The sequence below is a fragment of the Nocardioides sp. genome (genome assembly GCF_035503875.1).
Taxonomy (GTDB): domain Bacteria; phylum Actinomycetota; class Actinomycetes; order Propionibacteriales; family Nocardioidaceae; genus Nocardioides.
The window spans coordinates 1-53308 of sequence record NZ_DATJTA010000053.1 but is presented as its reverse complement, the minus strand read 5'-3'; the positions used below and the strand labels follow the sequence as shown (position 1 = coordinate 53308).

Below are 53308 nucleotides of genomic sequence, written 5' to 3'. Positions count from 1 at the left end.
ACTTCTTCTTCGACGCGCCCTTGGCGATCTTGATCGCGGCCAGCGGGGCGTAGAGCTCGTCCTTGTCGAACGTCTCGGCCGCTGCGCGGTAGGTCTTGCTGCGCTGCATGAGGCTTTCTCTTCTCTCTCGAAGGATGTGGTGAGCGGGCCAGCGCGGCCCTGCCACGGTGCTGCTGGAGCTTCTTACGGGGTCTCGACGCCCATCGAGCGCGCGGTGCCCTCGACGATCTTCATGGCCGCGTCGATGTCGTTGGCGTTGAGGTCGGGCAGCTTGGTCTGCGCGATCTCGCGGATCTGGTCCTTGGTCAGCTTGCCGACCTTCTCCTTGTGCGGGACGCCCGAGCCCTTCTGGAGGCCGGCGGCCTTCTTGATCAGCTCGGCGGCCGGCGGGGTCTTCGTGATGAAGGTGAAGGACCGGTCCTCGTAGATGGTGATCTCGACCGGGATCACGTTGCCGCGCATGGACTCGGTCTGCGCGTTGTAGGCCTTGCAGAAGTCCATGATGTTGACGCCGTGCGGACCGAGGGCGGTACCGACCGGCGGGGCCGGGGTCGCGGCACCGGCCTGCAGCTGCACCTTGACCAGTGCGGCGATCTTCTTCTTGGGAGGCATGTTGCTTCTCTTTCTGTTCCGTGGTCATGACGAGGTCGTCGTACGACGGCCTCTGCCACCTGCTTGTTGCTGAGCAACCGATCTATTGTGCGGCTCGAGTCGTCTGCTGGCGAATCGGGCTGATGTGCTCGCGAGAGCCGAATCAGGGTTTCGAGACGTGTCGCGCAGTCCCTCACTCCGTTCGGGTCTGCGCCGACACCCTCAACCTCCTCGGCTGTCCCGTCCCTCGCAGGCTCGGGACGGGGCCTCGGACCTCAGACTCGCTGAATCTGGCTGAAGCTGAGTTCGACGGGGGTCTCGCGACCGAAGATCTCGACGAGGGCCTTGACCCGCTGCGACTCGGCGTTGATCTCGGTGATCGTCGCGTGCAGCGTGGCGAACGGGCCGTCGACGACCATGACCGAGTCGGAGACGTCGAAGTCGGCGACCTCGACGGGGCGCTTGGCGGTGGTGCCGGCGGGGGCCGGGGTGCCGGCGGCGGACGCCGCGGCGGCGGCCTCGGCCTCGGCCTGCGCGACCACGGCGGGGGCGAGCATGCTCTCGACCTCGCTCATGCTCAGCGGCACCGGCTGGTGGCTGTGGCCGACGAAGCCGGTGACCGACGGCGTGTGTCGCACGGCCGACCAGGACTCGTCGGTGAGGTCCATGCGGACCAGGACGTAGCCGGGGAGGACGGTGCGCTTGACCATCTTGCGCTGACCGTTCTTGATCTCCGCGACCTCCTCGGTGGGGACCACGATCTCGTGGATGTAGTCCTCCATGTTGAGGGAGATGATGCGGTTCTCCAGGTTCGACTTCACCCGGTTCTCCATGCCGGAGTAGGTGTGCACGACGAACCAGTCGCCCGGCTTGGCCCACAGCTCGCGGCGGAAGGCCTCGAGCGGGTCCTCGTCGGCGGCGGCGTCGTCGGCATCCTCGGGCGCCTCGTCACCCTCGGCCTCGCTGAGGTCGTGGCTGGTCACGCCGTCGGCGTCGGTGTCGTCGAGGCCCATGTCCTCGTCGGTGTCCTCGTCGGTGACCTCGGCGTCGAGACGCGGGTCCTCCTCGATCTCCGGACCGTCGTTCGGCTCGCCGTACTGGTCCTCGAGGCTGGCCTCAGGCTCGGTCTCGGCGGTCGCGTCGACCTCGAACGGATCCTGCTGCTCCGACACGTGCTGCTCCATCACTTCGCTGTGCTCGTCTGTCCCGGCTGGTCGCCGGGACCGGTGGACCGAAGGCTCGCGGTCAGCCCGCGAGCGACCCGGTCACGTCTGGTCGGGCCCCGTGAAGATCGCGAACACGAGCTTGCCGAAGGCCAGGTCGAGGGCGGAGACCAGGGCGATCATCACGAGCACGAACACCATGACCACGAAGAAGTACGTGACCAGCTGCTCCTGGGTCGGGTAGACGACCTTGCGCAGCTCGGCGACGACCTGGCGGTAGAACGTGGGGAGGCTCGTACGCTTGTCGGCCTTGCCGTCGCGCGGCCCGCGCATCGCCTTGCTGTCCGACACGACGCCAACCTCTCCTCGTTCGTTCGTCTGGTCAGGTGACCAGTGTCCTGCAGGGCACGAGGGACTTGAACCCCCAACCTTCGGTTTTGGAGACCGATGCTCTGCCAGTTGAGCTAGTGCCCTCCGTCGGAATCCGGGCACGCCGAAGCATGCGGGGAATCCAGCAGAGTGGATCCTACGGGTACGACCTCGACGCCGTCCAAATGGATCACCGATCCACCGTGTCGACCGCCACGTCGCCCAGCGGGAATCGGGTCGTTCCGGCCGTCGTTGACGCCCGTGTCCGCGCGGCGTACCGGCCTCGTGGATCCAAACAATTTTTTGTCTATCGACATTGAGTATTACCGTCGGCCCGGGAGCCACCGCCCCCGCCCGAGAGATCCCGTGAGACCCGGCCACCAGCCGGAACGGAGAGGAACCCATGTCCGACCAGCTCGTCGATGCCCCCCAGTCCCGCACCGGCCTGTACGCCGTCGTCGCGGTCGTCGTACTCGCCGTGATCGCCGCCGGGGCGTTCTTCGTCCTGCGCGACGGCGACGAGGACACGATCAAGATCGGCGTCGTCGGCGCCAGCGACCCGTACTGGGAGACCTACCGCGAGGCCGCCGCGGACGAGGGCATCGACGTCGAGATCATCGACTTCGCCGACTACGCGCAGCCCAACCCGGCGCTCACCGAGGGCGACCTCGACCTCAACCAGTTCCAGCACATGGTCTACCTGGCCGGCTACAACGTGGACTCGGGCGAGGACCTGGTCCCGGTCGGCTCGACGGCGATCTACCCGCTCGGCCTGTACTCGACGAAGCACGACTCGGTCGAGGACATCCCGGCCGGCTCGACGGTCGCCGTGCCCGACGACGAGAGCAACCTGGCGCGCGCCCTGCTCATCCTGCAGTCGGCCGGCCTGATCGAGCTCGCGGACGGCGGCTCGATCTACTCGACCCTCGACGACGTCGACGAGTCGGCCTCCCGGGTGCAGGTCACCGCACTGAAGGCCGACCTGACGCCCACCTCGCTGCCCGACGTCGCAGCCGCGGTCATCAACAACGACTTCGTCGAGGACGCCGGCCTGTCGTTCGCGGACGCGATCGCCCAGGACGACCCCGAGGACCCCAACGCGCTGCCGTACGTCAACATCTTCGCCGCCCGCGCCGAGGACAAGGACGACGAGACCCTGCAGAAGCTCGTCGAGATCTTCCAGGACACCCAGGCCGTGCAGGACGGCGTCCAGGAGGTCTCCGGCGACACCGCCGAGCTGGTGAAGATCCCGGTCGCGGACCTGGAGACGTCGCTGGCCGACGTCGAGGAGGACACCCGCGCCCAGCGGTGACCTGCGACTCCCCCACCCACCACGCCCCCGGAGGACCCGCAGCATGGCCCTGCTCGAGATCCGAGACGTCCGCAAGGAGTTCCCCGCCCGCTCCCGCGGCGGCAGCCCGACCGTCGCCGTCGACGGCGTCGACCTCGACGTCGAGGCGGGCGAGATCTTCGGCATCGTCGGCTACTCCGGCGCCGGGAAGTCGACGCTGATCCGCCTGGTCAACGCCCTCGAGCCCGCCACCTCCGGCTCCATCAAGGTGGCGGGCACCGAGATCGTCGGGCTCGGCGAGCGGCAGCTGCAGGAGGTACGCCGGGGCATCGGGATGGTCTTCCAGCAGTTCAACCTGATGAACTCCCGGACCGTCTACGGCAACCTCGCGTTCCCGCTGCAGGTGGCGGGCGTGCCGAAGTCCGAGCACCGGGCGCGGATCTCGGAGCTGCTGCACTTCGTCGGCCTGGCCGACAAGGCGCTGGCCTACCCCGACCAGCTCTCCGGGGGCCAGAAGCAGCGGGTCGGCATCGCCCGCGCCCTGGCCACCTCGCCCAGCCTGCTGCTCGCCGACGAGGCGACCAGCGCCCTGGACCCGGAGACCACCCAGGAGGTGCTGGCCCTGCTGAAGCAGGTCAACACCGAGCTCGGCATCACCATCGTCCTGATCACCCACGAGATGGAGGTCATCAAGACGATCGCCGACCGGGTGGCGGTGATGGAGCAGGGCCGGGTGATCGAGCAGGGGCCGGTCTTCGACCTGTTCTCCCGTCCGCAGCACCCCGCGACCCGGCGGTTCGTCTCGACCCTGATCGACGACGAGCCGTCGGCACGCGCCCTGGAGGTGCTGCAGGAGCGGCACGACGGGCGCTTCGTCACCCTCGCCTTCCGCGACCCGGCGGTGCGCCAGTCCCAGGTCTTCGCCGAGCTGATCGCGCGCGAGGTGGCCTTCGAGCTCGTCTACGGCGGCATCGAGGACATCCAGGGCCAGACGTTCGGCAACCTGACGCTCTCGCTCACCGGCGACCCGGCGCAGATCGAGGCCGCCCTCGCCGCCGTACGCGAGCGGGTCGACGTGCGGGAGGTGGCGTGATGTACGCCGGCATCCTGGGCGACACGCGGCTCCCCGAGCTCACCGACCTGCTGTGGGAGGAGACGTTCGCGACCCTCTACATCGTCGGGCTGACCCTGCTGATCGGCGGACTGTTCGGCCTGGTGCTGGGCCTGGCGCTCTCGACGACCCGGCGCGGCGGGCTGCTCGCCAACCGGCCGGTCTTCGTGGTGCTCAACGTCGGGGTGAACTTCTTCCGGCCGATCCCGTTCGTGATCTTCATCGGCGCCGTCCAGCCCTTCTCCCGGGCGGTCGTCGGCACCGGCATCGGCGAGAAGGCGATCATCTTCGCGATGACCCTGGCGGCGACCTTCGGCATCAGCCGGATCGTCGAGCAGAACCTCGTCGGCGTCGACCCGGGCGTGATCGAGGCGGCCCGCTCGATGGGTGCGGGACGGCTGCGCATCGTGCTGACCGTGCTGATCCCCGAGGCGCTGGGGCCGCTGATCCTGGGCTACACGTTCGTCCTGGTGGCGATCATCGACATGTCCGCGATCGCGGGCGCGATCGGGGCCGGCGGGCTCGGTGCGTTCGCCCTGCAGTACGGCTGGCGCCAGTTCGACACGGTCGTCACCTGGACCACCGTCCTGATCATCGTCGCGCTCGTCCAGATCGCGCAGTTCGGCGGCAACAGCCTGGCGCGGAAGGTCATGCGGAGATAGATCCAGCGGCCTCTACGATGGCCCCATGACCTCTCCCGGAAGCCCTCGTGACCGTCGCGTCTCCCAGCGGATCGGCGCCATCGCCGAGTCCGCGACGCTGAAGGTGGATGCGAAGGCGAAGGCGCTGAAGGCCGAGGGCCGTCCGGTGGTCGGCTTCGGCGCCGGCGAGCCCGACTTCCCGACGCCGGGCTACATCGTCGACGCGGCCGTCGAGGCCAGCCGCGACCCGAAGAACCACCGCTACACCCCGGCCGGCGGCCTGCCCGAGCTGAAGAAGGCGATCGTCGAGAAGACCGCCCGCGACAGCGGCCTGGTCGTCGAGCCGGCCCAGGTGCTGGTGACCAACGGCGGCAAGCAGGCCATCTACGAGGCCTTCGCCGCGATGCTCGACCCGGGCGACGAGGTGATCGTGCCCGCGCCGTACTGGACCACCTACCCGGAGTCGATCCAGCTCGCCGGCGGCGTGGCCGTCGAGGTGCTCGCCGACGAGACCCAGGACTACAAGGTCACCGTCGAGCAGCTCGAGGCGGCCCGCACCGAGAAGACCAAGGTGCTGCTGTTCGTCTCGCCGTCGAACCCCACCGGCGCCGTCTACACCGCCGACGAGATCCGGGCCATCGGCGCCTGGGTCGAGGAGCACCAGCTGTGGGTGCTCACCGACGAGATCTACGAGCACCTCGTCTACGACGACCTGGCCGAGGGCGGCACGGGTTCCCTGCCGGTGCTGTGCCCCGAGCTCGCCGACCACTGCGTCGTGGTGAACGGCGTCGCGAAGACCTACGCGATGACCGGCTGGCGCGTCGGCTGGGTGATCGGCCCGAAGGACATCATCAAGGCCGCCACCAACCTGCAGTCGCACGCGACCTCCAACGTCGCCAACGTCTCCCAGCGCGCCGCCATCGCCGCGCTGGAGGGCGACCTGTCGGCCGTCGACGAGATGAAGGCCGCCTTCGACCGGCGCCGCCGCACCATCGTGACGATGCTCAACGAGATCGACGGCGTCCTCTGCCCGACTCCAGGTGGTGCCTTCTACGCCTACCCGTCGGTGAAGGGCCTGCTCGGCAAGGAGTACGGCGGCCGCACGATCAGCACCTCCGCCGAGCTCGCCGAGTACATCCTCGACGAGGCCGAGGTCGCCGTCGTGCCGGGTGAGGCGTTCGGCTCGCCGGGCTACCTGCGACTCTCGTACGCGCTCGGGGACGACGACCTGGTCGAGGGGATCACCCGCCTGCAGAAGCTCTTCGCTTGAGAGATCTGCTCGCGCTGCCGAAGGCGCATCTGCACCTGCACTTCACCGGGTCGATGCGCCACGAGACCCTGCTCGAGCTCGCCGAGCGCGACGGGATCTCGCTGCCGGACCAGCTCGTCTCGGAGTGGCCGCCGCGGCTGTCGGCGGCCGACGAGAAGGGCTGGTTCCGGTTCCAGCGCCTCTACGACGTCGCGCGCTCGGTGCTGCGCACGGAGGGCGACGTACGCCGGCTCGTGCGGGAGGCGGCCGAGGACGACGTCCGCGACGGCGGCCGCTGGCTGGAGATCCAGGTCGACCCGAGCGGGTACGGCGCCCGCTTCGGCGGGATCACCGCCTTCACCGACCTGGTCCTCGACGCCGTCCGGGAGGCCTCGCAGGCCACCGGACTCGGCATGGCGGTCGTGATCGCCGCCAACCGCACCCGGCACCCGCTCGACGCCCGGACGCTGGCCCGGCTGGCCGCCCAGTACGCCGGCCGCGGGGTGGTCGGCTTCGGGCTCTCCAACGACGAGCGGCGCGGCAGCACGGTCGACTTCGCGGGCGCCTTCTCGATCGCCGAGCGGGCCGGTCTCGCGCTGGTCCCGCACGGCGGGGAGCTGCGCGGGCCGGAGCACATCGGCACCTGCCTGGACGCGCTGCACGCCGACCGGCTCGGGCACGGGGTCCGCTCCGCCGAGGACCCGGCGCTGCTGGACCGGATCGTCGCCGCGGGCGTCGTGCTCGAGGTCTGCCCGGTCTCCAACGTCGCGCTCGGCGTCTACTCCGACCTGACCTCGGTCCCGCTGCCGACGCTGCTGGCCGCCGGCGCGACGGTCGCCCTCGGCGCCGACGACCCGCTCCTGTTCGGCTCTCGGCTCGCGGGCCAGTACGCCACGATGCGCGCCGCCCACGACCTCTCCGACGCCACACTCGCCGAGCTGGCCCGCATGTCGGTGCGCGCCTCCCGTGCCCCCGAGGACGTCCGCACCGGCGTGCTGCGGGAGATCGACGCGTGGATGGCCGCCGACGCGGACCCGGTGGCGCCATGACCGGCCGTCCCGACGAGCCCGAGCAGCAGGGCTGGCCGCAGTACCAGCCGCAGCAGCCGTACCAGCCCGAGGCACCCTGGCAGCAGCCGTCGTCCCCACCCGTGCCCCCACCCGGCTACGGCTACGGCTACCCGCGCGAGACGCACGGCGGCGCGACCACCTCGATGGTGCTCGGCATCATCGCCCTGGCCTGCCTGCCGCTCGCGTTCATGTGCTGCGGCATCACGCTGCCCGGGATGCTCACCGCCCCGTTCGCCTGGGTGATCGGCGCGCGGGCCAAGCGCGAGATCGACGCCCAGCCGGGGCGCTACACCAACCGCGGCTCCGCGGAGGCGGGCGTCGTCATGGGCATCATCGGCACGGTCCTGGGCGTGCTGGCTCTCGCCGCGGTCGTGCTGTTCTTCGGCCTGCTGGCCTACTCGGTGCCCGACCCGGGCCTCGGCACGAACGTCTGAGAGTCCCCGTGCGGATCGCGTAACACGGAATTAATTCCGATTGGTAGTAATCGGAAACTCGGCATTTCTAGCGTCCTCCGGCAACAGGGAGCACAGCGCGGTGCTCCGGCGGTCGTCGTCCCGAGAGGTCCCACCCGTGTTCACATTTCGCACTCGCCTGAGCGCGAGTACCGCCGCGGCGCTGGCCGCGACCCTGATCCTGAGCAGCTGCGGCAGCAAGTCCGAGGACGGCGCCGGGGCCACCTCCGCCGCCGACAGCTGTGTCGACACCTCGGGCGACACCATCAAGCTGGGCTTCCTGAACTCGACGTCGGGGGCCATGGCCATCAGCGAGCAGACCGTGCGCGACTCCCTGCTCCTCGCCGCCGAGGAGATCAACGCCGCCGGCGGGATCCTGGGCAAGCAGATCGAGCCGGTCGAGGAGGACGGCGCGAGCGACCCGGCCGTCTTCGCCGAGAAGATCGAGAAGCTGCTCACCAGCGACTGCGTCGCCGCGGTCTTCGGAGGCTGGACCTCCGCGTCGCGCAAGGCGATGCTGCCGGTGGTCGAGGGTGCGAACGGCCTGCTCTTCTACCCGGTCCAGTACGAGGGGCTGGAGGCGTCGGAGAACATCTACTACACCGGCGCGACGACCAACCAGCAGATCATCCCGGCGATGGACTTCCTGGCCAGCAAGGACGTCAAGACGCTCTTCCTCGCCGGATCCGACTACGTCTTCCCGCGGACGGCCAACAAGATCATCAAGCAGTACGCCGCGGAGCTCGGCATCGAGATCGTCGGCGAGGAGTACGTCCCGCTCGACAGCGACGACTGGTCGACCCAGGTCGCGAAGATCGTCAAGGCCAAGCCGGACTTCGTCTTCAACACGATCAACGGCTCGTCCAACGTCGGCTTCATCAAGGCCTACTACGAGCAGGGCCTCGGCCCGGACACCTCCCCGATCATCTCGGTGTCCATCGCCGAGGAGGAGGCGCCCGCGATGGGCAAGGACGTCACCGGGCAGTTCGCCGCCTGGAACTACTTCCAGTCCGTCGAGTCCCCCGCCAACGCCGCCTTCATCGAGGCGTTCCAGGCGGAGTTCGGCGCCGACCGGCCCACCTCCGACCCCATGGAGGCCGCCTACACCTCGCTCTACCTCTACAAGAACATCGTCGAGAAGGCCGAGTCCTTCGCCGTCGACGACGTGAACGCCGCCTCCGACGGGGTCAGCTTCGACGCCCCCGAGGGCACCGTCACGATCGACGGCGACAACCACCACATCGCCAAGACCGGCCTGATCGGGCAGATCAACGCCGACAACCAGTTCGACGTGGTCTGGAGCTCCGAGACCCCGATCGAGCCCGACCCCTTCCTCGAGGGCTACGACTGGTGGGACCCCAACGGGGAGTGACCCCCGACCCGGCGGCGGTCGCACGAGCGGCCGCCGCCGGCCTGGTCCGCACCACTCCTCGGACGCGTAGCTCCGTCGCGTCCGCCCGATCCGGAAGGGACACCCATGGAGTCCTTCACCACGCCGCTGCTCACCGGCACCTCGACGGCGGCCATCCTGCTCCTCGCCGCGCTCGGTCTGGCCCTCACCTTCGGTCAGATGGGCGTCATCAACATGGCGCACGGCGAGTTCCTCATGGCCGGCGCGTACACGACGTACCTCACCCAGCAGGTCGTCACCAGCGCCGACCTCTCGCTGCTCGTCGCGATCCCGGTCGCGTTCCTCGTGACGGGGCTCCTCGGTCTCGCGCTCGAGGCGGGGATCATCCGCTGGATGTACGCCCGGCCGCTCGACACCCTGCTGGTCACCGTCGGGGTCTCGATGATCCTCCAGCAGCTCGCCAAGGACCTCTTCGGCGCGCAGGGCGACCCGGTCCACGAGCCGGGCTGGCTCGACGGCAGCGTCGCGATCGCCGGCTACAACTGGCCCTACACCCGCATCTTCACGATCGTGCTCGCCGCGGCCGCCCTCGCCGGGTTGAGCGCGCTGCTGCGCTACAGCCGCTTCGGCCGCCAGATCCGTGCCACGGTGCAGAACCGGGACCTCGCCGAGACCATGGGTGTCTCGACCCGACGGGTCGACCGGATCACCTTCTTCGTCGGCTCCGGCCTGGCGGGCATCGGCGGCGTCGCGCTCAGCCTCGCCTCCGGCACGAACCCCACGCTCGGCACGAGCTACATCATCCCGGCGTTCCTGGTGGTCGTCGCGGGCGGCCTGGGCCAGCTCAAGGGCACGGTGATCGCGGCCTGGCTGGTCGGCGTCTCGACCGCGTTCCTCACCGACCGCTTCAGCGGCAGTACGGCACAGGTGGTCACCTTCGCCCTCGTCGTCATCTTCCTGCAGGTCCGTCCGCAGGGCCTGTTCACCGTGCGCACCCGGGGCCTGGCATGAGGGCCCGGATCGATCTGCGCACCTGGGGCGGCCTGCTGGGCATCGTCGCGCTGGCCCTCGCGCTCCTCCTGGTCGCACCGGCCGTCCTCAGCGACTTCCGGCTCGGCAACCTCGCGAAGTACTGCTGCTGGGCGATCGCGGCCGTCGGCATCGGCCTGGCCTGGGGCCGCGGCGGCATGCTCGTCATGGGCCAGGGCGTCTTCTTCGGCATCGGCGGCTACGCGATGGCGATGCACCTGAAGCTCGAGGCGGCGGGACCGGGCGGCGTCCCGGACTTCATGGTCCTGTACGGCGACGGCACCATGCCCGGCTGGTGGGAGCCGTTCCGCAGCGGCGCGTTCACGCTCGTCGCCATCGTGGTGCTCCCGGCGATCGTGTCCGGGATCCTCGGCTACGCCATCTTCAAGCGCCGCGTCCGCGGTGCCTACTTCGCGATCCTCACCCAGGCGATGGCCGTCGCCTTCGCGACCCTGCTGGTCGCGACCATCACGCAGACCGGCGGCTTCAACGGCCTCAACAGCTTCTCGACGTTCTTCGGCTACAACCTCTACGACCCGGTGAACAAGCGGATGCTCTACTTCATCGTCGTCGGTCTGCTGGTCGGCTGCCTCCTCGTGGTGTGGCAGCTCAACCGCAGCCGGTTCGGCGAGCTGCTCGTCGCCACCCGCGACGCCGAGGAGCGGGTCCGCTTCCTCGGCTACGACCCGGCGAACATCAAGCTCACGGCGTTCGTGATCGCCGCCGTGATGGCGAGCCTCGGCGGCGCGATGTTCGCGCCGATCGCCGGGATCATCTCGCCGTCCGACGTCAACGCGACCGCCTCGATCCTGCTGATCGCGGGGGTCGCCCTCGGCGGCCGGGCGTCGCTGCTCGGACCGGCGCTCGGCGCGCTGGTCGTCGGCTACGGCCAGTCCGCGCTGTCCGAGTCGTTCCCGAACCAGTGGACCTACTTCCAGGGGGCGCTCTTCATCGTGGTGATCCTGCTGATCCCCGCCGGACTCGCGTCGCTCGGGCCGAAGCTCTGGTCCGCCGTACGGCGTCCCACCGCGGCCCGCGCGCCGATGACGGCCGAGGCGGAGCCCGCATGAGCGCCCGGGGCATGGACTACCTGGAGGTCCAGGGACTGAGCGTCGACTTCGACGGCTTCAAGGCGATCGACGGCGTCGACCTCACGCTGCTGCAGGGCGAGCTGCACTTCCTGATCGGCCCGAACGGGGCCGGCAAGACCACCCTGGTCGACGCCCTGACCGGCCTCGTCAAGGGCACCGGGCTGGCCCGCTACGGCAACCAGGACCTGTTCGCGCTCAAGGCGCACCAGATCGTCCGTGCCGGCATCGGCCGGACCTTCCAGACCGCGACCGTCTTCGACGAGCTGAGCGTGCTGCAGAACCTCGACATCGCGGGCGGGCTGCACCGGCGCACCTGGCGGCTCGGGCTGCCACGCCGCGGCGTACCGGCCGAGGTGGAGACCGTGCTGGAGACGATCGGCCTCAGCGCGCTGCGCGACCGTCCGGCGGGCATCCTCGCCCACGGACAGAAGCAGTGGCTGGAGATCGGCATGCTCCTGGTCCAGGACGCGAAGGTGATGCTCCTCGACGAGCCGGTCGCGGGCATGAGCGCCGAGGAGCGCGACGAGACCGGCGAGCTGCTCCAGCGCATCGGCCGCGAGCGGACCATCGTCGTCATCGAGCACGACATGGAGTTCGTGCGCAGCTTCGCCGACAAGGTGACCGTCATGCACGCCGGCAAGGTGCTGACCGCCGGCACGGTCGCGGAGATCCAGGCCGACGAGCGGGTCCAGGAGGTCTACCTGGGCCGCACCGCCGACGCCGTCAACGCGGACCCCGCGGCGGTCGCCGCCGAGGCCGTAGGAGAGGAGGGCTGATGCTCGAGCTCACCGGAGTGAGCGTGGGCTACGGCCGGACCGCCGTCGTCCACGACGTCGACCTGGTCGTCCCGGCCGGCGGCGCCGCCGCGGTCATGGGCCACAACGGGGCCGGCAAGACCACCCTGCTGCGGGCGGCGGTCGGCCTGCTCCCCGTCGCGGGCGGGACGATCCGCCTCGACGGCGAGGACGTCACGCGGATGCGTCCGCACCAGCGGGTACGGCGGGGCCTGGGCTACGTCCCCCAGGGACAGCTGTCCTTCCCCCAGCTCACCACGCTGGAGAACCTCCAGCTCGTCGCCGACGGGCGCGCGCACGGGGCGCGCCTCGTCGACGAGGTGCTGGACACCTTCCCGGCGCTGGCGGGGCTGCTGACGCGGAAGGCCGGGCTGCTGTCCGGCGGGCAGCGCCAGCAGCTCGCCATCGCCCGCACCCTCCTCACCCAGCCGCGGATGCTGATCCTCGACGAGCCGACCGAGGGCATCCAGCCCAACGTGGTCGCGGAGATCGAGCGCGTGATCGCCGCGCTGACCGAGCGCGGCGACCTGTCGGTGCTGCTCGTCGAGCAGCACGTCGGCTTCGCGCTGCGGGTCACCGACCACTACTACGTGCTGGAGTCCGGACGGGTCACCTCCCGGGGCCGGGGCGGCGCGGACGCCGTGGACGCCGTCCGCGCGGCGATGGCCGTCTGAGGGGCCGGGAGATGCACCTGACCCCGAGCGACACCGAGAAGCTGCTGCTGGCCGTGGCCGGCATGGTCGCCCGCGACCGGCTGGCACGCGGCGTACGCCTGAACTACCCGGAGACGGTCGCCCTGCTCAGCACCTGGGTGATCGAGCGGGCACGCGACGGCGTCCCGGTCGCCGAGCTGATGACCACCGGCCGGGAGGTGCTCTCCCGCGACCAGGTCATGCCCGACGTCACCGAGATGCTCACCGACGTGCAGGTCGAGGCGACCTTCCCCGACGGCCGCAAGCTCGTGACCCTCCACCACCCGATCGCCTGAGCGCACGAAGGACTCCACGATGAGCAGCCAGAGCACCGGCCCCGGAGCGATCCGCGTCGCCCCCGGCACCGTCGAGATCAACGCCGACCGCGGCCCGGACGAGCGCCGGACCGTCGTCGTCGTCAACACCGGCGACCGCCCCGTCCAGGTCGGCTCGCACTTCCACCTCGCCGACGTCAACGACGCCCTGTCCTTCGACCGGGCGCTCGCGACCGGCTTCCGGCTCGACATCGCGTCGGGCACCTCGCGTCGCTTCGAGCCCGGTGCGTCGCTCGAGGTCGAGATCGTCGCCCTGCGCGGGCGACGGCTGGTGCCGGGGATCCGGGTCGAGGGCGAGGGCGCGACCCGTGGCTGAGCTCACCCGCGCGGCGTACGCCGCCCTCTACGGACCGACGGTCGGCGACCAGGTGCGGCTCGGCGACACCGATCTGTGGATCGAGGTCGAGCAGGACCTCACCTTCGGCGGCGAGGAGGCGGTCTTCGGTGGCGGGAAGTCCATCCGCGAGTCGATGGCCCAGGGCACCGCGACCCGGGCCGACGGCGCGCTCGACACGGTCGTCACCAACGTCGTCGTCCTGGACCACGGAGGCATCGTCCGCGCCGACGTCGGCATCCGCGACGGCCGGATCGTCGCGCTCGGACGCGCCGGCAACCCCGACGTCGCCGACGGCGTGCATCCGCAGTTGGAGATCGGCCCCTCGACCGACGTGATCTCGGGCGAGGGCCGGATCCTCACCGCCGGCGCCATCGACCTCCACGTCCACCTGATCTCGCGTTCGCAGATCCTCGAGGCGCTGGCGACCGGTACCACCACGGTCGGCGGCGGCGGCACGGGGCCGTCGGAGGGGTCGAAGGCGACGACCGTGACCCCCGGCGCGTGGCACCTGCGCACGGTGCACCGCGCCCTCGACTCGCTGCCGGTCAACCTGCTGCTCTTCGGCAAGGGCAACACGGTGAGCGCCGCGGGCCTCGCCGAGCAGGCCCTCGGCGGCGCGGCGGCGTACAAGGTGCACGAGGACTGGGGCGCCACACCGGCGGCGATCGACGCGGCACTGCGGGCGGCCGACGAGCACGGTCTCCAGGTGGCGCTGCACTCGGACAGCCTCAACGAGGCGGGCTACCTGGAGTCGACGGTGCGGGCGATCGGCGGCCGGTCGATCCACGCCTTCCACACCGAGGGCGCCGGCGGCGGCCACGCGCCGGACATCCTGGAGGTGGCGTCGCTGCCGCACGTCATCCCCGGGTCGACGAACCCGACGCTCCCGCACACCGTCAACACCGTGGCCGAGCACCTGGACATGCTGATGGTCTGCCACCACCTCAACCCCCAGGTGCCCGAGGACCTCGCCTTCGCCGAGTCGCGGATCCGGGCCACCACGATCGCCGCCGAGGACGTCCTGCACGACCTGGGCGCGCTCTCGATCACCTCCTCCGACGCGCAGGCGATGGGCCGGATCGGCGAGGTCGTCTGCCGCACCTGGCAGGTCGCCCACGTGACGAAGCACCGCCTCGGCGACGCGCACCTGCCGAGCGGCCCGGCCGACAACGCCCGCGCCCGCCGGTACGTCGCGAAGTACACGATCAACCCCGCGATCGCCCACGGGATCGACCACGAGGTCGGCTCGGTCGAGCCGGGCAAGCTGGCCGACCTCGTGCTGTGGGACCCGCGCTTCTTCGGGATCCGGCCCCAGGCGGTCATCAAGGGCGGCGTCCTCGTCTGGGGCGCGCTCGGCGACCCGAACGCCTCGATCCCGACCCCCCAGCCCGTGCTGATGCGGCCCACCCTCGTCGATCCGGCCGACGGCAGCGGCGCCGACCACGCGGTCACGTTCGTCGCCCCGTCCGCGCTCGACGCCGGGCTCGCCGGCGAGCTCGGTCTCCGGCGCCGGCTCCTGCCCGTCACCCCCACCCGGGACGTCGGCAAGGCCGACATGGTCCACAACAGCGCGCTGCCCGAGATCGAGGTCGACCCCGAGACGTTCGCGATCGCCATCGACGGCGAGACGGTCCGACCGTCCCCGGCCGTCGAGCTGCCGCTGGCCCAGCTCTACTCGCTGTTCTGAGCAGCATGACCCCCTCCCCCGAGCTGATGATGATGCTGATGGCCGACGCGCGGCTGCCGGTGGCCGGGCACACCCAGAGCGGCTCGCTCGAGCCGGCCGTGCGGGCCGGCCTCACCGCCGCCCACGTGCCGGTGTACGTGCGGACCCGGCTGCGGACGGTGACCCGGGTCGAGGCGGGGACGGCCGTGGTCGCGCGGCACCGCCTGCTGGCGGACCTGCCGCTGGAGCCGCTCGAGACGGCGTGGGAGGCCCGCACCCCCAGCGCCGCCATGCGGGCCACGTCGCGCGCCCAGGCCCAGGCCCTGCTGCGGCTCGTCGTACGCCTGTGGCCCGAGCACCCCGCCGTCGCGGCGGTCCGCACGCTGCCCGCCGTCTCCAGGCCGGTGGCCCTCGGTGCGATGGCGGTCGCCGCCGGGCTCGACGCGGCGTCCCTGGCCCGCGTGATCGGGTACGACGACGCGCAGACCGTCGCGTCCGCGGCGCTGAAGCTGCTGCCCCTGGACCCGGCGACCGCGACCGGCTGGGTGCACGCCGCCCTCGGCGACATCGACCGGCTGGCCGACGACGTCGCCACCCTCACCTGTCCGACGGCCGTGCCGGCCGCCGCGATGCCCCAAGTCGAGGCGTGGGCCGAGGCCCACGCCGTCTCGAGCAGGAGGTTGTTCAGTGCCTGATCCGTCCCGTCCCGTCCCGGACCGCGCGCTCCGCCTGGGCATCTGCGGCCCCGTCGGCACCGGCAAGAGCTCACTGATCGCCCTGCTGTGCCGCGAGCTCGCGGGTGAGCTCCGGCTCGGGGTCGTCACCAACGACATCTACACCGACGAGGACGCCCGCTTCCTGCGCTCCGCCGGCGTCCTCGACCCCGAGCGGATCCGGGCCGTCGAGACCGGCGCCTGCCCGCACACCGCGATCCGCGACGACATCACCGCCAACCTGATGGCCGTCGAGGAGCTCGAGGCGGACTTCGCGCCCCTGGACCTGGTGCTGCTCGAGTCCGGCGGCGACAACCTGACCGCGACGTTCTCGCCGGCCCTCGTCGACGTCCAGGTCTTCGTGCTGGACATCGCCGGCGGCGGCGACGTCGCCCGCAAGGGCGGCCCGGGCATCGAGCGGGCCGACCTCCTGGTCGTCAACAAGACCGACCTGGCGCCGTACGTCGGCGTCGACCGCGACCGGATGGTCTCCGACGCCCGGGCGGCTCGCGACGACCGCCCCGTGGTCGCCCTCTCGCGCAGCGACCCCGCCTCGGTCGCCGAGCTCACCGCGTGGGTGCGCGACCAGCTCGCCCGGCACCGCAGCGGCGCGCTCGTCCCCGTCGACCCCGGCCCGATGGCGCCCCATTGGCACGCCGACTCCGCCGACCACGACCATGACCACGTCCACGCCTGAGCCGGACCTGCGGTCCGAGACCGTCAGCCGTACCCGGATCACCGTCGACCGCTCGGACACCGGACGGGTGCGCGTGGGACTGACCGCGGCCACCAGCCAGGACCGGCCGCTGCTCCGGCCGGTCCTCGTGTCCGCGGACGCCGGGACCGCGCGCGTGGCCCTGGTGGCCGAGGGCGCGCTGCTCCTCGCCGGCGACGCACTGTCGGTCGAGGTCAGGGTCGGCCCCGGCGCCGGACTGGAGCTGCTCGAGCCGGCCGGCACGGTCGCGTACGACATGCGTGGGGACAGCGCCACCTGGGACGTCGACCTCCGTCTCGACCCCGGTGCGCGGCTGCTCTGGCACGGCGAGCCGTTCGTCGCGGCGGCCGGCTCCGACGTACGCCGGCGCACGCGCATCCGGATGGGCGAGGGCTCCCGGCTCGCGATGCGCGAACAGCTCGTCCTGGGCAGGTACGGCGAGTGGCCCGGCCGGGTGCGCCACCGCCTGGAGGCGACGGCCGACGACGACACCCCGCTGCTCGTCGAGGAGATCGACCTCGCGCCCGAGACCACGGGCATGCTGCTCGGCGGCCACCGCGTCCTGGCCACCGTCCTCACCCTGGGCGCCGACCCGGACGAGCCGCCCGCCCCGGAGCGCCTGGGCCTGGCATGCGGAGGGACCCTGGTCCGCTCGCTCGCGGGCGAGGCGCACCATGCCGTGCTGGGGGCTGCCTGGGCGCGGGCGAGCGCCGCCGTCGGTGGCTGAGCGCTCAGGTGGTGCGGGCGATCTGCTCCTGCACCACGAACTCCAGGCCATCGGCGGCGGCGAGGTAGACGTCCTGGTTGACCAGGTTGCCGTCGAGGCGCAGGAGCCCGCGCGGGCTGTCGTAGAAGTGCCCGGGCGCCATCGCCCGGACCGCGGTGACGTCGATGCTCCCGCAGGCCTGGCCCATCCGCGCGAGGAACCTGATCGCCTCGTAGCACGACTCGCCGACCGCGTTCAGCGCCGGCGCCCACGGCCCGAAGCGCTGCTGGTAGGCGGTGCCGAGCTCGGCGCTCTCGACCGTCCCGAGGCCGTCGAAGTACGCCGCCGCGGCGTACAGGCCGTCGTGCGCACCGGCTCCGCCGCCCAGCAGGGTGTTCTCCTCGACGGCCGGACTGAGCCGGTGGATGGTCCCGCTGAGCCCGAGGCGCGCGAACTGCCGGTTGAAGTGCACGGCGTCCTGGCCCATCAGCAGCATGATCACGCCGTCGACCCGCAGGGGGTCGAGCTCGTCGAGGACCCCGCGGAAGTTGGTGGTGCCGAGGGGCACGTAGCTCTCGCTGACGATCGTCGAGGGGGTCCCGCGCAGCGCCGCCCGGGCGGTCGCCGCGGTCACGCGCGGGAAGACGTAGTCGTTGCCGACCACGGCCCAGCGGCCCACGCCGAGCTGCTCGCGCATCCAGTGCGCGGCCGGCAGCAGCTGGTTGACGGGGCGCTCGCCCAGCATGAAGACGCCCGGGGTGTCGTCGCGGCCCTCGTGCATCGCGGCGTACGCGTAGACCACCCGGCCGCCGATCCGGCGGGTCACGGCCACCCGCACGGCGGAGATGTGCCACCCGGCGACGGCCTCGACGCGGCCGGAGTCGACCAGGTCCCCGACCTCGTCGGCGACGACCTCGGGATCGCGCCCGGCGTCGACGACCACCAGCTCGACCGCCCTCCCGGCGATGCCGTCGGCCCGGTTCAGCTCCTCGACGGCGAGCTGCCCACACGCCAGGCAGGACGGCCCGTAGATGCCCGTGGGTCCCTGGAGCGGCACCACGAAGGCGACCCGCAGCACCTCACGGTCGGCGACCTGCGGCACGGCACCCACACGCACGGGGCCTCCCGGTGACGGCGGACTCGGGGTCTCTCGACGGACCCGATCGAGCGGCGGTGGTCGACCGGACGTGGGCCTACACTAGGGGCGCACGCCGTCGGCGTGCTCCGGATCGCCCGGATGAGGCGAACTCCACTCTCCACGGAGGCGGCATGAGCGAGGGGCCCGGACCGCTGCTCGCGGTCGAGCCCACCGTGGCGGCCCCGTCCGATCTCGACGGCCTCGCGCTGCTGGTCGCGCGGGTCGAGCACGCGCTCCGGAGCCGGCTGACCCCGGCCCTCCTCGCGGAGGGGCTCACCGTCGAGCACTGGCGCATCATGTCGGTCCTCGTCGAGCGTCCCGGACTGCCGATGTCCGCCCTCGCGGAGGCCGCGGTGCTGCCGAGCGCCAGCCTGACCCGGCACGTCGACCGGCTGGTCGAGCGGTCTCTCGTCGTACGCCGCATCGACCCGCAGGACAAGCGTCGCGCCGTCACCGCACTCTCGCCGATGGGCCGCGATCTCGCGCTGCGGCTGCGCTCCTTCGAGCGCGAGGTCGAGGAGGAGCTCGCCGCGGGTCTCGGCTCCGAGCGGTACGCCGCCCTCGCGCGCGAGCTGCGGATCCTGCACCGTCTGCTCGGCTGAGGGGCCGACCGCCTCAGAGCTCGCAGCCGACCAGCACCGGCTCGTTGACGAGCCGGATGCCGAAGCGCGCCTCCACGCCGTCGCGGACCTCCCGCGCCAGGGCGAGCAGGTCGTCGGCGGCGGCGTCGCCCCGGTTGGTGAGGGCGAGGGTGTGCTTGGTGGAGAGCCGGGCCGGGCCGGCGCCGTACCCCTTGGCGAAGCCGGCGTGCTCGATCAGCCACGCCGCGCTGGTCTTGACCCGTCCGTCGGGCTGCGGCCAGGCGGGCGCGCCGTCGGGTACGTCGTCGGGTGCGACCACCGGGTTGGTGAAGAACGACCCCGCGCTCCAGGTGTCGTGGTCGGTGTCGTCGAGGACCATCCCCTTGCCGCGCCGCAGCCCGAGCACGGCCTCACGGACGTCGGCGAGCGGCGCGCGGGCGCCCGTCTCGACGCCCAGGGCGCGGGCGAGCTCGGCGTACGCCACGGGCGCTCCGAGGGTGCCCTGGCGGAACTGGAAGGTCACGCTCAGCACGACGTGTCGGCCCGGGTCGGCCTTGAAGCGGCTGTGGCGGTAGCCGAAGCCGCAGTCGGCGTGCGCGAAGGTGCGGATGCCGCGCAGCTTCCGGTCCCAGACCCGTACCGAGGCGATCGTCTGGGCGACCTCCTGCCCGTAGGCGCCGACGTTCTGGATCGGGGTGGCCCCGACCGACCCGGGGATGCCGGAGAGCGCCTCGATGCCGACCCAGCCGCGCTCGACGGCGAGCGCCACGAGGTCGTCCCAGGTCTCGCCCGCCGCGACCGTGGCGAGGACACCGCCGCAGGTGGGGTCGTCGCCCTCGTGGTCGAGGGTGAGGCCCGCGGTGGCGATCTCGACGACGGTGCCGGCGAAGCCCTCGTCGGCGACCAGCAGGTTGCTGCCGCCGCCGAGCACCAGCACCGGCTCGCCGGCCATCTCGGCGGCCGTGACGGCGTCGGTCAGCTCGTCCTCGGTGGTGGCGCGGACCCAGGTGCCGGCCGGACCGCCGACGCGCAGGGTCGTGTGGTCGGCGAGCCGCTCAGCCATCGGCGCGGACGACGGCCTTGGGCATGCCGAGCACCTTCTGGCCGCCGCAGGTGACCGTCAGCGCCACCGTGGTCAGGCCGTCCTCGCTTCCCTTCACCTCGCCGGCGACCTCGATCTCGACCGAGCCGTCGGCGGGCACGACGACGGGGTTGGTGAACTTGCAGCCCAGGCTGACGACCTCCGCACCGGGGAACCAGGTCGCGACCGCCCGGGCGGTCAGCGCCATCGTGTACATGCCGTGCGCGATGACGCCGGGCAGCCCCACGCTGAGGGCCACCTCCTCGTCCTGGTGGATCGGGTTGTGGTCGCCGCTCGCCTGGGCGTAGGCGACCAGGTCGGCACGGGTGACGGCGTACGTCTGGGTCTCGAGGGTCGGGGTGCTCATGCGTCGGCCCCCCGGTGGACGAGGGTCGCGCTGGTCGAGCAGACCAGGGCGCCGTCGGAGTCGGTGATCTCGGAGGTGGTGCCGATGATGTCGTTGCCGCCGATCTGGCGCAGCGTCGCGACCGTCAGGGTCGCGGTCAGCACGTCACCGGGCACCACGGGGCGCTCGTAGGCGAACCTCTGCTCGCCGTGCACGATGCGGAACAGGTCGATCGCCTCCGCCTCCAGGAACGCGTTCATGGCGTCGAAGGCCAGCACGATGGGGAAGGTCGCCGGCGCGGCGCCGCCGTCGTACGACGAACCGGTGGCGGCGGCGAAGTCGCGCACCCGCTCCTCGGAGACGGCGTACGGACTGGTCGGGGGGAAGACCCGCCCGACGAGGGAGGCATCGACTGGCATGCGGCTCAGCCTATCGACGGGGCGGCGTCGCGCCCGAAACGTCGACGGCCCGTCCGAGCGGGTGCTCGGACGGGCCGTCGGGAAGCGCAGAGGTCAGCGGGTCTCGCGGTGCAGCGTGTGCCGGCGGTCGCGCGGGCAGAACTTCTTCATCTCGAGCCGGTCGGGGTCGTTGCGCCGGTTCTTCTTGGTGATGTAGTTGCGCTCCTTGCACTCCACGCAGGCGAGAGTGATCTTGGGGCGAACGTCGGAGCTCTTGCTGGCCACGGGAAGTCCTCAGGGTCGATGGTGCGGTGCTACTCGGTGGTTGGTAGCGGGGGCGGGACTCGAACCCGCGACACCACGATTATGAGCCGTGTGCTCTAACCACCTGAGCTACCCCGCCACAGGGCGCGGTCGTGCAGCCAGATTATCCGGCTGCACAACCCTCACCCAGAGCCCCTTTACGGAATCGAACCGTAGACCTTCTCCTTACCATGGAGACGCTCTGCCGACTGAGCTAAAGGGGCAACGACGGAGAACGATACACAGCACCGACGGGAACGTGAAATCGGCTCAGTCGACGGGCTCCGGAGCCGCGATCCGGGCGAACGGGAAGGCCGCTTCCAGCTCGTACGCGAGCTCCAGGAGGGTCGCCTCCCGACCGGCCGCGGCGCCGAACATCATCCCCAGCGGAAGCCCCGCGGCGGTGGTCGCGAGGGGCAGCGAGATCGCCGGCTCCCCGGTGACGTTCTGCCACGGGGTGAAGGCCACCCAGTCCAGCAGGCGGCCCAGCACGACGTCGTACTCCCGGCTCGGGTCGAGATGCCCCACCCGGGGCGTCTCGGTGGCCACCGTAGGCGTCAGGACGACGTCCCAGCGCTCGTGGAAGGCCGCGCCGTCGTGCCTGGCACGGCGCAGCCGGCGGACCGCTCCCGGCGCGCGGTGCAGGTTGCGCTGCCCGTGGCGGGCGAGTCCGCGGGTGAGGTTGTCGAGCCGCTCGGGGTCCCAGGTGCGGCCGTTCGTACGACGCCCGGTGCGCACGATGGCCAGCGCCAGCAGCGACCAATAGAGCAGGAAGTCGTCGGGGAACCGCGGGTCCGCGGGAGCCTCGACCTCCTCCACCGTGTGGCCGAGCTCCTCGAGCTGCCCGGCGACCTGCAGGGTGAGATTGGTTACCTCGGGGCTCGCTCCGGTGCCGACGCCGCGGGTGTTCACCGCGATCCGGAGCCGACCGCGGCCCGGCCGGGTGATGTCACCCACGGGCGGGAGATGCAGCGCTCGATAGACCTTCTCGGACTCGCGCAGGAACGCGCCCGTGTCCCGCACCGAACGGGTCAGCACCCCGTCGGACACGAGACGGATCGGCATCTGCCGGGTCAGCGCCTCCTGGGGCAACCGGTCCCGGGTCGGCTTCAGCCCGACCAGGCCGTTGACGGCGGCCGGGATCCGGATCGAGCCGCCGCCGTCGTTGGCGTGCGCGATCGGCACCGCGCCCGCGGCGACGAGCGCGGCCGACCCGGCCGAGGACGCGCCGGCGGTGTGCTCGGTCGACCACGGGGAGCGGACCGGACCGAGCCGCGGGTGCTCGGCCGCCGCGCTGAAGCCGTACTCCGAGAGCCGGGTCTTCCCGAGCGGCAGCAGGCCGGTCGCGAGGAACATCCGGGCCAGGTCGCCGTCGCGCTGGCGCGGCCGGGCCTCGAACGCGTCGGTGCCGAACTGGGTCGGCAGGTGATGGACGTCGACGTTGTCCTTCACGAACGTCGGCACCCCGGAGAAGAACCCGCCCCGGGGGTCGCGAGCCGCCGCGCGGGCACGGTCGAAGGCGACGTACGCGACCGCCCCCAGCGCGGGGTCGACGTCCTCGACGCGGGCGATGGCGGCGTCCACCGCCTCCCGGACGGAGACCCGGCCGGCGTGGAGGGCGGCGACCAGGCCGACGGCGTCGAGGTCGCCCAGGGCGTCGTCGCGGAAGGCGTGCACACGAGGCATGCCCGCCATCCAACTACGCTCCCCGCGTGGTGTCCTGGCAGCTGACGGGCGTGGCGGCGCTGATGCGCGCGACCCGCAAACGACGGTTCCTGACGGCCGAGGGCGGGCACGCGATGCTCGCCCGCGCCAAGGGACCCTCCGATCCCCCGGCCGCGTTGCGGCGCTCGGCGTCCGTGTCGACCCGGACGGTCGCCGGCTTCGACGTGCACCGGATCAGCCGGCCGGGCGCCCGCCCGGACCTGCCGGTCGTCGTCTACCTGCACGGCGGCGCCTACGTGAGCGAGATCGTGTCGCAGCACTGGTCGCTGGTCGGACGGCTGGCGCGCGAGCTCGACGTCGAGGTCTGGGTGCCCGTCTACGGCCTCGCGCCCGACCACGACGCGACCGAGGCGCACGAGCTGGTCGGCGCCCTGCTGGAGGCGCTGTACGTCGGCGGGCGGGCCTGCTGGCTGGCCGGCGACTCGGCCGGCGGCGGCCTGGCCCTCGCGGCGACCCAGGAGGCCGTCGCGCGCGGGCGCTCGACGGTGCGCGGGCTCACGCTGGTCGCCCCGTGGCTCGACCTCGGCATGCGCAACCCCGAGGTCGACGCGCTGGAGCCGCACGACCCGTGGCTGGCGCGCGCGGCGCTGAGGCCGATCGCGGACGCGTGGGCGGGCGGACTGTCGCCGGACGACCCGCGGGTGAGCCCGCTGTTCGGTCCGGTCGCGGGTCTGCCGCCCGTGGACGTCTGGGTCGGCACCCGCGACATCACGCTGCCGGACTGCCGGCTGCTGCGGGACCGGCTGGCCGGCGTGGTGCCGGTGGACTTCCACGAGCTGCCGGGCGGGCTGCACGTCGTACCCCTGCTCCCGGTACCGGAGGGCGAGGAGGCGCGGCGACGGATCGTCGCGCGGATCCGGCGGTGGCTACAGGAGGAGGGCGAGGACCAGCGGCAGCACGAGGCTGGTCGCGAGGGCGGTCAGGCCCATCGCGAGGCCGGAGAACGCCCCCTCGGTGCGGTCCTCGGCCAGCGCGCGTGAGGTACCGATGCCGTGCGAGACCGAGCCCAGCGCGATGCCGCGGGCGGTCCGGACGCGGATCCGCAGCAGGGTGAGGACGGCGGGGCCGGCGACGGCGCCGAGGATCCCGGCGACGATGGTGAGCGCCGCGGTCAGCTCCGGCAGTCCGCCGTTGGTCTCGGACAGCGCGATCGAGACCGGGGTGGTCGCGGCCTTGGGGGCGAGGGTGCGTTCGAGGAGCTCGTCGCCGCCGAGGACGCGGGCCAGCAGCACGGCGGAGCCGACGCTGACCACCGCGCCGAGGGGTACGGCGACCAGCAGCGGCACGACCAGCGACCGCAGCCGGCTCGCCTGCCGGTAGAGCGGGACCGCGAGCGCGACGGTCGCCGGGCCGAGCCAGAAGGTCAGCAGCTCGGTGCCGTCGAGGTAGTCGGCGACGTCCACGTCGAGGATCAGCAGCGTGGCGCCCACCAGCACGACCGCCACCAGCACGGGCTGCGCGACCGCATGGCCGCCCGTGCGGGCGTGGACGGCCCGGCCGGCCTGGTAGGCCAGCAGGGTCAGCACCAGGAAGAAGAGCGGCGACTCCAGCAGCCAGCTCATCGGCGCTCCCGGCCCGCCGGCACCCGGCTCAGCAGGGTGACGGTCCAGCCGACGACGGCCAGGCCCAGCACCCAGGAGCCGACCAGCGCCACGGAGATCGGGAGCGCGTCGTCGCGGATCAGCGACAGGTAGCCGACCACGCCCGCGCCGGCCGGCACGAACAGCAGTTGCAGGTGCCGGAGCAGCGCGTCACTGGTCCGCACGACACCTGCGTCGTCGCCGGGGCGGCGTACCAGGAGGACGACGAAGAGCAGCACCATCCCCACCACGGGACCCGGCACCGGCATCCCGGTCGTCCGGACCACCACCTCCCCCACGAGCTGGCATCCCAGCAGCCACGTCAGTCCGGCGATCACCGCCCCATCCTCGCCGCAGGGGTCGCGGTGCGGGCGGTGGGGCGCGCGGAGCGGCCTCGGCTCAGGCGGAGGCGCCCCGGCGGTGGCAGCCGACGAGGTGCGGGTCGAAGACGCCGATCGCCTCCATCAGGGCGAACATCGTGGTGGGACCGACGAAGGCGAAGCCGACCTTCTTCAGCCCCTTCGACAGCGCCGTCGACTCGGGCGAGGTGGTGGTCATCTCGTCGGTGTCGCCCCAGGCGGGCGGGTCGTCGGGCGCGAAGGAGAGCACGAAGGCCTCCAGCCCCTCCCGCTCCCGGAGCGCGACGGTGGCGGCGGCGTTGGTGATCGCGGCGTCGACCTTCAGCCGGTTGCGGACGATCCCGGCGTCGGCCATCAGCCGGGCGCGGTCCGCGTCGTCGTACGCCGCGACGACGTCGGCGTCGAAGCCCGCGAACGCGGCGCGGAAGCTCTCGCGCTTGTTGAGGATCGTCGACCACGACAGCCCGGACTGGAACGCCTCCAGGGTCAGGCGCTCCAGGTAGGCCGACTCGCCGTGGACGCGGTTGCCCCACTCGGTGTCGTGGTAGTCGCGCATCACCCCGGGTCCGCCGGCCCAGGGGCAGCGGGCGAGGCCGTCGTCGCCGGTCACAGGTCCCATGCCGGGCATCCTGTCGTACGGCGCCGACAGTCAGCGACGCTCGCGCAGCCGGGCGTTGGGGAGCTCGGGGGCGGGGATGGGCGGCAGCGGGTCGTCGACCGGGATGCCGAAACGGCCGTCGACCAGCCCGCCGGGCGTCAGCTGCCCCTGCCACTGCTCGCGGAAGGCGACGATCTCGTCGTGGCTGCGCCCGACGAAGTTCCACCACATCACGATCATCGCCTCGCCGAACGGCGGCCCGCCGAGCAGCAGCAGGCGTACGGCGTCGGCGCCGGCGCGCAGCTCCAGGCGGTCCGAGCCCGGCGGGACGTAGGCGAGCTCGTCCTTCGCCACGTCGACCCCCGCGACGACCAGTGCGCCCGTGTCGACCAGGACGCCGTGCTCGTACGACGCGTCGACGTCGAGCGTGATCGAGGCCCCCGGGTCGAGCAGCAGCTCGGCCCCCAGCAGCGGCGTGAACGTGGCGACCGGAGAGGTCTCGCCGATCAGCGAGCCCAGGAAGACCCGCGCCTCGAAGCCGTCGCCGCGGACCGGGGTGGGCTCGTGGTGGGCGAAGGTCGGCGCCGTGTCGCGCGCGTCGTCGGGCAGCGCGACCCACAGCTGAGCGCCGTGGAGCGTGGTCGTCGCCGCCGTGGAGACCTCGGAGTGGCTGATGCCGTGGCCGGCGGTCATCAGGTTGACCTCGCCCGGGCGCACCATCGCGTGGTGCCCGGCGCTGTCGCGGTGCTCGATCTCACCGGTGAAGAGCCAGCTGACGGTCTGCAGGCCGGTGTGCGGGTGCGGGGCGACCTTCATGCCGCCGGTCTGCGCCACGTCGTCGGGTCCGTAGTGGTCGAGGAAGCACCACGCCCCGATCAGCGAGCGACCGCGCTGGGGCAGCGTGCGTCGTACGCCCATGGCGCGGGGACCGCCGAGAGGTACGTCGCGCGGCGTCATGATCTCGACCGCCGGCGTCACGTGGGTCTCGCAGGTGAGCAGGGCGGGGTCGCGCTCGGGGTTCGTCATGCCCGGGCCGCGCAGTCCTGAGTCACGACCCGCACCGTCGAGGCGGGGTCCCGGAGGAGCCGGTCCGCCGGCCGCACCGGCCGCGGGGTCAGGTTGCCGCCGCAGTTGGGGCAGCTGCCGAGGAGGACGGTGTCGACGCAGTCGCGGCACCAGGTGCACTCGTAGGTGCAGATCATCGCGTCCGGCGCGTCCGGCGGCAGGTCCTTGTCGCAGCACTCGCAGTTGGGTCGCAGCTCCAGCATCCGCTCATTCTCGCACCGGCGGTCTCCATCGACGCCGACTCTGCGCTGCGGGGGTTCCGAGTCTCAGGACTTCGTCCGTTCGCACCTCAACCAGCGGCACCCGACGACGCTGGTTGAGAGCCTCGAAACCAGCGTCGCTCAGGAGAGCTGGGGCGGCTCGACGTAGTGCTTGGACTCGTCGCCGCGGCCCTCGCCGGGGGTGTAGGTGCTCGCCAGGGTGGAGATCACCCCGGTCCGGCCGCCGTCGGAGGGGACCAGGCGCACGATGATCGACTTGTACGCCGGCTGGTTGCTGCCCTCCGCGGTGTGGTCGAGGGCGACCAGCGGGTTGGTCTCGGGGTAGTACGCCGCCGCGCAGCCGCGCGGCTGGTCGTAGGCCACGATGCGGAAGGTCGGGACCTGGCGGACCGAGCCGTCCTCCCACTCGCTGACGAGGTCGACGAGGTCGCCCTCCTCGAACCCGAGGGTGGCGATGTCGTCGCGGTGGAGGAAGACGACGCGACGGCCGTTCTCGATGCCGCGGTACCGGTCGGACAGCCCGTAGATCGTGGTGTTGAACTGGTCGTGGGAGCGGATCGTCTGGAGCAGCAGCCGCCCGGGCGGCACCTCCAGCACCTCCAGCGGGCTGGTGCTGAACACCGCCTTCCCGACCTCGGTCGGGAAGGTCCGGGTGTCGCGCGGCGGGTGCGGGAGCACGAAGCCGCCCGGCTGCGACGCCTTCTCGTCGTACGCCGCGCATCCCGGGACCACCCGGGCGATGGAGCGGCGGATCTCGGAGTAGTCGGAGCGGTACGCCGCCCACGGGATGCCGTGGCGGTCGCCCAGCGTCGCCTCGGCCAGCGAGCAGATGATGTCGACCTCGGAGCGCAGGTGCTTCGAGGCGGGCTTGAGCGGGCCGTGGGACGTGTGCACCGCGGACATCGAGTCCTCGACGCTGACCTTCTGCAGCTGTCCGCCCGTCATGTCCCGCTCGCTGCGGCCCATGGCGGGCAGGATCAGCGCCTCGCGGCCGTGGACGACGTGGGAGCGGTTGAGCTTGGTCGAGACCTGCACGGTGAGCGCGGCCGAGCGCAGCGCGTCCTCGGTGACCGAGGTGTCCGGAGCCGCCGAGACGAAGTTGCCGCCGAGGCCCACGAAGACCTTCGCGTCGCCGTCGCGCAGCGCCTTGATCGAGGCCACCGAGTCGCGGCCGTGCTCGCGCGGCGGGTCGAAGCCGAACTCGCGCTGCAGCGCGTCCAGGAAGTGCTGCGGCGCGCGCTCCCAGATGCCCATGGTGCGATCGCCCTGCACGTTCGAGTGACCGCGCACCGGGCACAGGCCGGCACCCGGCTTGCCGATGTTGCCCTGGAGGAAGGCCAGGTTGGCGATCTCCTTGACCGTCGCCACGGCGTTGTGGTGCTGGGTGATGCCCATCGCCCAGCAGAACACCGTCCGCGAGGAGGCCTCGAGCAGGTCCGCCGTCTCGACGATCTGGTCCCGGGTGAGGCCGGTCGAGCGGAGCACCTTGTCCCAGTCGAGGTCGGCCAGCGCGGCGGCGTACTCCTCGAAGCCGGTGGTGTACTGCTCGACGAAGTCGCGGTCGACCGCGCCACGCTCGAGGAGGATCGAGCCGAGCGCCTGGAGCAGCGCCAGGTCGCCGTTGCCGCGGATCTGCAGGTAGAGGTCGGCCAGGCCGGTGCCGGGACCGACGACCCCGCGGGCCGTCTGGGGATTCTTGAAGCGGACCAGGCCGGTCTCCTTCAGCGGGTTCACTGCGACGATCTTGGCGCCGTTCTGCTTGGCCTCCTCCAGCGCGGTGAGCATCCGCGGGTGGTTGGTGCCGGGGTTCTGGCCCAGGATCACGATCAGCTCGGCGTGGTGGACGTCGTCGAGGCTGACCGAGCCCTTGCCGATGCCGATGGTCTCGGCGAGGGCCACCGAGGTCGACTCGTGGCACATGTTGGAGCAGTCCGGCAGGTTGTTGGTGCCGTAGGCGCGCACGAAGAGCTGGTAGAGGAACGCCGCCTCGTTCGACACCTTGCCGGAGGTGTAGAAGATCGCCTGGTCGGGGTCGATCGCGTTGAGGTGGCGGGCCATCAGCGAGTACGCGTCGTCCCAGCCGATCGGCTCGTAGTGGGTGCCGCCCTCGTGCAGCACCATCGGCTCGGTCACCCGGCCCTGCTGGTTGAGCCAGTAGTCGGTGTGCTCGGCCAGCTCGGCGACCGGGTGCTCGGCGAAGAACTCCCGCCCGATCAGGTCGCGGGTGGCCTCGTCGGCGACGGCCTTGACGCCGTTCTCGCAGAACTCGGCCGGATGCCGGTGACCCGGGCTCGGGTCGGGCCAGGCGCAGCCCTGGCAGTCGAACCCGTCGGTCTGGTTGAGACGCCGCAGCGTCCGCGCCGAGCGGGTCACCCCCATCTGGTCGACCGCACGCTTCAGCGCGACGGCGACCGCGTGGGGACCCGCCGCCGCCTTCGCGGGGTCACCGACCTCGACGTCGGCCTCGTCGATCTCGTGCGCGCGTGCTCGTCGGCCCATCCCTCATGTGTACCCGGTCGCCGCGCTCGGATCGACGTGCCTGGCCAGACCACCCGAAATCATCATTTCGGGCGACCCCCGTCGCGCACTACGGTCCTCCCATCTGGCCGCCCTCCGATCCAGCGGCCGAAACCCGAGGAGTCGCATGTCCACCAACGAGCCGCCCGTCGACCCGCCCGCGTCGAGTCCCGAGCCTCCCGTCCCGCCCTCGAGCGGGGAGCCCGGTGGCTACGCCGCTCCGCCGCCGCCCCCGGGCGGGTACGGCGCACCCCCGCCGCCCGCGGGGGGCTACGGCGCGCCGTACTCCGGCGGGTACGGCGCCCCGCCCCCGGCCGGCGGGTACGGCGCTCCCCCGACCGGTCCCGGCGACTACAGCGTCGGGACCGCCTGGAGCTACGGCTGGACGAAGTTCACCGCCAACCTCGGACAGATCCTGGTGGCGGTCCTGCTGCTGGTGGGCATCCAGGTCGCCGTGCAGGTCCTCACCTACATCGTCAGCGACTCGCTGGTGATCAGCTGGCTGTTCAGCCTGGCGTCGTGGGTGCTGTCCATGATCATCGGCGCCGGCCTGGTCCGTGCCGCCCTCGACATCACCGCGGGCCGGAGCGTGGACGCCGCCAAGATCCTGACCCCGCACAAGCTGGGCGACGTCATCGTCGTGTCGCTGCTGACCGGCATCGCCACGTTCATCGGCCTCATCCTCTGCGTGCTGCCCGGCCTCGCGGTCATGTTCTTCACCTCGTTCACGCTCTACTTCCTGATGGATCGCGAGGAGCTGGGCGCGATCGACGCCATCAAGGCGAGCTTCGAGTTCACCACGAAGAACGCGGGCAACGTCATCGTGTGGTTCCTGCTGAGCCTCGCCACGTGGTTCGTCGGCGCGCTGCTGTGCGGCGTGGGTCTGATCGCCGCGATTCCGCTGGTGCTCATCGGCACGGCGTACACCTACAAGAAGCTCACCGGCCAGGAGGTCGCCGCCTGAGCGACGGGCCCGGGGTTCTCGGGGAGCACCTGACGTTCTCCGGCGAAGTTTCGACGCAGAACGTCCAGGTTCCCCGGTGAACCGGGGAATCTACCGATCCGAGTCGTCCGCGGCCCACGTCCAGGCGTACCCCTCGTCCTCCACCGCGAGACCGCCCTCGCCGAGCTCCAGCGGGGCGAAGGTGTCGACCATGACGGCCGACTCCTCGAAGGCCTCGGCGCCGAGGGAGGCCTCGATCGCGGAGGGCTGGGGGCCGTGGGCGTGGCCGCCCGGGTGCAGGGAGATCGAGCCGAGCTCGATCCCGGAGCCCTTGCGCGCCTCGTAGTCGCCGGCGACGTAGAACATCACCTCGTCGCTGTCGACGTTGGAGTGGAAGTACGGCACGGGGATCGCGAGCGGGTGGTAGTCGACCTTGCGCGGCAGGAAGTTGCAGACCACGAAGTTGTGGCCCTCGAAGACCTGGTGCACCGGCGGTGGCTGGTGCACCTTGCCGGTGATCGGCATGTAGTCGTCGATGTTCAGCGTGTAGGGGTAGAGGCAGCCGTCCCAGCCGACGACGTCGAACGGGTGGGTCGCGTACGTCATCGCGGTCCCGACGATCCCGGCGCTCGTGCGGTGCTTGACCAGGACCGGCACCTCCGTCCCCTCGACCAGCAGCGGGTCGGAAGGTCCGTGCAGGTCGCGCTCACAGTACGGCGCGTGCTCCAGCAGCTGGCCGTAGCGGGAGAGGTAGCGCTTCGGCGGAGCGACGTGGCTGTTCGCCTCGATCGCGTACAGCCGCGACGCCTCGGCCGGCACCCAGCGATGGGTGGTCGCGCGCGGGACGACGACGTAGTCGCCGGAGCGGTACGGCACCACCCCGAACACCGTCTCCACCACGCCACTGCCGATCTCGACGAAGACGCACTCGTCGCCGATCGCGTTGCGGTAGTACGCTGACGGCGCGGTCCCCGTGACGACGTACGCGATCCGGACGTCGTGGTTGCCGAGGACGAGGCGCCGGTCGGTGACCGCGTCACGGCCGGTCTCCAGGTCGTGCAGGCGCAGGTGTCGCGGCTTCAGCGGGTGGTTGGGCACGGTGCGCTGCTCGGGCAACTCCCAGACCTCGCTGGCCAGGATCGCGGAGGGCACGCCGCGGTGGTAGAGCAGCGAGGAGTCGGAGGAGAAGCCCTCCTCCCCCATCAGCTCCTCACGGTAGAGGCGCCCGTCTGGGTCACGGTGCTGGGTGTGCCGCTGCCGCGGGACCTCGCCGACCGATCGGTAGTACGCCACGATGATCCCTCCGCCGCTCCGAGATGTCCGTTTATCGGACGTTCTGTATCGATATGTGCCGGTAGGGTACGCAGGTGCCCCTCTCCACGAAACCCTTCTGGGCGGCTCTCGTCGACGACGCCGCGATCTTCCCGCCGGGCGACGCCGAGTTCGGCCCGGCCGTCGCGGCACACGTGGCGCGCGACGAGCCGCTCGTCGGGAGCTTCGTGCTCCGCGACACCGACGTGCCGGCGCTCCGGGAGCACGCCGGCGACGCGGACCTCGCGGTCTCGGTGGTGCTCACGGGCGGCGCCGGCCAGGTGGCCGGGCCGGCGGCGTACTGCTCCCGCACCGGGCTGCGGCTCGCCGGGCTCGAGGTCGCCCTGCGCGACCTCGACGACCTGGCGGGCAACGCCCGCCGCGTCGTCGCCGCCGTCGACGCGGCCCGGGCGGACGGCTCGCTCGACGAGGAGGTGCCCGTGTACGTCGAGCTGCCCGGGCCGCCGTCGTACGGCTGGCTCGCGGCGGCCGACGAGGTGGCGGGCGCCGAGCTGCGGCTGAAGTACCGCACCAACGAGGTCGACTCCCCGACCCTCGCGGCCTGGATCGACGCCGCGCTCGACCGGGAGGCGCCGTTCAAGTGCACCGCCGGGCTGCACCGGGCGCTGCGCCACGACGAGGGCCATGGCTTCCTCAACGTGCTGCTCGCGACGGTCCGGGCCTTCGACGGCGCTTCCGCCGACGAGGTGGTCGCGACCCTGGAGGACCGGGAGCCGGCGCTCGACCCGGACGAGCTGGCCCGCGGCCGGCGCTGGTTCACCTCGTTCGGCTCGTGCAGCATCGACGAGCCGCTGGCCGACCTGCGCGCCCTGGGGCTGCACCCGTGAGCGGCGGCTTCGGACTCGACCACCTGCCGTACGGCGTCTTCTCGGTCGACGGCGGCGAGCGCCGGGTCGGCGTACGCCTGCACGACACCGTCGTCGACCTGCACGCGGTGACCGGTCGTCCCGAGTTCGCGCAGCCGTCGCTGAACGCCTTCCTGGCCCTCGGCCCGGAGGTCTGGCGGCAGACCCGCGAGGAGCTGGGCGAGCTCGCCCACCACGCGCCCGGGATCCCGCTCGACGACGTGGTGCTGCACCTGCCGTTCGAGGTCGCCGACTACGTGGACTTCTACGCCTCCGAGCACCACGCCTCGAACGTGGGACGGATCCTGCGGCCCGACCAGGAGCCGCTGCTGCCGAACTGGAAGCACCTGCCCGTCGGCTACCACGGCCGGGCCGGCACCGTCGTGGTGAGTGGTACGCCGATCGTGCGGCCCCAGGGCCAGCGCAGGACCGACGACGGTCCGACGTTCGGCCCCACGAAGCGGCTCGACATCGAGGCCGAGCTGGGCTTCGTCGTGGGCGCGCCCAGCCCGCTCGGCGCGCCGGTGCCGTACGACGACCTCGACCGGCACGTGTTCGGCGTGGTCGGCCTCAACGACTGGTCGGCGCGCGACGTGCAGGCGTGGGAGTACGTGCCGCTCGGGCCCTTCCTCGGCAAGTCCTTCGCGACCAGCATCAGCGCTTGGGTCACCCCGCTCGCCGCCCTGGACGCCGCGTGGTGCGACGTGCCCGGGCAGGACCCGCAACCCCTGCCGCACCTGCTGCCGAGCGACCCGGCCGAGCAGCCGCGCGGTCTCGACATCGCGGTCGAGGTCGAGCTGGACGGCGAGGTGGTCAGCCGCCCGCCGTACCGGACGACGTACTGGAGCCCAGGTCAGATGCTCGCCCACCTGACGTCCAACGGCGCCTCGCTTCGCACCGGCGACCTGTTCGCGTCCGGGACGATCAGCGGACCCGAGCCCGGTCAGCGCGGCTCGTTCCTGGAGCTGTGGTGGGGCGAGCGGTTCCTCGACGACGGCGCGGAGGTCGTGCTGCGCTACACCGCGCCCTCGACGGGCGGCGCGCTGCTGTCGCTGGGCGAGGTGCGGGGGCGGGTCGAGCCGGCCCGGGCGAGCTGAACGCATGGGACTCCTCACCCCGCTCGCGGTCCGGATCGGCGCCCTGCCGTGGATGCCGCGGCTGCTGCCGCAGGTGGTGTGGACCGACCGCCGGCTGCACGCCCTGACCCGCGGGCGCTACGGCGTCCTCGACCTCGCCGGCCTGCCGAACCTGGTGCTGACCGTCGTCGGCCGGCGCTCCGGGCTGCCCCGCTCGACGCCGCTGCTGTGCGTCCCGCACCGGGGCCACTGGCTGGTCGCCGGCTCCTACTTCGGCGGACCGGAGATGCCCGCCTGGGTGCACAACCTGCGCGCGGCCGGCGAGGCGACCGTCCGCGTCCGGGGGACGTCGTACGACGTGACGGCCCGGGAGGTCACCGGCGACGAGCGGGCCGAGGTGTGGCAGGTGATGCTGCGGACCTGGCCGAACTTCGCGACGTACGAGAAGCGCACCACCCGGGTGATTCCCGTCTTCGAGCTGGCGCGGAGGACGTAGCGTGCCCTCCGTGCAACTCGGCCAACACCCCGCACCCACCCACACGATCGCGCACCTGAGCGACCCGCACCTGCTCGCCGGCGGCGTGCGGCAGTACGGCGTCGTCGACACCGAGGTCGGCCTGCGCCGCGCGCTCGAGAGACTGGCGCACGTCGCGCTCACTCCGCAGGCCCTGGTCTTCACCGGCGACCTCGCCGACAAGGCCGAGCCGGAGGCCTACACGCGGCTGCGCGAGATCGTCGAGCCCGCCGCCGCGGACCTCGGCGCCGAGGTGATCTGGACGATGGGCAACCACGACGAGCGGGCGGCGTACTCACGCGGGCTGTTCGGCGTCGAGCCCGACTCCCCCGAGGCCACGCAGGACCGGGTGCACGACGTGGCCGGCCTGCGGATCGTCGCGCTCGACACCAGCGTCGTCGGCTACCACCACGGGGAGCTGACCGAGGACCAGCTGCACTGGCTGGCCGGCGTACTGGCCACGCCCGCGCCGTACGGCACCATCCTGGCGATGCACCACCCGCCCGTGCCGACACCGATGCTGCCCGCCGCGGAGGTCATCGAGCTCGCCGACCAGCACCTCCTCGCCGAGGTGGTGCGCGGGACCGACGTACGCACGATCCTCGGCGGGCACCTGCACTTCTCGACGTACTCCACCTTCGCCGGCATCCCGGTCTCGGTGGCCTCCGCGACCTGCTACACCTCGGACCCGGCGCCGATGGAGCGCTTCGTGTCGGGGGTCGACGGGCACCAGTCGTTCTCGATGATGCACGTGTACGACGACCGCGTCGTCCAGACGACCGTCCCGCTGGCCGAGGCCCCCGAGCTGACCGGCTTCCCCTCCGACGTACGCGCGCAGCTCGAGGCGCTGACGCCGGAGGAGCGGCGCGAGCACCTGTCGCGCAAGGACTCGGACTTCAACAACGACCTGGAGTCGCACGAGCCCCGCTGACCCCGCCGACCCGGCGCGAGTTCGCGCCGGGTCGGCACCACATTCACGCCGGGTGGGCGTGGGTCAGAGGGCGTGGGCGGCGCGGGAGGCGGTCTCGACGGCGCCGCGGATCAGGGCGAGGCCGGTGCAGTCCCCGACCGGGTGGACCGGGACGCCGGGGAGGCGGGCGACCAGGGCGTCGTGCAGGGCCAGGTCCGGGTGGGCGGCGCCGGCGAGCACGACCGTGTCCGCGGCGAGGTCGCGCGTGGCACCGCCCGCGGGGCGGAAGGCGAGCCCGGACAGGGTGATCCGCTCGACGACCGCGCCGGCATGAGCGGTGACGCCGAGCCGGTCGAGGCGGTCCATGTGCTCGGTACGGCGCTTCCAGCCGATCTCCGGCGCGAGCTCGGGACCCTCCTCCAGCAGCGTGACCAGCCGTCCGCGGCGGGCCAGGAACTCCGCCAGCTCGACGGCGACCAGGTCGCCACCCACGATCGCGACCCGGCGCCCGACCGGCAGCCAGGCGCGGCTGGCCGTGCGCAGCAGACCGGGACGGAGCAGGCGCTGACCCGGCAGGCCGGCGAGCCGCTCGCGGAGCTCGACCCCGCGCCGTACGTGGGGCAGGTGGGCGCCGGGAAGGGCCGGCACCTCGATCCGGGCGCCGGTGGCGACGACGACCGCGTCCGGACGGAGTCCGGCCACCAGGTCGGGCGTCGCGTCCGCGCCGAGGCGTACGTCGACCCCCGCCCGCGCGACCTCGCCGAGCAGCCAGCCGAGGAACGGCTCGTTCTCGGGGTGCACGACCGACGCCCAGACCAGCGCGCCACCGAGCCGGCGGCCGCGCTCGAGCAGCGTCACCCGGTGGCCGCGGCCGGCCGCGACGCGGGCCGCCTCCAGTCCGCCGGGGCCGCCGCCGACGACCACCACGTGCCGCGTCCGAGGAGCGGGCACGGGCAGCAGCTCCAGCTCCCGGCCGGTCCGGGCATTGACGGCGCAGTCGACCGAGAAGCGCTGCTCGAGCGAGTCGATGCAGTTCTCGCAGGAGATGCAGCGCCGCACCCGGTGGCCCTGGCCCGTGGCCAGCTTGCGCGGCAGGTCCGGGTCGGCGAGCAGCGGCCGCGCCATCGCGACGAAGTCGGCCCGACCCTCGGCCAGGACCCGCTCGGCGAGCGCCGGGTCGTGCAGGCGCCCGACGGCGATCACCGGCACGTCGACGACCTGGCGCACGGCGGCCGCCGCCCCGACGTTGAGCCCGTCGCCGTCGTCGGCGCCGTTGACCATCCGCGTGACCAGGCGGTCGATCACGCCGCCGCTGACATGGAAGGCCGCGACCCCCGCCTCCACGAGCATCGGCGCGGCACCTGCGGTCTCCCAGACCGGCCGGCCGCCGGCAACCCGCTCGTAGCCGGAGATCCGCAGCGTGACCGGCAGGTCGACCTCGGCCCGGATCGCCGCGAGCACCTCCAGCAGCAGCCGCAGCCGGCCCTCGGGGCTCGACCCGCGGTAGCGGTCGGTGCGGCGGTTGCGCTGCGGCGCGAGGAACGAGCCGATCATCATGTAGCCGTGCGCGGCGTGCAGCTCGAGGCCGTCGTACCCCGCCTCGGCGACGCGGTGCACCGCCGCCCGGTAGAGGTCGAGCAGCTCGCCGATCTGGTCCTTGGTCAGCTCCTCCGAGGGTCGGCCGGTGAGGTACGACGGGATCACGCTCGGACCCAGCGACGTCACGCCGTGCATCTCCGGGCCGAGCCCGTCCGGCCCGGCGTGCACGATCTGCGGCTGGATCCGGGCGCCGTGCTCATGCACCGCCTCGACCAGCCGCCGGTGCGCGGCCACCGCCTCCTCCGTGCCGATGTGGAGCCCGCCGGGCGTCTCCGGGTGCCGGTGGTCGATGCCCGTCGCCCCGAGCGTGACCAGCCCGACGCCGCCCGCGGCACGCTCGGCGAAGTAGGCGACCGTGCGGTCCGACGGCAGCCCGTCCGGAGTGCCGTACATCGTCTCCATCGGGGACATGACGATCCGGTTGCGGGTCGTCATCGACCCGATCCGACCCGGTCGCAGCAGGTGCGGGAACGCGTTCACGAGGCGGGTCAGCGGTCGGCGTACGCCGCCTCGACGAACCGCCCGCCGAAGGCCCGCAACGGCAGGTCGGCGCTGGTGACGATGCCCGGCGGAGCTGCGACCACAGCCGGGATCGCGTTCAGCGCGGGCATCCCGGTCACGGTCATGCCGATCGCGGCGAAGGACTCGACCGAGGAGAAGTCGGTGCCGGGCTTCGGCAGGATCAGGTGCTTGCTGTAGATCACCGGGTCGCCCTGGATCTTGGTGATGTAGCAGCCCTGGACGTCCCACTTGGGCTCGGTGAGCGGCGTCATCTGCCACTCCAGGTGCAGCTCGACGCGGGGTACGCCGGCGACCCGGCCGACGTACTGGAACGCGGCGCCGCCGACCGAGCCCTGCGGCAGCTGGTACCAGCCCAGGTCGACGTCCTTGGTGCACGCGCCCAGCTGGTAGTCGAAGGTGACCTCGTCGAGCTCGATGCCGAAGCAGTCGGCCATCAGGTGCACGCCGTCGCCGAAGACGCGGGTCCCGATCTCCAGCAGCCGGGGCACCTCCGGGTCGTCGACGGGACGACCGAAGCCGCAGTTGGCCCAGGTGTCGGAGGAGTGGTGGCACGAGACGTCGACGGACTCGATGCAGGTGACGTTCTCGATCTCCGCGACGTCCGCGGAGTGCACCGTCGTCAGGATCTGGGCCAGCCCGGGGTTCATGCCGGTGCCGTAGAAGGTCGAGCCGCCGCGCTCGCAGGCGGCCGCGATCAGCTCGGTCTCGGTGGTGCCGTCGGCTCGGCGGTGGTTGGCGGCGCGGTGGTGGCCGGTGATCCAGTCGGCGGTCGTCACGATGTCGATGCCGGCCTCGAGGACCTCGACGTACAGGTCGACGTCGGGCCACACGCCGTGGAAGGTGAGGACGTCCGGCTCCGCCGCCAGGATCTCCGCGACCGTCCCGGTGGCCAGGACGCCGATGGGGTCGATGCCGGCGATCTCGCCCGCGTCGCGGCCGACCTTCTCGGGCGAGTAGCAGTGCAGGCCCACCAGCTCCAGCTCGCGATGGCGCTGCAGGCGCTTGACCATCTCGGTGCCGACATTGCCGGTGGCGACCTGGAAGACGCGGATCGGACGCTGGGGTGCCATGCGCGGAACCTAGACCCGCGCGCCTTTTGGGACAAGACCCGTCCGGAAATGGGCGGACGTCATCCGAGCCGGTCGTCCGAGCGACCGGCTCGCATGACGTCCTCGTCTCTCAGCCCGCGACGTCGAAGGGCAGGCTCGCCACCGGGTTCTCGAACTCGCTGAGCCGCACGCTGACCTCCAGCGTCCAGGCTCCGGTGGTCGGGACCGTGGTCGTGCCCGTCCAGCTCCCGGCGCCGACCTCCTCGAGCACGAGCGGCCCGAGGTCGAGCCCGTCCGAGCGGAGCCGGACCACCGGTACGTCGACCGGCGTGACGGGCTCGCCCGCCTCGTCGACGGCCTGGATCTCCAGGGTCGTCCGGCCGTCGGCGGCCCGGTCCACGACGGCGTCGATCCGTCCGTCGCCGAGCTCGCCGGACAGTTCCTGCGGGCCGGCACCCGCGGCGACACCGGCCGGTGGCACCGCAGCCGTGGGTCCGGGGACCGCGATCAGCCCACCGCCGGCCGCGACCAGGACGGCCGCCCCCAGGGCGAGCGTCGCGCGACGCCCGGCCGAGACCACCCCGGCGAGACCCGCGAGCGCCCCGAGCAGGAGCAGGCCGCGCCACGAGAGCGCCCCGTCCAGCCAGGTGGCCCAGTCCCGCAGCCGACCGCCGGTCGACAACGGCAGCCAGAGCACGGCCGCGGCCACCGCGACCAGCCAGGCACTCTGCCGCACAGCGGTACGGCGCAGCACGACCCCACCGATCGCGACGGCGGTCGCGAGCAGACCGAGCACGCCCACGACGGTCGCGGCCGGGCCGGCCTCCGCGGCCGCGGCGGTCGTCGTACCCGCCGACGGGGTGCCGACCGAGAACGAGATGGCGCCCGACACCACGTGCGTGTCGGCCGAGGCCAGCTCCCAGCTGACCACGATCGTGCCCTCGCCCAGGTCCTGCTCGGGCACGATCGTCACGACCGAGTCACTGGATCGCGCCTCGACGTCGAGCTCGGCTCCGTCGGCGGCGAAGATCCGGGCGCGCTGGAGGCGCACCGGCTCGTTGAAGGTCAGCACGATCTCCGCCGGTGCCGCCTCGACGACGCTGCCGTCGGCGGGGTCGCTCGAGATCAGCTGCGCATGGGCGGCGGCCGGCGAGATGCCGGCCGCCGTCGCAAGCAGAGCGAGACCGATGACGAGCGCGAGCCGGAGGACCCGGGTCACGGACGGCGGGTGCGGACCAGCGCGAGCGCGCCCGCCGCGAGCCCGAGCAGACCCGCGACCAGGCCCGCGACTCCGAGCGCGGTGCCGGTGCCGCTGTCGTCGTCGCTCGCGGCGTCCGCGTCGGCGTCGTCGGCGGGCACGTCCACGGGCATGGTCGAGCCGTCGCCCTCCTCGGAGCCGGCTCCGTGCGCGCCGTGGGCGTCGCCGGCGGCGTCGGTGATCGTGACGACCGGCGCAGGGTGCTCCGGCTCGGCGGCATCCGGCTCGACGACCTCGGTCCAGGCCGTCTCGCCCTCCTCGCAGGTCTGGATCGTCGGGAAGGCCAGGGTCTCGCCGGCCGCCTCGGGCAGCTGCAGGGAGAGCTCGAAGGCGTCCCGCTGGTCGTCGGGCAGGGGCGTCGTCGCCGTGTAGACGATCTGCGCGACCCGCTCGGTGATCTCGTTGCCGTGCGCGTCCTGGACGGGCTCGTCGAGCTTCTCGGTCACCTTCTCGACGTCGTAGTACGGGTTGCGGGTCGGCGTGGCGGCGTTGATCTCCTCCGGCAGCGCGATGGCGACGCGCGTGGTGGGCGAGCCCTCGCAGCCGTGCCCGACGCTGAAAGTCAGCACGGTGTAGGCGCCGGCCGCGGTCTCGGTCGGGGTGATGGTGACGTGGGCGGCGGCCGGGCCGGCGACGCCGAGGGCGAGCGCGACGGCGGCGGTGGGCGCGCCGACGCGCGCGAAGGTACGGACGGACATGGTGGTGCTCCTGATCTCGGATGAAAGAGGGTGGGTACGACGACCGCCCCCTCGGACCGGGAGCGGGTCAGGCGGCGAGCACCAGGGCGGGCGGTCCGCGACGGGCCACGCAGGAGCCGAGCAGCAGCTCCCGCCGTACGGCGCGGAGCAGGAAGCGGGTGCGCAACGCGGGGGCCGGTGCGCGCCGGACAGGCGCCGCGATCGGCGCGATCAGCCGCAGCACCGGCGCCGCCGCCAGGGTGAGCAGCGTGAACAGGGCGCGCTCGCCCGACGCCAGCCAGAGCCCGACCCCGACCGCGGCCAGGAGGTGCGTCAGCGCCATGGGCAGCTGGGACGGCTGGAGGTCCGCGAGCAGGTGCAGCACCCAGTCGGGCACGACGGGGCCGTCGGCGTGGCCGGTGGCGAGCTGGGGATGCAGCTGGTCGGCGAGGTTGCCGACGCGACGGGTGCTCGCCAGGACCGACTCCGAGGGGACCGGGACCACGGGAGGCGCGGGCTGCGCCGTCACGCCGTCGCCGGCGTGACCGGCGGTCGCGGTGAGCACGGTGTGCACGAGGGTCTGGCCGCCGGCCACCAGGGCGACGACCCGGCCGGTGGAAGCGGCGCTGCGCAGCAGCGGACAGGCGCCCGCGACGAGCAGGAGGACCAGGACCGTGAAGCCCGTCGTACCGGGCAGCCGGCCGCCCGCGAGGGTGTGCGCGACGGTACCGAGCATGGTCGCGACCCCAGCCAGTGCGACGGCGCGCACCAGCCGCAGCGCGGGGCTCGCCTCCGTGATCACCCGCCCATTCTCCATGCTGGGCCGGATCAGGTGGACTCGTGTGGGATGACCAGGACCTGCAGGACCCGCTGGGCGATCGACCCGGACCGGGCGGCGACCACGAGTCGGCGTCCCCCGGCCTCGGCGCCGCGCATGGCACCGACCAGGACGGAGACGGCCTGCGAGCAGACGTACGACGCGTCACTGAGGTCGACGGTCAGCTCGTGCGCGACGCCGTGGATCTCGAGCGCGCTGCGCAGGGCCGGGACCCCGAGCTCGTCGAGGTCGCCCTCGACGCGGAGCCGGTCGGGCCCGTCGGACTCGATGCGGCACTGGGGAAGGGGCACCGCGTCACCGTAGCCAGAGCGTCGTGCCGTCATGCGTGGCGGTCGCCCGCAACACCGGTCCAGTCCAATTGACGATTTTTTCCATTGTTCGGATAAAGTCAAGTAACTTAGTACTACTTAGACGAGCAAGGAGTGCCCATGGGACCGGTCATCGGCTACGTGCCGGGTGTCTACGACCTCTTCCACGTGGGCCACCTCAACGCCCTGCGGCAGGCCCGCGCGATGTGCGACGTCCTGGTCGCAGGGGTGGTCGCCGACGAGGTGTGCGAGGAGAAGAAGGGCGTGCGCCCGTTCGTCCCCCTCGCCGAGCGGCTGGAGATCGTCGAGGCGATCGGCATCGTCGACGCGGTGTACGCCGAGGTGACGACCGACAAGGCCGACGCCTGGCGCGAGGTCGGCTTCCACCGGCTCTTCAAGGGCGACGACTGGCAGGGCACGGCCAAGGGCGACGCCCTGGTGACTCGGATGCAGGGGCTGGGCGTCGAGATCGTCTGGTTCCCCTACACGCTGCAGACCTCGAGCACGGCCCTGCGCTCGGCCATCGGCAGCGCCCTCGCGGGATGAGCGTCAGCGTCACCGACGACGGCATCCGGCTCACCTCCCCGCCCGCCACTCCCCTGGTCGTCACGCTGGACGGCCGTTACGTCTGGTCGTTCACCCCGCAGCGCGACGGGCGTCCGTCCGGCTCCGGCGTCCTCGTCGAGTGGCCGGCGGCGCTCACGTCGTACCTCCACGGGCGCAGCGCGGTCCGGGTCGCCGACGTCGACGGCGAGCGGGTCCTCTTCGACGACGAGGTCGTGCTCGGTACGCCGGCCGACGAGCTCGCCCGGGTGCGGGTCGAGGACCGGCAGGGCAACCCGCTGGCCATCGACAAGGTCGGCCACCTGTGCCGGGCCTTCGACGCCACCGACGAGTCGATCCGCGCGGAGATCCTGCACGGCACCCGTCGCGCGCTCGACGACCTGCGCGAGCACGCCGGCGTCGAGGCGTACCTGAACTACGGCGCCCTGCTCGGCGCCGTCCGGGACGGCGCCATGATCGCCCACGACTCCGACACCGACGTCTGCTACCTCTCGCGGCACACCTCGCCGGCCGACGTGATCCTGGAGTCGTTCCACGTCGAGCGGGTGATGCGGGGCCGCGGCTGGCGCTGCATCCGGATGTCCGGCGGCGACGTGAAGCTGCTGCTGCCGCTCTCCGACGGCCGCGAGTGCCACATCGACATCTTCGTCGCCTTCCACGTCGGCGACACGTTCTTCCAGCTCGGCAACCGCAGCGGGACGCTGCCCGCCTCCGCGATCCTGCCGGTCTCGACGATCACCCTGCACGGCGTCCAGTTCCCGGCCCCGGCCGACCCCGAGGCGATGCTGGCGTTCGTCTACGGACCCAGCTGGCGGGTCCCCGACCCGTCGTTCAAGTACGCCGACCCGCCCGCCGGCATCCGGCGCCTGGACGGGTGGCTGCGCGGCTTCCGCACCCAGGTCGGGACCTGGACGGAGCTGCACCGCCGCGGTCCCGCCGCGCCGATCCGGCGCTCGGACCTCGCCGCCTGGGTGCACCGGCAGCTGCCGCGCCACGCCCCGGTCGTCGACCTCGGCTGCGGCACCGGCCGCGACGCGCTCTGGTACGCCCGCACCGGCCGCCCGGTCCTCGCGGTCGACTTCGCCCGGGCCGCCCGCGGGGTGCTCCAGCAGCGGGCGCGGCGCCTCGGCGTCGAGGTGCCCTTCGAGATCGTCGCCCTCGGGGACCTCCGCGCCGTCCTGACCCTCGGCGCCACCCTCGCCCGATCCCCCCACCACGTGCACGCGCGCCACCTGGTCGGTGCCCTCGACGACGCCGAGCGGGCCAACCTGTGGCGGCTGTGCCGGATGACCGGGCGCAGCTCGTTCCTCGAAGTGGCCGTCGCCGGGAGCGGGCTCCCCGAACCCGTGGGACCCGCCCGGCGCGTCGACCTGGCCGAGCTGGTCGCCGAGATCGAGGCGGCGGGCGGGGTCGTCGAGCTCCAGGAGGTCGGTCCCGGCACCGACCTGGCAGGCCAACCCGACCCTGCCGTCGCCCGGCTCCGGGTCGGCTGGCCCCGCCCCGGGTCGTCGGCCCCCACCCAGCCCGCTACACGCGTCCGGCAGCACCCCCGGCGAGAGAAGCAGAGGAGCGTCGCATGAGCGCCGTCCAGTCCCGTGTCCGCAGCGCCCGCGACCGCCTCGAGCAGCTGCGCCGGCGCCCGCTCTCCGTCCGCGCGCGCCTGGCCGCGCTCGAGGCCGAGGCGCAGGAGAACCGCCAGCTCAACCGCCGCATCGCCGAGCTCACCGACGTGGTGACCGAGCTGCTCATCCCGCTGTCCGAGCGGAACGAGGACCGGGTCGACGAGGTGCTGGCGGCGTACCGCGCCGGGCAGGTCTGAGGGTCGGGGTGATGTCGCCGTCGGCGGGATAGTCCGTCACAGGAGGGGGGTCCGCGGTGCGGAATCCACCCCCTGTGTGACGGACTACCCCGCCGGGCTGGGCTCGAGAGGCGCGGAGGGTCAGACGCCCTCGGGACGCCGGTGTCCCCAGTAGTGCGCGGAGTCGTAGCGCACCGGCAGCCAGGTCTCGTCGTCGATGAGGATGCCGCCGACGCCGTACTCGATGCCGAAGCCGGAGGGGCTGCGGACGTAGAAGGAGATCATCTCGTCGTTGGTGTGCTTGCCCAGCGTCGAGAGGACCGTGACGCCGGCGTCCTGGACGGCGTCCCACTGCCGGCCGAGCAGGTCGAGGTCGTCGATCTCGAACATGAAGTGGCCGATGCCGGCGGGGCGGTGCGGCGCGTTGGCGAAGGCGAACGAGTGGTGGCGCGGGTTGCAGTGCACGAAGGTGCCGAGGTCGCCCGGCATCTCGATGTGGTCGCTGAGCCGGAACCCGAGGATCTCGCGGAACAGCTTGTTGTACGCGTCGTTGCCGTGGTGGAGGGCCTGGAAGGCGTGGCCGAAGCCGAGGTCGCCCGCGACGAAGCTGGCACCGATCGGCGAGACGAACTTCTCGGTGGCGCTCTTCAGGCCCCAGAACAGCTCGTGGTCGATGATGTCCTCGGGGTCGCGGAAGCGGACCACGTCGACGACCTTGCGCTCGGCGATCAGCTCCGCGGAGCCCTGCTCGACGGCGTACCCGGCCTCGGTGAGGCGGGCGGTCAGCTCGGCCAGCGCCTCCGGGCCGCCGACGTCCCAGCCCAGCGCGAGGGCGCCGCCCTCGTCGGCGCGGCGGACGTCGAAACGGTACGCGTAGTGGTCCATCCGGAGCAGCAGCCGGTCGTCGTCGCGGTGCGCCACCTGGAGGCCGAGCAGGCCGGAGCCGAACTTCACCCACTCGTCCAGGTCGGTCGCGGAGACCACCGCGTACCCCAGGGCCTTGACCTTCGCCTGCATGTCGTTCTCCTCGTCTAGAAGTCCTGAGGCGATCCTGCGCTCCCGCGCGGGACGCTCCCAGTGCTCGTGGCACGGAGCGGAAAAGCGCCTAGGAGCCGGCCAAGCGTTCGGCGCGCTCGCGCAGCAGGGCCGCACCCTGCTCGGCCACCCGGGACAGGGCGGCGATCCACTCCTCGATCCGGGCGACGGTGGCGCCCTGGGGCAGTCCCGAGAGCCGCAGCGCGAGCCGGGTCTGGTCCTCGTCGGTCGGCATCGGGACGATCACGGAGTGCAGGTCGTGGGTCGCGTCCGGGTCGAGCACGGGCTCGTAGAGCGACGCGCTCTCGGAGATCATCTGGCGGATCCGACGCTCGTGCACGGGCATCACGTCGACCCCGGAGTAGTCGCTCATCAGCGCGACCCGGTCGGCCGGGGCCTGGGGCACGAGGGAGAGCGAGTAGCCGTGGCGCCGTACGGCGGCGAGGTTCGCGCGGAAGCTGGCCCGGTCCTCCTCGGAGGCCTTGGCGCGGCTCAGCCAGCGCCCGACCTCCTCGTCCGGCGCCTGGGCGCAGAAGACGGTGCCGACCGGGGGGATCAGCGGGATCCGGTGACCCACCGCGAGGCTGCCGGGCTCCTGGCCACCGCGGCTGGAGGCGGCCACGAAGACCGCCTCGTCGCCGACCCGGGCCATCACGCTGCAGTCGGCGCCGAGCTCACGGGCGAGCTCCTCGAGCGGGCCGCGGACCACCTCGGCCATCTGGGCGCTCTCGATCAGCTCGGGGTCGGAGCTCGCGACCGGCGACGGCAGGGCGAAGCGGCCGTAGCCGCCCTGGAAGAAGAGCAGCGGCAGCGTCGGGCGCTGGACGGCGAGGTCGAGGACCCGGCCGACGACGATCGCGTGGTCGCCGCCGTCGAGCTCCTCGGCGACCTCGCACTCGATCCACCCGACGGCACCGGCCAGGACCGGCGACCCCTGAGCCGCCGGCTCCCAGCCGACGCCCTCGAACTTGTCCTCGGCCCGCGAGGCGAAGCGTCCGCAGAGGTCCTGCTGGTCCGCCGCGAGGACGTTGACGCAGAAGTACCGGCTGGTGCGCAGCCGCGCGTAGCTGCTCGACGTCCGGGTGGGGAGGTACGCCACCAGCGGCGGGTCGAGCGACACCGAGGTGAAGGACCCCACGACCATGCCCACCGGCCGGCCCGTGTCGTCGATCGCGGTGACGACCGCGACCCCCGTCGGGTAGTGGCCGAGCGTCTCCCGGAACAGCGCCGGGTCGAACGAGTGGGTCTCCATGGTCGTGCTCCTGTCCCGGACGACGGCGACGATCAGGCGGACGCCGAGGGAGCGCCCGAGTTCTTGATGAGTCGGTAGACCTCGGTGCGCAGCTCGGCGAACTTCGGCAGCGCCTTGGTGTCCAGCTGGTGCCGGGGCACCGGCAGCTCGACGGGGATCATGGCGGAGACGGTCGCGGGCTTGCCGGACAGCACGAGCACCGTGTCGGCCAGGTAGACGGCCTCGTCGATGTCGTGGGTCACCAGCATGACGGTGATGCCGAGGTGGTCGCGCACCCGCAGCACCAGGTCCTCCAGCTCGGCGCGCGTCTGCGCGTCGACCGAGGCGAACGGCTCGTCCATGACGATGGCGCGGGGCTGGCAGGCCAGCGCGCGGGCGATGGCGACGCGCTGCTGCATGCCCCCCGAGAGCTGCCACGGGTAGGCGTCGGTCACGTCGCGCAGGCCGACCTCGGTCAGCGCCTCGGTCGCCATCCGGACCCGCTCGGCCTTCTTGATCCCCATCGACCGCAGCGGGAGCGCCACGTTGTCGAGCACGGAGAGCCACGGCATCAGCGAGCGGCTGTAGTCCTGGAAGACGATCGCCAGGCCCTCCGGCGGCGACTTCACGGTCGTGCCCTCGAAGACCACCGCGCCCTGGCTGGGCTGGAGCAGTCCGGTCAGGCTCTGCAGCAGGGTGGTCTTGCCGACACCGGACGGGCCGACGATGCAGACGAACTCGCCCTGGCCGACCGAGAACTCCAGACCCTCGAAGATCTGGCGCGGGCCGTACGCGTGGCCCAGCCCCTGGACCTGGATCACCGGGGTGTCCGAGGTGGCTGCGGGCTGCCCCGCGGTGTTCTCGGTGGTCACGGTCATCACTTTCCTCCGTTGTTGTGGGCGGTCATGCCGCGGTGCCACGACAGGGCCCGGCCCTCGACGAGGGCGAAGAGCTTGTTGAGCAGGTAGCCGAGGATGCCGAGCGCGATGATCCCGGTCCACATGGCCACCGTGTTGAAGCTGCGCTGGGCGTCGAGGATGAAGTACCCGATGCCGCCCGGGGTGCCGACCATCTCGGAGATCACCATGGCGACGACCGAGATCGCCAGCGCCGTACGGGCGCCCGCGAAGATCTGCGGCGCCGCGTTGGGCAGGATGATGAAGCGGATCCGGTGGCTCAGCTTGAGCCGGTGGCTGGCGGCCACCTGGCGCAGCACGGGCTCGACGGATCGGACGCCGTCGATGGTGTTGAGCAGGATCGGCCAGGTCGCGACCAGCGCGATGATGCCGACCTTCATGCTCGTGCCGAGGCCGAGCAGCAGCACCATGACGGGAAGGATGGCGACACCCGGGGTGGCGCGCAGGAACTCCACGATCGGGCGTACGGCGTTGTCGAGCCAGTCCACGACGCCGAGGAGCATGCCCAGGACGACGCCCGCGACGACCGCGATGCCGAAGCCCAGGGCGAGCCGCTGGACGCTGGGCCAGATCTCGGTCCGGATCCCCTCGAAGAACCAGATGTCCACGAACTCGTCCATGATGTCGGCGAGCGGCGGGAAGTAGAAGTTGGTGCTGTTGGCGCTGGCGAACCACCAGATCGCCACGAGCAGCACGGGGAGCCACAGCTCCCACAGGACGCGACGGACCATGCTCATCGAGGTGCTCATCGGTTCTTCTCCCTCTCGGAGGGGTGCCACCACAGGACGCGCCGCTGGGCGGCCACGAGCACCCAGTTCAGGGCGACGCCCAGCAGGGCCGCGGTGACGACGTAGACGAACATCCGGTCGTTGTCGTTGACGGTCAGCGTGCTGTAGAGCCGCTGGCCGAGGCCCGGGGCGCCACCGAGGAACTCCGAGGAGATCGTGATCAGCAGGCTGATGGTCGCGGAGATCCGCAGCCCGGTCATCAGGAACGGCAGCGCCGAGGGGAAGTAGATGTCGCGGATCCGGCTGGTGCGGCTGAGCCGGAACGACGTGGCGACCTGGCGCATCTGCGGCGACAGCTGCTGGGCGGCGTACGTCGCCTGCACCAGGATCGGCCACACGGCGCTGAACATCACCAGGATCAGGACCATCGAGCGGTTCGACCCGAAGAGCAGCAGCACGACCGGGAGGATCGCGACGCCCGGGATGGTGCGCCCGAAGTCGATCACGAAGCGGGTGCTGCGCTCCATCGCGGGGAACGACCCGTTGAGCAGGCCGATCGGCACGCCGATCAGCACCGACAGCGCGAACCCGATGAGCGCCGAGGAGAGCGTGTTGCCGACCGCCGACCAGTAGTCGCCGGTGGTGACCATGTCCGAGCCGGTCTCGACCAGCTCGGCCGGCGTCGGCACGCCGGCCGCCGAGCCACCCGTCCTGGCGAACACGTGCCAGATGAGGAGGGCGACCAGCAGTGCCACGACCTTCTGCACCAGCGACACCGCCCGGGCGCGGCGGGCGGCCCTCGGGCGCCGCCTCGTCGGTGCCACGGGCACGGCGTCCGCCGACGCGGGGGTGGCCCCCGCGTCGGCGGACGTGCGATCGATCACTGCGCCCATGTCAGTCGTTCGCGAGGAGGTCGTCCGCGGCGGGCGCGTCCTCCTCGGCGATCAGGTCGTAGCGGAGCACCCGGTCGATGCCGGCCTCGACGATCTCCTCGTCGATCGCCTCCTCGCCGAACTGCTGGTAGACGGCCTTCTGCAGCAGCTCGGCCGGCGCGTCGACGTACGTCTCGGCGATCTGGGCGGGCAGCGCCGGGTCCGCGTTGAGCAGCTTGTTGGCGTCCAGGATCGCGGTCGCGAACTTCTCGACCGTGTCGCCGTTGGACTGCGCGAACTTCTCGCTCGTCACGTAGGTGTAGGCGAGCTCGCCCTCGCCACCGGCCACGAAGCCGGCGAGGTGCTGGAGGTCCGGGTCGGCCAGGGCGGCCGTGCCGGCGGGCTCGGCCGTGGTGACCACGTCGACGCTGCCCGACTTCAGCGCGGCGATGGTGTTGGGCACCTCGACGAACTCGATCTTCGAGGAGTCGCCTCCCTCGGCGTCCACGACCGTGCGGACGTCGACCCAGATCTGGCTCTTGGTCTGCGGGATGCCGAAGGTCGCGTTCTGGATGTCCTCGATCGACGTGATGTCGCTGTCCTTGGCGACCCAGAAGTTGCCGGTGCCCATGCCCTCGGCGTTCAGGGCGGTGCCGGTCGCGCCGGGGGCGACCATGACGATCGGGACGCCCTCGCTGCGGGCGATCACCGGGGTGGTGACGTCCATCAGGGCGAAGTCGACCTTGCCGCCGAGCAGCTGCGGCGTCGCCTCGGCCGGCGTGGCCACGGTGACGAACTCGACGTCGAGTCCCTGCTTCTCGAAGGTCCCCTCGATCTCCGCGGCGTGGGCGCCGAGGGCGTTGAAACTGGGGAAGACGGCGACCTTCACCGAGTCGGTCCCGGACGCGCTCGCGCTGTCGTCGTCGCCGCCGCAGGCGGTGAGCGTCACCGCGGCGACCGCCGCGACGACGAGGGCCGGGATGCGGATCGAGTGCTTGGTGGTGTTCATGGTGCTCCTTGGCACGAGAGGTCTTGGCCAGTTGCTGGCCCGGTGTTGAGCGACCTCCACAGACAGTGTCGTCCGTCTCGGGAAGGGCTCGGACATCGGCGAATCTGTCAGCCGCTCAGACCCCCGGGAAGCGCAATTCCGCCCAGTGAGGGCAGTCACAGAATCCGCGGGTCGACGACTCGTCAGAGGCCGGGTGCAGGGGCTCTCACATCCGGACGTTGGCGGGTGGCTCGCCCCCGAAGGCGACCGTTCCGGCGGCCTGGTAGACCGGCTCCGCCACGTTGGCGCCGTGGCCGAGTGCGATGTGCAGGTCGCGCCAGAAGCGCTGGATCGGGTTGTCGAGCCGCATCGCCGAGCCGCCGGCGTGGGCGACGAGGCGATCGACCGCGTCGCCGACCCGGCGCGAGACGCGGACCTGGTTGCGCCGTACCTCGGCGCGCAGCTCGAGGGCGATCGGCCGGCCCGACGCCGCGACCTCGTACAGCCGGTCGATGTCGGCGAGGAACTGCATCCGGCTGGCCTGCAGGTCCGAGGCCGCCTCGCCCAGCGCGTGCAGCTGGCGCGGGTCGGTGGCAGCGGTGACGCCGCGGGCCGAGACCCGGGTCCTGGTGTAGGCCACCCAGGCGGCCAGCGCGCCCTCGGCCGCGGCGAGCGTGCCCGCGGTGATCGCGCCGCTGAACATGGAGTGGAACGGCATCCGGTAGAGCGGTACGTCGCCCCGGCCGGCCTGCTCCGCGGCGGCCCCCGACCCGAGGTCCTCGGGGTCGATGAGCCGGTGGTCGGGGACGAAGGCGCCGTCGATGACGACGTCCTTGCTGCCGGTGCCCTTCAGGCCGACGACGTTCCAGGAGTCCTGGAGGATCGTGTAGTCCGAGCGCGGCAGGATGAAGTGGCGCAGCCCGTCGGGGCGCACCGCTCCCTCGTCGTCGGTGAGCATGCCGCCGAGCACCACCCAGTCGCACAGGTCGGTGCCGGAGGAGAAGGGCCAGCGGCCGCTGAAGATCCAGCCGCCGTCGGTGCGCTTCGCGCGGCCGATCGGGGCGTACGGCGAGGCGACCCAGGTGTCGGGGTCCTCGCCCCAGATCTCCTCCTGGACGGCCCGGGTGCCCTGCGCCAGCTCGAAGGAGTGCACGCCGACCACCGAGGAGACCCAGCCCGCCGAGGCGGAGCGGGACCCGATGGCCAGGATGCCCTCGAAGAACTCGCGGGGGTGGGTCTCGGCGCCGCCGAAGTCCCGTGGCTGCAGCGCCTTGACGATGCCGACCTCGCGCAGCGCCTTGTGGGTGCGGTCCGGCAGGTGGCCGAGGGAGTCGGCCTCCTCGGCCTGGTCGACGAGGAACTCGGCGAGCTCCTCGATCCGGTCAACCAGCTCACTCATGGTGGTGTGTCCCTCCGGGTCTCAGCGGGTCTCAGCGCCCGGCGGGCACTGCGTGGTCGATGAAGTCGCGCACGAGGTGGTTGAACTCGTCCGCGTGCTCGAGCTGCGCCCAGTGGCCGCAGCGGTTGAGCAGGACCAGGCGCGAGTTCTCGATCGTCGACACCAGGCGCAAACCCGCCTCGAAGTGGACGACCCGGTCGTCGCGGCCGTGGATGATCATGGCCGGGGCCGTGATCGAGGCGACGTCCGCCAGCGTGGACTCGCCCAGGCGCGGCCGGCCGAGCCCGGCGGCGAAGTTGGCGATGTGCTCGGGGTGGGCGGCGCAGCTGTCGAAGCGCTGCTGCACCAGCTCGTCGGAGGCGAAGGACTGGTCGAAGGCCATGATCCGGCACAGCGCACGCATGTTCTCCAGCGACGGGTCGCGGTAGCCGCGGTGCAGGACCTTCAGCCCCTCCGTCGGTCCGCCGCCCGGGCTGAAGACCCGCGGGCCGGGCGCGCCCGAGCCCATGGTCACCAGGTGGCTCACCCGCTCGGGGTGGCGGCCGGCCACCTTGATCGAGGTCGCGCCGCCCATGGAGTTGCCGACGAAGGCGGCCTTCTCGATGCCGAGCGCGTCGAGCAGCTGGATCGCGGCGGTGACGTGGTCGCGGTCCTCGTACGAGACCGGGTCCGACTCGCCCCAGCCGGGCATGTCCGGGGCGATCACCCGGAAGTGCTCGGCGAGGTGGGCCATGTTGGGGCTGAAGTTGCTCCACCCGGTCGCGCCCGGACCGCTGCCGTGCAGCATGACCACGGGGTGGCCCTCACCCGCCTCGTGCAGGTGGATCCGCCCGCTCGGGGTCTGCACGAACGTGCTGGTCTCGCTCCTCGACAGGGATGGCATCCTCGCCCCTTCCTCCAGACATGGGCCGCGACGAGCAGGTCGCGGCGGCTGTGACCAGCCTCGCTCGGCGACGGTGGTCACGCAGGCCCTTCTCGCACCCTGCGGAACGCCCGCTGGCGCCGTCTCAGCCGCCGATCGCGGCGCTGATCCGCGCGGCCGCGTCGGTCAGCGGACGGACGACCTCGGGGTGCCGTTCCGCCGGCATCCGGGTGGTCACCCCGGCGATCGCCAACGCGGCGAAGACACCACCGCCGGGCGCCCGCACGGGGGTGGCCAACGCGGTCAGGCCGTCCTCCATCTCGCCGACCGACACCGCGACGCCGCTGTCGCGGATGGCGGCGAGATCCTCGCGCGTGGGCAGGGTCCGGTCGCGGTGCTCGGGCAGGTCGCGCTCCACCGCCTCGAGCACCCGCTCGTCCGCATGGGCGAGCAGCAGCTTGCCGGCGGCGCCGTACCCCAGCGGCATGGGGCTGCCGAGCACGGCGACGGGCCGCAGGGTGTGCGGTCCCTCCACCGAGAGCACGCAGACCCGGTGGAGGTCCTGGCGCACGTAGAGGTGGACGCTCTCGCGGATCTCGTCGCGCAACTCGGTCATCACGGGCTCGGCCAGCGGGCGCAGGCCGACCGAGCGGTCAGCGAGGTGGCCCCACTGCACGAGCCGGTAGCCGAGGGCGTACTCCCCCTCGCCGGCGCGGCGTACCAGGCCGTGGTGGGCGAGCTCCGTCAGGAGGCGGTGGGCCGAGGACTTGGGCATCGCCAGGTGCTCGGCGACCGAGCCCAGCCGCATGGGGCCGGAGGCCCGGCCGAGGACGTCGATGACCTGGACGGTCTTGTCGAGGACGGACACCGATCAGCTCGCCGACGGCATCGCGACGGAGAGCCCCTGGCTGACCGCCCGGGCCGCCCGGTTCACGGCGCGGGAGAGGCCGACGGCGTTCAGCCGCTCGGTGGGGACCACGACGCAGATCGTGGAGCGGATCGCACCGGCGCCGTCGAAGACGGGGGCCGCGACCCACGCCGCGGAGCCGGGCTTGCCGCCGCGCGACACGGCCACGCCGTTGCGCCGGATCTCGGCCATCTGCTGCCAGAACTGGAACCCGACGGTGCCGCGCGAGCCGACGAGCCGGGTGGCCTCCTCGGGGTCGATGTTCGCCAGGAACACCGCACCGGGCGCGGAGCCCACCATCGGGAGCTGGCGCGGCAGCCGCTGCAGTCGGGCCTCGGCATTGCCGGCGATGATGTCGGTGACCAGCACCTGGTCGCGGTCGCGCGAGGCCAGCAGGGTCAGCTCACCGCAGGCCGCGTGCAGGTCGACGAGGTACGGGCGGGCGATGTCCTTCAGCGTGCGGGCGCCGGGGACGCCCCAGCCCAGCCGCCACAGGCGCATGCCCAGCCGGTAGCGGCCACGGGCGGCGCGCTCGACGGCGCCCCACTCGGCCAGGTTGGCGAGCATCCGGTGCACGGTCGCGGGCGGCAGGTCGGTCTTCGCGCACAGCGAGCCGATCGTCTGCTCGGGTTCCCCGTCGGTGAAGCACTCGAGGATGTCGAAGGCCCGCCCCAGGACCGAGCGTCGGCTGTCGGTCTCCCTGTCCAGCGTGGTCTGTCCCATGTGGCCGCAACCTCCAGAATTGTGGAACGTCGTTCTGTTATTCGGAACGACTGTCCGTGATGCTAATTCGCCTCGTCCTCGTTGGCAACGCGAGAGCGCCGAGTCGGCAGAACTTGCTGACGGGTTGTCTGCAAG

Annotated in this window: 59 protein-coding genes and 3 tRNA genes; 27 read left to right on the top strand and 35 right to left on the bottom strand. The window is 72.3% G+C overall.

Annotation, left to right across the window (positions count from 1 at the left end; translation table 11 throughout):
* Window positions 1-183: 183 nt before the first annotated feature.
* From rplK to VMF51_RS12510, 4 genes are all read right to left on the bottom strand, one after another.
* Complete coding sequence (rplK, locus tag VMF51_RS12525; RefSeq protein WP_325474770.1) at window positions 184-612, bottom strand: 50S ribosomal protein L11; 429 nt, start codon at window positions 610-612, stop codon at window positions 184-186.
* A gap of 254 nt (window positions 613-866) precedes the next feature.
* Window positions 867-1775 (bottom strand): transcription termination/antitermination protein NusG, encoded by a 909-nt coding sequence (gene nusG, locus VMF51_RS12520; RefSeq protein WP_414689465.1) that lies wholly within the window; start codon window positions 1773-1775, stop codon window positions 867-869.
* An 81-nt stretch (window positions 1776-1856) separates the two neighbouring features.
* The gene (gene secE / locus VMF51_RS12515) at window positions 1857-2105 is read right to left on the bottom strand and encodes a preprotein translocase subunit SecE (protein ID WP_325474768.1); all 249 of its coding nucleotides are present in this window, start codon (window positions 2103-2105) and stop codon (window positions 1857-1859) included.
* A 50-nt stretch (window positions 2106-2155) separates the two neighbouring features.
* A tRNA-Trp gene (locus tag VMF51_RS12510) sits at window positions 2156-2228 on the bottom strand.
* Between the two features lie 298 nt (window positions 2229-2526).
* On the opposite strand from VMF51_RS12510, the gene VMF51_RS12505 reads away from it, so the two are divergent.
* From VMF51_RS12505 to VMF51_RS12425, 17 genes are all read left to right on the top strand, one after another.
* Window positions 2527-3435, top strand: coding sequence for a MetQ/NlpA family ABC transporter substrate-binding protein (locus VMF51_RS12505; RefSeq protein WP_325474767.1), 909 nt, complete (start codon window positions 2527-2529; stop codon window positions 3433-3435).
* 43 nt (window positions 3436-3478) lie between these two features.
* On the top strand, window positions 3479-4507 hold the full coding sequence (locus VMF51_RS12500; RefSeq protein ID WP_325474766.1) for a methionine ABC transporter ATP-binding protein: 1029 nt from the start codon (window positions 3479-3481) through the stop codon (window positions 4505-4507).
* Window positions 4508-4521: 14 nt separating this feature from the next.
* The gene (locus VMF51_RS12495; protein WP_414689466.1) at window positions 4522-5187 is read left to right on the top strand and encodes a methionine ABC transporter permease; all 666 of its coding nucleotides are present in this window, start codon (window positions 4522-4524) and stop codon (window positions 5185-5187) included.
* 25 nt (window positions 5188-5212) lie between these two features.
* On the top strand, window positions 5213-6436 hold the full coding sequence (locus tag VMF51_RS12490; RefSeq protein ID WP_325474764.1) for a pyridoxal phosphate-dependent aminotransferase: 1224 nt from the start codon (window positions 5213-5215) through the stop codon (window positions 6434-6436).
* A complete protein-coding gene (locus VMF51_RS12485; RefSeq protein ID WP_325474763.1) occupies window positions 6433-7464 on the top strand; it encodes an adenosine deaminase in 1032 nt (343 codons plus the stop codon). The genes VMF51_RS12490 and VMF51_RS12485 overlap by 4 nt, the downstream gene beginning before the upstream one ends.
* The gene (locus tag VMF51_RS12480) at window positions 7461-7919 is read left to right on the top strand and encodes a hypothetical protein (protein WP_325474762.1); all 459 of its coding nucleotides are present in this window, start codon (window positions 7461-7463) and stop codon (window positions 7917-7919) included. The genes VMF51_RS12485 and VMF51_RS12480 overlap by 4 nt, the downstream gene beginning before the upstream one ends.
* Window positions 7920-8055: 136 nt before the next feature.
* The gene (gene urtA / locus VMF51_RS12475) at window positions 8056-9309 is read left to right on the top strand and encodes an urea ABC transporter substrate-binding protein (RefSeq protein WP_325474761.1); all 1254 of its coding nucleotides are present in this window, start codon (window positions 8056-8058) and stop codon (window positions 9307-9309) included.
* A 105-nt stretch (window positions 9310-9414) separates the two neighbouring features.
* Entirely contained in the window at window positions 9415-10299 is an 885-nt protein-coding gene (urtB, locus tag VMF51_RS12470) for an urea ABC transporter permease subunit UrtB (protein ID WP_325474760.1), read from the top strand.
* Window positions 10296-11387 (top strand): urea ABC transporter permease subunit UrtC, encoded by a 1092-nt coding sequence (gene urtC / locus VMF51_RS12465; RefSeq protein ID WP_325474759.1) that lies wholly within the window; start codon window positions 10296-10298, stop codon window positions 11385-11387. Before urtB ends, urtC begins: the two co-directional genes overlap by 4 nt.
* Window positions 11384-12184 (top strand): urea ABC transporter ATP-binding protein UrtD, encoded by an 801-nt coding sequence (urtD, locus tag VMF51_RS12460; protein WP_325474758.1) that lies wholly within the window; start codon window positions 11384-11386, stop codon window positions 12182-12184. Before urtC ends, urtD begins: the two co-directional genes overlap by 4 nt.
* On the top strand, window positions 12184-12876 hold the full coding sequence (gene urtE / locus VMF51_RS12455; protein WP_325474757.1) for an urea ABC transporter ATP-binding subunit UrtE: 693 nt from the start codon (window positions 12184-12186) through the stop codon (window positions 12874-12876). Before urtD ends, urtE begins: the two co-directional genes overlap by 1 nt.
* 11 nt (window positions 12877-12887) lie before the next feature.
* Window positions 12888-13190, top strand: coding sequence for an urease subunit gamma (locus tag VMF51_RS12450; RefSeq protein WP_325474756.1), 303 nt, complete (start codon window positions 12888-12890; stop codon window positions 13188-13190).
* 19 nt (window positions 13191-13209) lie between these two features.
* Window positions 13210-13545 carry an urease subunit beta gene (ureB, locus tag VMF51_RS12445; RefSeq protein ID WP_325474755.1) on the top strand — a complete coding sequence of 112 codons (336 nt, stop codon included), beginning with the start codon at window positions 13210-13212 and terminating at the stop codon, window positions 13543-13545.
* Window positions 13538-15253 (top strand): urease subunit alpha, encoded by a 1716-nt coding sequence (locus VMF51_RS12440; RefSeq protein ID WP_325474754.1) that lies wholly within the window; start codon window positions 13538-13540, stop codon window positions 15251-15253. The genes ureB and VMF51_RS12440 overlap by 8 nt, the downstream gene beginning before the upstream one ends.
* 5 nt (window positions 15254-15258) lie before the next feature.
* On the top strand, window positions 15259-15927 hold the full coding sequence (locus tag VMF51_RS12435; RefSeq protein WP_325474753.1) for an urease accessory UreF family protein: 669 nt from the start codon (window positions 15259-15261) through the stop codon (window positions 15925-15927).
* Complete coding sequence (ureG, locus tag VMF51_RS12430; protein ID WP_325474752.1) at window positions 15920-16642, top strand: urease accessory protein UreG; 723 nt, start codon at window positions 15920-15922, stop codon at window positions 16640-16642. Before VMF51_RS12435 ends, ureG begins: the two co-directional genes overlap by 8 nt.
* Window positions 16623-17387, top strand: coding sequence for an urease accessory protein UreD (locus tag VMF51_RS12425; protein WP_325474751.1), 765 nt, complete (start codon window positions 16623-16625; stop codon window positions 17385-17387). Before ureG ends, VMF51_RS12425 begins: the two co-directional genes overlap by 20 nt.
* Window positions 17388-17391: 4 nt before the next feature.
* Here the strand turns inward: VMF51_RS12425 and VMF51_RS12420 are convergent, their stop codons facing one another.
* The gene (locus VMF51_RS12420; protein WP_325474750.1) at window positions 17392-18483 is read right to left on the bottom strand and encodes a substrate-binding domain-containing protein; all 1092 of its coding nucleotides are present in this window, start codon (window positions 18481-18483) and stop codon (window positions 17392-17394) included.
* A gap of 152 nt (window positions 18484-18635) precedes the next feature.
* Here VMF51_RS12420 and VMF51_RS12415 point away from each other — a divergent pair, with 152 nt between their 5' ends.
* The gene (locus VMF51_RS12415) at window positions 18636-19106 is read left to right on the top strand and encodes a MarR family winged helix-turn-helix transcriptional regulator (RefSeq protein WP_325474749.1); all 471 of its coding nucleotides are present in this window, start codon (window positions 18636-18638) and stop codon (window positions 19104-19106) included.
* A gap of 13 nt (window positions 19107-19119) precedes the next feature.
* On the opposite strand, the gene VMF51_RS12410 is transcribed toward VMF51_RS12415, so the two are convergent.
* The 7 genes from VMF51_RS12410 to VMF51_RS12380 all read right to left on the bottom strand — a co-directional run bounded on the left by VMF51_RS12410 (window position 19120) and on the right by VMF51_RS12380 (window position 22899).
* The gene (locus VMF51_RS12410) at window positions 19120-20148 is read right to left on the bottom strand and encodes a UDP-N-acetylmuramate dehydrogenase (RefSeq protein ID WP_325474748.1); all 1029 of its coding nucleotides are present in this window, start codon (window positions 20146-20148) and stop codon (window positions 19120-19122) included.
* Complete coding sequence (locus VMF51_RS12405; protein WP_325474747.1) at window positions 20141-20533, bottom strand: MaoC/PaaZ C-terminal domain-containing protein; 393 nt, start codon at window positions 20531-20533, stop codon at window positions 20141-20143. Before VMF51_RS12405 ends, VMF51_RS12410 begins: the two co-directional genes overlap by 8 nt.
* A complete protein-coding gene (locus tag VMF51_RS12400) occupies window positions 20530-20931 on the bottom strand; it encodes an FAS1-like dehydratase domain-containing protein (protein ID WP_325474746.1) in 402 nt (133 codons plus the stop codon). Before VMF51_RS12400 ends, VMF51_RS12405 begins: the two co-directional genes overlap by 4 nt.
* 93 nt (window positions 20932-21024) lie before the next feature.
* Complete coding sequence (gene rpmG, locus VMF51_RS12395; RefSeq protein WP_325474745.1) at window positions 21025-21195, bottom strand: 50S ribosomal protein L33; 171 nt, start codon at window positions 21193-21195, stop codon at window positions 21025-21027.
* A 41-nt stretch (window positions 21196-21236) separates the two neighbouring features.
* Window positions 21237-21313 (bottom strand) — tRNA-Met (locus VMF51_RS12390).
* 51 nt (window positions 21314-21364) lie between these two features.
* Window positions 21365-21437 (bottom strand) — tRNA-Thr (locus tag VMF51_RS12385).
* Between the two features lie 46 nt (window positions 21438-21483).
* Window positions 21484-22899, bottom strand: a complete 1416-nt coding sequence (locus VMF51_RS12380) for an amidase (protein WP_325474744.1) — start codon at window positions 22897-22899, stop codon at window positions 21484-21486.
* 26 nt (window positions 22900-22925) lie between these two features.
* On the opposite strand from VMF51_RS12380, the gene VMF51_RS12375 reads away from it, so the two are divergent.
* Window positions 22926-23918, top strand: a complete 993-nt coding sequence (locus VMF51_RS12375; protein ID WP_325474743.1) for an alpha/beta hydrolase fold domain-containing protein — start codon at window positions 22926-22928, stop codon at window positions 23916-23918.
* Here VMF51_RS12375 and VMF51_RS12370 read toward each other — a convergent pair.
* The 6 genes from VMF51_RS12370 to VMF51_RS12345 all read right to left on the bottom strand — a co-directional run bounded on the left by VMF51_RS12370 (window position 23805) and on the right by VMF51_RS12345 (window position 29260).
* Window positions 23805-24500, bottom strand: a complete 696-nt coding sequence (locus VMF51_RS12370) for an LrgB family protein (protein ID WP_325474742.1) — start codon at window positions 24498-24500, stop codon at window positions 23805-23807. The genes VMF51_RS12375 and VMF51_RS12370 overlap by 114 nt on opposite strands.
* Window positions 24497-24856 carry a CidA/LrgA family protein gene (locus VMF51_RS12365; RefSeq protein ID WP_325474741.1) on the bottom strand — a complete coding sequence of 120 codons (360 nt, stop codon included), beginning with the start codon at window positions 24854-24856 and terminating at the stop codon, window positions 24497-24499. The genes VMF51_RS12370 and VMF51_RS12365 overlap by 4 nt, the downstream gene beginning before the upstream one ends.
* A 61-nt stretch (window positions 24857-24917) precedes the next feature.
* A complete protein-coding gene (locus VMF51_RS12360; RefSeq protein WP_325474740.1) occupies window positions 24918-25496 on the bottom strand; it encodes a DNA-3-methyladenine glycosylase I in 579 nt (192 codons plus the stop codon).
* A gap of 30 nt (window positions 25497-25526) precedes the next feature.
* Window positions 25527-26501, bottom strand: coding sequence for a pirin family protein (locus VMF51_RS12355; protein ID WP_325474739.1), 975 nt, complete (start codon window positions 26499-26501; stop codon window positions 25527-25529).
* A complete protein-coding gene (locus tag VMF51_RS12350) occupies window positions 26498-26743 on the bottom strand; it encodes a DUF1272 domain-containing protein (RefSeq protein ID WP_325474738.1) in 246 nt (81 codons plus the stop codon). Before VMF51_RS12350 ends, VMF51_RS12355 begins: the two co-directional genes overlap by 4 nt.
* Before the next feature lie 138 nt (window positions 26744-26881).
* Window positions 26882-29260, bottom strand: coding sequence for an FdhF/YdeP family oxidoreductase (locus VMF51_RS12345; RefSeq protein WP_325474737.1), 2379 nt, complete (start codon window positions 29258-29260; stop codon window positions 26882-26884).
* A 145-nt stretch (window positions 29261-29405) separates the two neighbouring features.
* Between VMF51_RS12345 and VMF51_RS12340 the strand changes: the two genes are divergently transcribed.
* Window positions 29406-30242: a hypothetical protein gene (locus tag VMF51_RS12340; RefSeq protein WP_325474736.1), complete on the top strand. Its 837-nt coding sequence runs from the start codon at window positions 29406-29408 to the stop codon at window positions 30240-30242.
* A gap of 90 nt (window positions 30243-30332) precedes the next feature.
* On the opposite strand, the gene VMF51_RS12335 is transcribed toward VMF51_RS12340, so the two are convergent.
* On the bottom strand, window positions 30333-31514 hold the full coding sequence (locus tag VMF51_RS12335; RefSeq protein ID WP_325474735.1) for a homogentisate 1,2-dioxygenase: 1182 nt from the start codon (window positions 31512-31514) through the stop codon (window positions 30333-30335).
* 74 nt (window positions 31515-31588) lie between these two features.
* Here VMF51_RS12335 and VMF51_RS12330 point away from each other — a divergent pair, with 74 nt between their 5' ends.
* Genes VMF51_RS12330 through VMF51_RS12315 form a run of 4 tightly spaced genes read left to right on the top strand, consistent with a single transcriptional unit; the run spans window position 31589 to window position 34919 of the window.
* Complete coding sequence (locus tag VMF51_RS12330; protein ID WP_325474734.1) at window positions 31589-32380, top strand: hypothetical protein; 792 nt, start codon at window positions 31589-31591, stop codon at window positions 32378-32380.
* The gene (locus VMF51_RS12325) at window positions 32377-33495 is read left to right on the top strand and encodes a fumarylacetoacetate hydrolase family protein (protein WP_325474733.1); all 1119 of its coding nucleotides are present in this window, start codon (window positions 32377-32379) and stop codon (window positions 33493-33495) included. The genes VMF51_RS12330 and VMF51_RS12325 overlap by 4 nt, the downstream gene beginning before the upstream one ends.
* A gap of 4 nt (window positions 33496-33499) precedes the next feature.
* Window positions 33500-33970 carry a nitroreductase family deazaflavin-dependent oxidoreductase gene (locus tag VMF51_RS12320; protein ID WP_325474732.1) on the top strand — a complete coding sequence of 157 codons (471 nt, stop codon included), beginning with the start codon at window positions 33500-33502 and terminating at the stop codon, window positions 33968-33970.
* A gap of 10 nt (window positions 33971-33980) precedes the next feature.
* Window positions 33981-34919 carry a metallophosphoesterase gene (locus VMF51_RS12315; RefSeq protein WP_325474731.1) on the top strand — a complete coding sequence of 313 codons (939 nt, stop codon included), beginning with the start codon at window positions 33981-33983 and terminating at the stop codon, window positions 34917-34919.
* A 63-nt stretch (window positions 34920-34982) separates the two neighbouring features.
* Here the strand turns inward: VMF51_RS12315 and VMF51_RS12310 are convergent, their stop codons facing one another.
* From VMF51_RS12310 to VMF51_RS12285, 6 genes are all read right to left on the bottom strand, one after another.
* Window positions 34983-36977, bottom strand: coding sequence for an FAD-dependent oxidoreductase (locus VMF51_RS12310; protein WP_325474730.1), 1995 nt, complete (start codon window positions 36975-36977; stop codon window positions 34983-34985).
* An 8-nt stretch (window positions 36978-36985) separates the two neighbouring features.
* The gene (locus VMF51_RS12305) at window positions 36986-38089 is read right to left on the bottom strand and encodes a hypothetical protein (protein ID WP_325474729.1); all 1104 of its coding nucleotides are present in this window, start codon (window positions 38087-38089) and stop codon (window positions 36986-36988) included.
* A 109-nt stretch (window positions 38090-38198) separates the two neighbouring features.
* A complete protein-coding gene (locus tag VMF51_RS12300; protein WP_325474728.1) occupies window positions 38199-39287 on the bottom strand; it encodes a copper resistance CopC family protein in 1089 nt (362 codons plus the stop codon).
* On the bottom strand, window positions 39284-40024 hold the full coding sequence (locus VMF51_RS12295) for a YcnI family protein (protein ID WP_325474727.1): 741 nt from the start codon (window positions 40022-40024) through the stop codon (window positions 39284-39286). The genes VMF51_RS12300 and VMF51_RS12295 overlap by 4 nt, the downstream gene beginning before the upstream one ends.
* 67 nt (window positions 40025-40091) lie before the next feature.
* Window positions 40092-40805 (bottom strand): hypothetical protein, encoded by a 714-nt coding sequence (locus VMF51_RS12290; RefSeq protein WP_325474726.1) that lies wholly within the window; start codon window positions 40803-40805, stop codon window positions 40092-40094.
* A gap of 26 nt (window positions 40806-40831) precedes the next feature.
* Complete coding sequence (locus VMF51_RS12285; RefSeq protein ID WP_325474725.1) at window positions 40832-41131, bottom strand: STAS domain-containing protein; 300 nt, start codon at window positions 41129-41131, stop codon at window positions 40832-40834.
* 138 nt (window positions 41132-41269) lie between these two features.
* Here VMF51_RS12285 and VMF51_RS12280 point away from each other — a divergent pair, with 138 nt between their 5' ends.
* Genes VMF51_RS12280 through VMF51_RS12270 form a run of 3 tightly spaced genes read left to right on the top strand, consistent with a single transcriptional unit; the run spans window position 41270 to window position 43532 of the window.
* On the top strand, window positions 41270-41695 hold the full coding sequence (locus VMF51_RS12280; RefSeq protein WP_325474724.1) for an adenylyltransferase/cytidyltransferase family protein: 426 nt from the start codon (window positions 41270-41272) through the stop codon (window positions 41693-41695).
* Window positions 41692-43293 (top strand): class I SAM-dependent methyltransferase, encoded by a 1602-nt coding sequence (locus tag VMF51_RS12275; RefSeq protein ID WP_325474723.1) that lies wholly within the window; start codon window positions 41692-41694, stop codon window positions 43291-43293. The genes VMF51_RS12280 and VMF51_RS12275 overlap by 4 nt, the downstream gene beginning before the upstream one ends.
* Window positions 43290-43532 carry a DUF6752 domain-containing protein gene (locus VMF51_RS12270; RefSeq protein WP_325474722.1) on the top strand — a complete coding sequence of 81 codons (243 nt, stop codon included), beginning with the start codon at window positions 43290-43292 and terminating at the stop codon, window positions 43530-43532. The genes VMF51_RS12275 and VMF51_RS12270 overlap by 4 nt, the downstream gene beginning before the upstream one ends.
* Window positions 43533-43652: 120 nt before the next feature.
* Here VMF51_RS12270 and VMF51_RS12265 read toward each other — a convergent pair whose 3' ends face one another.
* From VMF51_RS12265 to VMF51_RS12220, 10 genes are all read right to left on the bottom strand, one after another.
* Window positions 43653-44528, bottom strand: coding sequence for a VOC family protein (locus VMF51_RS12265; protein ID WP_325474721.1), 876 nt, complete (start codon window positions 44526-44528; stop codon window positions 43653-43655).
* 88 nt (window positions 44529-44616) lie between these two features.
* Complete coding sequence (locus VMF51_RS12260) at window positions 44617-45798, bottom strand: flavin reductase (protein ID WP_325474720.1); 1182 nt, start codon at window positions 45796-45798, stop codon at window positions 44617-44619.
* 32 nt (window positions 45799-45830) lie between these two features.
* Window positions 45831-46655, bottom strand: coding sequence for an ABC transporter ATP-binding protein (locus VMF51_RS12255; protein WP_325474719.1), 825 nt, complete (start codon window positions 46653-46655; stop codon window positions 45831-45833).
* The gene (locus VMF51_RS12250) at window positions 46655-47443 is read right to left on the bottom strand and encodes an ABC transporter permease (protein ID WP_325474718.1); all 789 of its coding nucleotides are present in this window, start codon (window positions 47441-47443) and stop codon (window positions 46655-46657) included. Before VMF51_RS12250 ends, VMF51_RS12255 begins: the two co-directional genes overlap by 1 nt.
* The gene (locus VMF51_RS12245; protein ID WP_325474717.1) at window positions 47440-48315 is read right to left on the bottom strand and encodes an ABC transporter permease; all 876 of its coding nucleotides are present in this window, start codon (window positions 48313-48315) and stop codon (window positions 47440-47442) included. The genes VMF51_RS12250 and VMF51_RS12245 overlap by 4 nt, the downstream gene beginning before the upstream one ends.
* Before the next feature lies 1 nt (window position 48316).
* Window positions 48317-49303, bottom strand: a complete 987-nt coding sequence (locus VMF51_RS12240; RefSeq protein ID WP_325474716.1) for an ABC transporter substrate-binding protein — start codon at window positions 49301-49303, stop codon at window positions 48317-48319.
* Between the two features lie 205 nt (window positions 49304-49508).
* Window positions 49509-50681 carry a hydroxylase gene (locus tag VMF51_RS12235; RefSeq protein ID WP_325474715.1) on the bottom strand — a complete coding sequence of 391 codons (1173 nt, stop codon included), beginning with the start codon at window positions 50679-50681 and terminating at the stop codon, window positions 49509-49511.
* A gap of 31 nt (window positions 50682-50712) precedes the next feature.
* Complete coding sequence (locus VMF51_RS12230; RefSeq protein ID WP_325474714.1) at window positions 50713-51564, bottom strand: alpha/beta hydrolase; 852 nt, start codon at window positions 51562-51564, stop codon at window positions 50713-50715.
* 124 nt (window positions 51565-51688) lie between these two features.
* Entirely contained in the window at window positions 51689-52411 is a 723-nt protein-coding gene (locus VMF51_RS12225; protein ID WP_325474713.1) for an IclR family transcriptional regulator, read from the bottom strand.
* Window positions 52412-52414: 3 nt separating this feature from the next.
* The gene (locus VMF51_RS12220; RefSeq protein ID WP_325474712.1) at window positions 52415-53173 is read right to left on the bottom strand and encodes an IclR family transcriptional regulator; all 759 of its coding nucleotides are present in this window, start codon (window positions 53171-53173) and stop codon (window positions 52415-52417) included.
* Window positions 53174-53308: the final 135 nt, after the last annotated feature.

Excerpts from the sequence above, each read along its gene's own strand:
- VMF51_RS12345 (WP_325474737.1), bottom strand. The coding sequence starts at position 29,260 with ATGGGCCGACGAGCACGCGCGCACGAGATCGACGAGGCCGACGTCGAG.
- VMF51_RS12280 (WP_325474724.1), top strand. The coding sequence starts at position 41,270 with ATGGGACCGGTCATCGGCTACGTGCCGGGTGTCTACGACCTCTTCCAC.
- VMF51_RS12505 (WP_325474767.1), top strand. The coding sequence starts at position 2,527 with ATGTCCGACCAGCTCGTCGATGCCCCCCAGTCCCGCACCGGCCTGTAC.
- urtE (WP_325474757.1), top strand. The coding sequence starts at position 12,184 with ATGCTCGAGCTCACCGGAGTGAGCGTGGGCTACGGCCGGACCGCCGTC.
- VMF51_RS12360 (WP_325474740.1), bottom strand. The coding sequence starts at position 25,496 with ATGGGACCTGTGACCGGCGACGACGGCCTCGCCCGCTGCCCCTGGGCC.
- VMF51_RS12255 (WP_325474719.1), bottom strand. The coding sequence starts at position 46,655 with ATGACCGTGACCACCGAGAACACCGCGGGGCAGCCCGCAGCCACCTCG.
- VMF51_RS12320 (WP_325474732.1), top strand. The coding sequence starts at position 33,500 with ATGGGACTCCTCACCCCGCTCGCGGTCCGGATCGGCGCCCTGCCGTGG.
- urtD (WP_325474758.1), top strand. The coding sequence starts at position 11,384 with ATGAGCGCCCGGGGCATGGACTACCTGGAGGTCCAGGGACTGAGCGTC.
- VMF51_RS12415 (WP_325474749.1), top strand. The coding sequence starts at position 18,636 with ATGAGCGAGGGGCCCGGACCGCTGCTCGCGGTCGAGCCCACCGTGGCG.
- urtB (WP_325474760.1), top strand. The coding sequence starts at position 9,415 with ATGGAGTCCTTCACCACGCCGCTGCTCACCGGCACCTCGACGGCGGCC.
- VMF51_RS12230 (WP_325474714.1), bottom strand. The coding sequence starts at position 51,564 with ATGCCATCCCTGTCGAGGAGCGAGACCAGCACGTTCGTGCAGACCCCG.
- VMF51_RS12350 (WP_325474738.1), bottom strand. The coding sequence starts at position 26,743 with ATGCTGGAGCTGCGACCCAACTGCGAGTGCTGCGACAAGGACCTGCCG.
- VMF51_RS12270 (WP_325474722.1), top strand. The coding sequence starts at position 43,290 with ATGAGCGCCGTCCAGTCCCGTGTCCGCAGCGCCCGCGACCGCCTCGAG.
- VMF51_RS12240 (WP_325474716.1), bottom strand. The coding sequence starts at position 49,303 with ATGAACACCACCAAGCACTCGATCCGCATCCCGGCCCTCGTCGTCGCG.
- VMF51_RS12355 (WP_325474739.1), bottom strand. The coding sequence starts at position 26,501 with ATGACGAACCCCGAGCGCGACCCCGCCCTGCTCACCTGCGAGACCCAC.
- VMF51_RS12500 (WP_325474766.1), top strand. The coding sequence starts at position 3,479 with ATGGCCCTGCTCGAGATCCGAGACGTCCGCAAGGAGTTCCCCGCCCGC.
- VMF51_RS12490 (WP_325474764.1), top strand. The coding sequence starts at position 5,213 with ATGACCTCTCCCGGAAGCCCTCGTGACCGTCGCGTCTCCCAGCGGATC.
- nusG (WP_414689465.1), bottom strand. The coding sequence starts at position 1,775 with ATGGAGCAGCACGTGTCGGAGCAGCAGGATCCGTTCGAGGTCGACGCG.
- VMF51_RS12250 (WP_325474718.1), bottom strand. The coding sequence starts at position 47,443 with ATGAGCACCTCGATGAGCATGGTCCGTCGCGTCCTGTGGGAGCTGTGG.
- VMF51_RS12370 (WP_325474742.1), bottom strand. The coding sequence starts at position 24,500 with ATGAGCTGGCTGCTGGAGTCGCCGCTCTTCTTCCTGGTGCTGACCCTG.
- VMF51_RS12405 (WP_325474747.1), bottom strand. The coding sequence starts at position 20,533 with ATGAGCACCCCGACCCTCGAGACCCAGACGTACGCCGTCACCCGTGCC.
- VMF51_RS12340 (WP_325474736.1), top strand. The coding sequence starts at position 29,406 with ATGTCCACCAACGAGCCGCCCGTCGACCCGCCCGCGTCGAGTCCCGAG.
- VMF51_RS12245 (WP_325474717.1), bottom strand. The coding sequence starts at position 48,315 with ATGGGCGCAGTGATCGATCGCACGTCCGCCGACGCGGGGGCCACCCCC.
- VMF51_RS12220 (WP_325474712.1), bottom strand. The coding sequence starts at position 53,173 with ATGGGACAGACCACGCTGGACAGGGAGACCGACAGCCGACGCTCGGTC.
- VMF51_RS12435 (WP_325474753.1), top strand. The coding sequence starts at position 15,259 with ATGACCCCCTCCCCCGAGCTGATGATGATGCTGATGGCCGACGCGCGG.
- VMF51_RS12410 (WP_325474748.1), bottom strand. The coding sequence starts at position 20,148 with ATGGCTGAGCGGCTCGCCGACCACACGACCCTGCGCGTCGGCGGTCCG.
- VMF51_RS12450 (WP_325474756.1), top strand. The coding sequence starts at position 12,888 with ATGCACCTGACCCCGAGCGACACCGAGAAGCTGCTGCTGGCCGTGGCC.
- VMF51_RS12480 (WP_325474762.1), top strand. The coding sequence starts at position 7,461 with ATGACCGGCCGTCCCGACGAGCCCGAGCAGCAGGGCTGGCCGCAGTAC.
- VMF51_RS12425 (WP_325474751.1), top strand. The coding sequence starts at position 16,623 with ATGACCACGTCCACGCCTGAGCCGGACCTGCGGTCCGAGACCGTCAGC.
- urtC (WP_325474759.1), top strand. The coding sequence starts at position 10,296 with ATGAGGGCCCGGATCGATCTGCGCACCTGGGGCGGCCTGCTGGGCATC.
- VMF51_RS12400 (WP_325474746.1), bottom strand. The coding sequence starts at position 20,931 with ATGCCAGTCGATGCCTCCCTCGTCGGGCGGGTCTTCCCCCCGACCAGT.
- VMF51_RS12265 (WP_325474721.1), bottom strand. The coding sequence starts at position 44,528 with ATGCAGGCGAAGGTCAAGGCCCTGGGGTACGCGGTGGTCTCCGCGACC.
- rplK (WP_325474770.1), bottom strand. The coding sequence starts at position 612 with ATGCCTCCCAAGAAGAAGATCGCCGCACTGGTCAAGGTGCAGCTGCAG.
- VMF51_RS12260 (WP_325474720.1), bottom strand. The coding sequence starts at position 45,798 with ATGGAGACCCACTCGTTCGACCCGGCGCTGTTCCGGGAGACGCTCGGC.
- VMF51_RS12295 (WP_325474727.1), bottom strand. The coding sequence starts at position 40,024 with ATGTCCGTCCGTACCTTCGCGCGCGTCGGCGCGCCCACCGCCGCCGTC.
- ureB (WP_325474755.1), top strand. The coding sequence starts at position 13,210 with ATGAGCAGCCAGAGCACCGGCCCCGGAGCGATCCGCGTCGCCCCCGGC.
- VMF51_RS12380 (WP_325474744.1), bottom strand. The coding sequence starts at position 22,899 with ATGCCTCGTGTGCACGCCTTCCGCGACGACGCCCTGGGCGACCTCGAC.
- VMF51_RS12235 (WP_325474715.1), bottom strand. The coding sequence starts at position 50,681 with ATGAGTGAGCTGGTTGACCGGATCGAGGAGCTCGCCGAGTTCCTCGTC.
- VMF51_RS12275 (WP_325474723.1), top strand. The coding sequence starts at position 41,692 with ATGAGCGTCAGCGTCACCGACGACGGCATCCGGCTCACCTCCCCGCCC.
- VMF51_RS12305 (WP_325474729.1), bottom strand. The coding sequence starts at position 38,089 with ATGGCACCCCAGCGTCCGATCCGCGTCTTCCAGGTCGCCACCGGCAAT.